This is a genomic window from Pseudomonas sp. NBRC 111131 (assembly GCF_001320525.1).
GTDB classification, from domain to species: Bacteria; Pseudomonadota; Gammaproteobacteria; order Pseudomonadales; family Pseudomonadaceae; genus Aquipseudomonas; species Aquipseudomonas ceruminis.
On sequence record NZ_BCBH01000013.1, the window covers coordinates 1 to 57,078 of the forward strand.

Sequence of the window (57,078 nt, forward strand, 5' to 3'; positions counted from 1 at the left end):
GTAGGTAAGCGGGCGTTGAACGATAAGGTAGATGGTCGATGCGTTCCATCGCTCCCGGATGACCGCCTCGCGCTTGAGGGTATCGAATTCGTAGGCGGAGACTGTGGGATAGGTCATCTTTAGGACAGCGCGTGCAAAGCGCAAAGCGGAAACGTTCGAGCTGATGGGAGGTTCTGCATCATTCATGTCATTCAATCCCTGAAGGGCCGCTACAGCCCGGCGAAAAAATCCAAATTACAGCCGCTCTGTCGCAGAGGCAATCACGGCTCACGTGAGGGATGGTAAGCGTGATGCGGCAAGGTGTGATTGCGGGACGCTTATCCACGCTGCTATTAGCTTTGTCAGGCGTTACTTCCGAGCGCACTACTTGGAGGCCCCGCTCGTGCACAACACCTTCGTCGCACCTATAACCATACGTCGAATGTGGCTATGCATTGAGCCACACCGCGTAGCCATTCGACGCACGCGTCACTCAGTTAGGTCAGCCGATAGTCACGGTGCAACACACCAAGCTCTTCCAGCCCTCGCGCGAGCATCTGACTATACCCTTGGCGATCATGGATGAAGGGAGAAAAGAGGCTGTGGCCTAGCCACTCTTCGAAGCCATTTTGAGCAACGTTTGCCAATGCCATGCCGACCGAGCGCACATCTTCGAATCGCCCATGCTGCAGGTCATCTTTGCTCAGGTTATCGTGGACGTATTCGGTTTGATCACGGAGCGACGACCACCGTTTAAACGAAGCGCGCCTAACTTGGCACGGCACGCAGCGGCCACAGTGCTTGTAACCGAACCGCTGAAAGCGCCCACAGCTGGTTGATGCCACGGCATGCTGCTTGAGCAAATCCTGATTTCTGCAGCCCACCATCATTTCCCCTTTCGTGACCAAGGCATAGGGGTTACGAATCTGAACGTTGATGCCGGCAGCATCAAAGACCTGCTGAAGCCGTCCCAGGTACTCAGGATGCGCAGTGCGAGTGCTCAGGCTACCGACGCGGGACATGGTCAGCGGCGGATTGATGGCGATGAACCCGTTCTCGCAGATGTACAGCGGCACGGTCTCGCCACGATGGTAGCGATCGAGCGAGGTCGCTACGGCCAGGCCAAATGCCAAAAATACGATCGAGCGAGCACGCTGGGACGGCTCCTGCTGCCCAGGCGATCTGGCCACATGATTGAGACCGATCCGGTTCAAACCCAGGCTCTGAGCAAACAGATCCTGCTTCTCACCGTCACCTCTGACAATCTGGCTCACCGCATAGGGCTTTAACCCCTGCTCCACTAGGTCAATCGCACCAATCAAGCTGTCGAGACCGCCAGAAAGCAGTACCACCGAATCTTCCACCGGATGCAGCGCCTGCATCTGTGCCGGCGGCCCAAAACCACCGGGATGGAAAGCCAGCGTCCATTGATCCGTTGTAAGAAACCGCAGCGCTGCCTCCAGGGCACGCGCCTGGGTGTTCCAAAACACCGGATCTTGCACCGCAATCTCAAGAGTGATCTGGCGAGTCCAGGCATCAGCACTCTTTGCTCTCAAATCAGTAAAGTCTGCAGCTACCACTGAAAGAGCAATGCTCAGGAAGTCCCAGGCTTGAGGGCTGATTTCCAAATGGGCCTTGTCGAGCAGTTCACGGGCATAGCCACCGACACTGACCTGTCCGTCTTCAGCTTTGCCGTAGATCACCACTTGCATGGCGCCGTCCATACCCGGCACAGTGAACCCAGCTGGGCCGCACACAAACCTCATTCTACGTACCCCTCAAACACTTCAAAGGTGTCCTGTAGCGCCTGGGTGACAACCTGAGAAATCCTCCCAGTAGTCAAGGGCGTTTTGGCGTTTGCGATCTTGCGGAACGAAGTGCTCACGCACTCTTTGATGTAGTCCTTGATCTCCTTCAAGCGACGCATTGCGACCGATGCTGAAGGCGCCTTTTCCTGGATGGTCTTGCACATATCGAGCTCGTACCGATGGAACACGTCCATCGCTGTGAAACGCTCAATCGCAAAAGCCCGCTGCTCAGCTGACAGGTTGAGCAGGTCAGCATCTGGATAGCGCACCAAAACATCGGACAGCGACCCACGAATCGAAGCACGCTCGGCTTCTGCATCCTGAGTACCGTCTACCGGGCGGACGGCTTCAACCAGGGCATCCATCACTTCGGATGCAGAGCGACCTTGCAGAAGGGCACGGTCAAGTACACCGGGGCCAGCTTGTTGGCTGCCATCAGCGACCGACTCAAGCGCGCTGCCGAAGACCCCGGCGATTGACGCGGTGCCTCCAAAACGTGCCGTGGTGGTTTTTGATCCACCATACCCATGGCGCACATATTCCCGCAGGCTCTTGCGCAAGCTATTGCGATTACCGCTATTTGCGAAGTCACCCAGCCCTCGCCGTGCTCCCTTGAATCGTGCAGGAGGGGCTAAGGGTGGTGGTGCCTGGGGTACCTGCCTTGGGTTTTCGGGTTGGTCATTACCATCCTCGGTCTCGTCCTTGTCCGGCTCAGGTGGCCCGTCATCTCGTGGATCCTCCGGTGGCTCGGGCGGCTTTGGCGGCACGGGCGGCACGGGCGGCGGCAACGGCGGCAGCGGCGGAGTCCAAGGTGGTACGTACGGTAGGCCCTTGCCAGGCGGATCGTTATTTTGTGAGGTTCCCATCGAACTTCCTTATCGCAGCCTTCACCGGCCCACTGACTTCAGCCGTCATCCAGAATTCGTAGACTGATTTCACCCAAGACTCGTCGGTCAGTTTCGGCACGATGCCCGCTTGGATTTGCGCAGGCGGACGTGCCTTCAGGAACGCCGCCAGTCGGAGCCCCTGCTGCGCATCTAGGCGCCCGACCACGAGCAACGCCTCCAGGATGTCCGGTACGCCCCACTCCTGCTCAGCACCCGCTTTATCAAGCAAACGATCCATCACAATGTTGAGATCGACGGGCGCTATGAGAGCAAGCCGATCCTTGAGCTGCTCCGCCATGTCAGGGGTAGCAAGCAGTGCCGTGAGCAACTCGGCAGCTTCTGAAGACAGTCGGTCTTCGTCTGTGATGATCGGAGCGTGCTCACGACTGACGTAGATAGCACCTCGCAAATCTTTGTCTGCCAATGCTGGAGGCAGGGCGAGCCACTCTTTGACGAAAGGAAGATCCCAGGGCTGCTGGAGTGTCAGGGCCTTACCCAACTTCACATCCGCTTCCCACTCGCTAAGCAGCACGGGCTTGCCGTCCTTGTGGGAGGCCACAGCTTTCATCAGCTCTTCGTACGCTTTGGGGTTGCCGCTACGCTCGAACAGCATCAGCTTAACCAGTACGGCTTCGTCGACACCCACCCCCTGGGCACGAGAGATGCTCATGCGGATAGACAGCGCGTTCAAGAATCGCTTGATGAGTCGCGGGTTTCCCTGGATACCAGAAGCTGACGTCATGACTGCAGCCAGCCGCTCAGCGGTATCAAACTTGCCGATCAGATCTGTGGGGTAGTCGTCGTACAAGGTCTGCATGAATGCGCGATCCACCCGGTTGCCCTGCCAGGTTGTCCGAAGCTGTCCGCGCACCTTGACTCGAATTTCTTCGACGACTTTTTTCGTCAGCTTACTGTTCTCCAGGAACAGCATCATCATGTACGCCCGGACTTCCTGGGTACCCAGAGGAGGGACACGAATCGGCACCTGAATCAGTTTGTCGAAATAGCTGGTCACCAATACATCATCGGGCACGCCGCTAAAGTGCTTGCGCACCGCGTGCTTGATCATCTCGTTGTCCGCAGCGATCACGAACGCGGTGTTGCGCAGGAACAGGAAGAGACGAATGGCTTCCAGGGTTGAGATCGTAGTCTCCGGCAGGCAGCGATCCAGGTCGTCGATCAACACGACCAGGGTGACACCCAGCTCTTCCAGGATGGCCTCGAAGTTATCCCTGAGTGCCTGAATTTCCTTCGGCGGAGACTTTTTGGCAGGTGCGCTGTTCCATAGCTTACCGGCCTCATCCTTGGCTTTTTCGGCGGTGTCGTGCAATGCCTCGATGGCATCCTGATCAACCTGCCCAGATCGAACTCGATCAACAAGGCCAATGATCTCGCCAAGCAGGCCCGTCGCGGGTACTCCCGTAGCAAAGGACAAGGCGGTGCTGCCAGCGAGCTTCGCAGCTCGGAGCCAATTCACCCGTGAAAGCAGCTCAGACGCCTTATCTAGGCCTTTCGCGCGTTTCTTTGCCTCGGCCTCCAGGCGCGTGGCGATCACGTCCATCAATGCGGCACGGGCGTCATCGTAGCCCTGATACAGCCAGGCGTTGAACTCAACGAACACAAAGTCCTTCGCAGGCTTCTCGTCGCTCTGGGGCGGATCTTTAAGGGACGCCTGGATCAACTTGATCATGGACGACTTGCCCGCGCCCCACGCACCAGACACACCAATGGAAATCGGGCGGCCATCAGCCTGGTAGACGATCTCGGCGACCGTGTCAGCAACCCCGGAAAAATTGAGGAAGTCTGTTTCCGTTTCGTTATCTACCCACATGGCAACCCTCCCTGGACGTCTTCAGCGTGAAAGCTTTCCGAGTGAAAGTTGTCAGCGTGAAGCAATGGCAACGACGCGCCATAGTAGCCTTGCGCTGGGCCAGTGGCCACCACCTACGGGTGCACTGGGATGAGGAAATTTTTCGTTACATGACGGTTAGTCAGGAAAGGGGCGCGCCCTCCCCCTGCTAGATCCCCAAATCACCCGCAAAGTACATGTCCCGAAGATAGTCAGGTAGCTTCTGATCCAGAGCGAGCCGAAAAGCGGCCCAGGTAAGCTCATGCCAGATCTGGTTTTGGATAGCCAAGGTACCCGCGAGCTCGGGCAACTCCTCCGCTGCTGCGGGCTCAACAGCGATGAGAGCCCCCTTGGGCAGAATGTCCCGAAGAAGCTGAATGACGCCGGATGGATAGCGGCCATTGCCTTCCAGGTCTGCGATTGGGGAAAAGAGGAAGCAGGCCCAGTCTTGCCGCTTTTCGATGACTGGCAGGAGCTTGTTCCGTAGCTCCTCGCGGCTGAAGCTAGAGGCCACTGTCCACCAAATCACCTCCGCGTCCTCGACCTCCAAGCCTTCCGGCGGCGTCTCCAGATAATTTTCATACTGGTCGCACACTACGATCTCAGGTCGGGGGATCGGTTGACCGGTCTGCCAGGTAGCGAGTTTATGGTCGGCTTCTGGGGAGCCTACGTTCACAGGGCTGTTCTGGGTTTGCAGTACATCATCGGTATGAACCATCGAGAGGCCTTAAATCTGTGAGCAGGGAGAGAGTCAAGGGCCAAGCGGTAATGGCCCTGAACATCAATGGAAATGGGCTTCACAAGCATGCAACTGAAGGCGTGTTGCCTTTTTGGTGTGCAGCAGAATGCAGTAGCGTGCATTTAGCTGAGTGCACGATGATGATTCTGGGTTTTGAAGGGGACTGACGGCTGGCCGGGGCATCGCGAATGACCAGGCACAAAAAAGGGCGTAGATTGCTCTACGCCCTGATTTTACTGAGTTTGGCGGGAAACCAGGGATTCGAACCCTGGGTACGCTATTAACGTACGCCGGTTTTCAAGACCGGTGCATTCAACCACTCTGCCAATTTCCCGATGCAGACTGCTGGGATGACTTGAAGTGTGCATCTAGGATCTACCTTAGATAAGAACCCTAGGATAGTTGCCCATCGACGGTTTTCAAGACCGTTGCCTTAAACCACTCGGCCACGCTTCCAGCTCGTTTTGCGGCGCCATAATACCGTAATGAAACACGCTGTCAAACTCTCTATGTCGCCGGTTGCAGGAGCTCTGATAGACTCCTAGCATCTGAATGTTTCAAAACCACAGGTTTACCAAGGAGTGTCGCCATGCGCGAACAGGATTACGCCGTACACAACGGCCAACAGGTTGAGCAGCGCGAGGTCAGCAAAGTCCTGCGCAACACCTACAGCCTGCTGGCACTCACCCTCGCCTTCAGCGGTGTCATGGCCTTCGTTGCACAACAGATGCGTGTCGGCTACCCGAACGTGTTCGTCGTGCTGATCGGCTTCTATGGCCTGTTCTTCCTCACCGCCAAGCTGCGTGATTCGGTCTGGGGCCTGGTCTCCACCTTCGCACTCACCGGTTTCATGGGCTTCATCCTAGGCCCGATCCTCAACCGCTACCTGGGCATGAGCGGCGGCGCCGAAGTGGTCAGCTCGGCCTTCGCCATGACGGCCTTGGTGTTCGGCGGGCTGTCGGCCTATGTGCTGATCTCCCGCAGGGACATGAGCTTCCTCAGCGGTTTCATCACCGCTGGTTTCTTCGTGCTACTGGGTGCCGTGGTCGCGAGCTTCTTCTTCCAGATCAGCGGCCTGCAACTGGCGATCAGCGCTGGCTTCGTGCTGTTCTCGTCGGTCTGCATCCTGTTCCAGACCAGCGCCATCATCCATGGCGGCGAGCGTAACTACATCATGGCCACCATCAGCCTGTATGTATCGATCTACAACCTGTTCATCAGCCTGCTGCAGCTGTTCGGCATCATGGGCCGCGACGACTGATTGCGATGGTTTGAGTGCACGTGACGAAAGCCCGCTTCGGCGGGCTTTTTCGTGCCTGCAAACTGACTTAAAAGTCAGCTTGTTCACCGAACAGCCCGCGATCATGCGGGTATCATGCTTGCCCCTACCCCTATCACGTTTCTGGCCGTAGAATGCGCTCCTTTTTTCTTCCGGGGCAGCTTCACCGATGAGCTCACAAGAACACAGCCCAGGCGCGTCGGCGCCTGCCAATGAACTGGTGCTTGGCCTTGAAGACAAGCCACGGCTGCTGATCGGCCTGCTGGCGGCACTGCAACATCTGTTGGCGATCATCGTGCCGATCGTTACCCCCGGCCTGCTGATTTGCCAGGCACTGGGGGTTTCTGCGCGAGACACCAACCTGATCGTATCGATGTCGCTGGTCATCTCCGGTATCGCGACCTTTGTCCAGTGCAAGCGCTTTGGGCCGTTTGGCGCGGGGCTGCTGATCGTGCAGGGCACCAGCTTCAACTTCGTCGGGCCGCTGATTGCCGGCGGGGCACTGATGGTCAAGCAGGGTACGCCGGTGGAAGGTGTGATGGCGGCGATCTTCGGCGTGGTGATTGCAGGCTCCTTCGTCGAGATGGGGGTGTCGCGCATCCTGCCGTTCGTGAAGCGCCTGATTACCCCACTGGTGACCGGCATCGTCGTGCTGATGATCGGCCTGACCCTGATCAAGGTCGGCCTGATCAGCATGGGCGGCGGCTTCGGCGCCATGGCAAACGGTACCTTCGCCAATGGCGAAAACCTGCTGCTGTCGGGCGTGGTGCTGGCAATCATCGTTATCCTCAACCGCATCCCCGTAGTCTGGATGCGCAGCTGCGCCATCGTTATCGCGCTCGCTGTGGGCTATGCCCTGGCCGGTTACCTCGGCCGCCTGGACTTCACCGGCATGCATGAAGCGGCGCTGTTCCAGGTCCCGACGCCCCTGCATTTCGGCCTGGGCTTCTCGTGGGCGCTGTTCATCCCGATGCTGGTGATCTACCTGGTCACGTCCCTGGAGGCCATTGGAGATGTCACTGCCACCAGCAAGGTCTCGCGCCAGCCGGTCGAAGGCCCGGTGTGGATGCAACGGATCAAGGGCGGGGTGCTGGTCAACGGCGCCAACTCGCTGCTGGCCGGCCTGTTCAACACCTTCCCCAGCTCGATCTTTGCCCAAAATAACGGTGTGATTCAGCTGACGGGTATCGCCAGCCGCCACATCGGCCTCTGGATTGCGGTGATGCTCATCTTGCTGGGGTTGTTCCCGGCTGTTGCCGGTGTGATTCAAGCGGTGCCTGAGCCGGTACTCGGTGGCGCGGCCATGGTCATGTTCGGTGCGGTTGCTGCGTCCGGCATCAACATCCTTGCCAGCACCCGCCTGGATCGCCGGGCCCTGTTGATCATCGCGGTATCCCTGGCCCTCGGCCTGGGTGTAGCCCAGGTACCGGAGTTCCTTGCCCATATGCCGGCAGCCATCCGCAACGTGCTGGAGTCAGGTGTCGCCACCGGCGGCATCTGCGCCCTGGTGTTGAACTGGTTCCTGCCAGAGAGCAAGGAGCACGCCTGACAGGCCGTTGCTTCAACCGCAAAGCCCGCGCCCACCCGCGCGGGCTTTTTGCTTTATCATGACCGCATTCCTTTGTACGAGTTGCCCATGAAATTCGCCCTCGCGGTTTTTTCCCCGGCCCATGCGCCTTCCTCGCGGCGCGCCCTGCGCTTCGCCGAGGCGGCGCTGGCTGGCGGGCATGAGATTGCCCGGCTGTTCTTCTACCAGGACGGCGTTCACAGCGCCTCGGCCAACATCGTGTCGCCCCAGGATGAGCTGGATGTGGCAGCCCAATGGCGGGCCTTCATCGAGGCCCATCAGCTCGACGCGGTGGTGTGCATCGCGGCAGCCTTGCGCCGTGGCGTCCTCGACGAGGCAGAAGCCAACCGCTACCAGCGCCCAGCGGTGAACCTGCCCAAGCCTTGGGAGCTGTCTGGCCTGGGCCAGTTACATGAGGCGGCACAGCTCGCCGACCGCCTGGTCTGCTTTGGAGGCGATTAAAATGGCCAAGTCGATGTTGATCATCAGCCGTCAGGCTCCGTGGCGTGGCCCATCGGCCCGCGAGGCGCTAGACATCGCCCTGGCTGGCGGAGCGTTTGACCTGCCGCTGGCCATGCTGTTTCTCGATGACGGCGTGTTCCAGCTTGCGTCGGGCCAGCACCCCGCTGCCGTGCAACAAAAGAACCTCGCCGCCAACCTGCAGGCACTGCCGATGTTCGGCGTAGAAGCGCTGTTCGCCTGCCAGCACAGCCTGGCCATGCGCGGGCTGGCTGCCGACAGCCTGGAACTGCCGGTAGAGGTGCTGGACGATCCCGCCCTCGCCGCGCTGATTGCCCGTTTCGACCAAGTGATGACGCTCTGATGCCGACTTTGCATGTGATATCCCATTCCCCCTTCGGCGACGACCGCCTGCACAGTTGCCTGCGCCTGGTCGGCGATGAGGATGGCGTACTGCTGTGCGGCGATGCGGTGTATGCCCTGCGCGACGGTAGCGAGCCACAGCGTCTGCTGCGCGACGCAGGCCTGGGCCAGCGGCTGTTCGCGCTGGATGAAGACCTGCAAGCACGTGCCATCACCAGCGAGCTGGCCACGACCGTGGATTACCAGGCGTTCGTCGCGCTGTCCCTGCACTACGACAAGGTCAACAGTTGGCTATGAACACCCTGACCCTAGGCAACCAGGCGATTGCGCTGGACAAGGACGGCTTTCTGGTCGACCTGCAAGACTGGTCCCATGCTGTGGCCGAGGCGCTGGCCACACGTGAAAACATTGTGCTGTCAGCCGAGCACTGGGAAATTCTCGAACTGCTGCGCGCGTTCTACCAGGAGTACCAGTTGTCACCGGCCACGCGCCCACTCATCAAGTACACCGCGCTCAAACTGGGCCCGGAAAAAGGCAACAGCCCACACCTCAACCGTCTGTTCAATGGCACCCCCGCCAAACTTGCCGCCAAGCTGGCGGGCCTGCCCAAACCGACCAATTGCATATGACAGAACCTCGTCCACTTACCCTGCAAACCCCCGCCGAACACCCGTTTGCCGAATTCGTGCGCATCCTTGGCAAAGGCAAGCGCGGCGCCCGCGGCCTGAGCCGCGAGGAAGCCCGTGCGGCGATGACCCTGCTGCTGGAAGGTCGTGTCGAAGACACTCAACTGGGGGCCTTCCTGATGCTGTTGCGGCACAAGGAAGAAAGCGCCGACGAGTTGGCAGGGTTCACCGAAGCGGTGCGCGCGCACCTTCAGGCGCCCCCTATCGCCGTGGACATTGACTGGCCAAGCTACGCCGGCAAAAAACGCCACCTGCCTTGGTACCTGCTGGCAGCAAAGTGCCTGGCCAACAACGGCGTGCGTATCCTGATGCACGGCGGCGGCGCCCATACGGCCGGGCGCATGTACACCGAGCAACTGCTGGCCCTGCTGGACATTGCGTTGTGCCGTGATTGGGCCGCAGTCGGCCAAGCCCTGGACCAACAGCGGCTGGCATTCTTCCCGCTGCAGGACTGGGCGCCGCAATTGCAACGCATGATCGACCTGCGCAACACCCTGGGCTTGCGCTCCCCCATCCATTCGCTGGCCCGTGTGCTCAACCCGCTCAGTGCCCGCTGCGGCCTGCAGAGCATCTTCCACCCTGGCTATCAGGCCGTACACCGCGAAGCTAGCCGCTTGCTGGGCGACCAGGCCGTGGTGATCAAGGGTGACGGCGGCGAAATCGAGGTCAACCCCGATGTGATCAGCCATCTGTACGGCACACGTGCAGGCGAAGCCTGGGACGAGGAATGGCCAGCGCTCAGTGAGCGTCGCCATGTGAAGCCGGCGAGCTTGCAGCCAGAGCAGTTGGTGGCAGTGTGGCGCGGCGAGGCCGAAGACAGCTATGGGGAGATGGCCGTAGTGGCGACCATGGCCCTGTCGCTGCGTGGCTTGGGTCAGGGCCGCGAAGAAGCATTCGCGACCGCCCGTGACTACTGGCGCGCCCGCAACCAATCGAAAAAGTAGATCACTCAGGCACAGTCTTTGCGCTAGTTGTTCGAACGTTATCTCCTAAACTGGGCTCCAACGACAAACCTTTTTGTTCCGAGGAGCTCATCATGGGCCTTTTGATCGACGGCCGTTGGCACGACCAGTGGTACGAAAATGCCAAGGATGGTGCGTTCCAGCGCGAGCGTGCACAGCGCCGCAACCCACTGCCCGCTCCGCAGGCCGATCGCTACCACCTTTATGTGTCACTGGCCTGCCCATGGGCTCACCGCACGCTGATTGTCCGGGCCCTCAAAGGCCTGGAGCCGCTGATTACTGTATCGGTAGTCAGCTGGCTGATGCAGGAGAACGGCTGGACCTTCGACCCGCAAAACGGCTCCACCGGCGACGCACTCGATGGGCTTGCGTTTCTGCACCAGCGCTATACCCAGGATGACCCCCACTACACCGGCCGCGTCACAGTGCCCGTATTGTGGGACAAGCACACGAAGCGCATCGTCAACAATGAATCGTCGGAAATCATCCGCATCTTCAACAGCGCCTTTGACGGGCTGACCGGCAACCACCTGGACCTGTACCCCGAGCCGCTGCGCCCCACCATCGACGCGCTCAATGCGCGCATCTACCCGGCCGTGAACAACGGGGTGTACCGCGCAGGCTTTGCCACAACGCAAGGGGCCTACGAGGCCGCGTTCGACGAAGTCTTCAACGAGCTGGAGTATCTGGAAGCCCTACTGAGCCGCCAACGCTATCTGGCGGGTGAGTACCTGACAGAAGCCGATGTGCGCCTGTTCACCACCCTGGTGCGCTTCGATGCGGTGTACCACGGCCATTTCAAGTGCAACTTGCGCCGCTTGATCGATTATCCCAACCTGTCGAACTGGTTGCGTGAGCTGTACCAGTGGCCGGGTGTGGCGCAAACGGTAAACATGGAGCACATCCAGAAGCACTATTACATGAGCCACAAGCACATCAATCCGAACGGGATCGTGCCCAAGGGACCGTTGCAGGACTTTGGCCTGACGCACGACCGCGAGCGATTGGTGGGCAAAGGTATCTGGCAGGCTTGAGAGGGTTGGGGCTGCTGGGCAGCCCCGGCTCTCTCAGTCCTGCTGCGACCCTTCAAACCAGGCCAGCTTTTCGCGCAACTGCACCACCTCCCCGACGATCACCAAGGTCGGCGCATGCACTTCGTGCCGGGCGACCAACGCTGGCAGGTCGGCCAGGGTACCGGTAAACACCCGCTGATTGCGCGTGGTCCCCTGCTGCACCAGCGCCGCCGGGGTGCTGGCCGCGCGGCCATGGCGAATCAGTTCGGCGCAGATGGTCGGCAAGCCTACCAGCCCCATGTAGAACACCAGCGTCTGCGCCGGCGCAACCAAGTCGTTCCAGGGCAGGTTGCTGGTACCGTCCTTGAGATGCCCCGTGACGAAACGTACCGACTGGGCATAATCCCGGTGGGTCAGCGGGATGCCGCCGTAGGCTGAGCAACCGCTGGCCGCTGTGATGCCCGGCACCACCTGGAACGGGATACCCTGCTCGGCCAGTTCTTCGATCTCTTCGCCACCTCGGCCGAAGATGAACGGGTCACCACCTTTGAGGCGCAGTACGCGCTTGCCCTGCCGGGCCAGATCGACCAGCAAGCGGTTGATCTGGTCCTGAGGCACGGCGTGGTCGGCGCGCCGCTTGCCCACGTAGATGCGTTCGGCATCGCGCCGGCACATCTCGATGATCGCCGGGGCCACCAGGCGGTCGTACAGCACCACGTCGGCTTGCTGCATCAGGCGCAAGGCCCGGAAGGTCAGCAAATCCGGATCACCCGGGCCTGCCCCTACCAAATACACCTCGCCGCCCTGCTGCACCGGGGCGCCTTCGACCATGGCCTGCAACAGCCGCTCGGCCTCAGCACCCTGCCCGGCCAACTGGCGCTCGGCGATCGGGCCCTGGAATACGGTTTCCCAGAAACCCCGACGCTGGTTGACGTCCGGATACAACGTTTTGACCTTGTCGCGAAACCGCGCAGCGAGCCCCGCTAGTTCACCGTAGGCAGACGGGATCCAAGCCTCCAGCTTGGCGCGGATCAACCGCGCCAGCACCGGGGCGTCACCGCCACTGGACACTGCCACTACCAAAGGTGAACGGTCGACGATCGCTGGGAAGATCACTGTGCACAAGGCGGGTGCATCCACCACATTGACCGGCACGCACAGTGCCTGCGCGTCGGCCGACACCTGGGCGTTGAGCGCGGAATCATCGGTAGCCGCGATGACCAGACGGCAACCGACCAGGTCGGCTGCCTGATAGCCACGCACCAGCACCTCACCGCCGCCTTCACGGGCCAGCGCGGCAAGTTGGCCATCGACATCCGGCGCCACCACCCGCAGCGCGGCGCCGGCATCGGCCAGCAAGCGAGCTTTGCGCAACGCGATCTCGCCGCCGCCGACGACCAGTACACGGGCGCCCTGCAGCTTGTGGAACAGCGGCAGGTAATCCATTTAGCGGATAACCTCGACGCCGCCCATGTAAGGCTTGAGCACTTCTGGCACACGGATCGAACCGTCGGCCTGCTGGTAGTTTTCCAGTACAGCCACCAACGTGCGGCCCACTGCCAGACCGGAGCCATTGAGGGTGTGGACCAGCTCCGGCTTGCCGGTTTCCGGGTTACGCCAGCGGGCCTGCATGCGGCGCGCCTGGAAGTCACCGCAGTTGGAGCAGGAGCTGATCTCGCGGTACTTGTCCTGGCTCGGTACCCACACTTCCAGGTCGTAGGTTTTTACCGCGCTGAAGCCCATGTCGCCGGTGCACAGGGCCAGCACGCGGTACGGCAGCTCCAGGGCCTGCAGCACGCGCTCGGCGTTGGCGGTCAGGCCTTCCAGGGCTTCCATGGACTTGGACGGTTCAACCACCTGAACCATCTCGACCTTGTCGAACTGGTGCTGGCGGATCATGCCGCGGGTATCACGGCCAGAAGCACCGGCCTCGCTGCGGAAGCACGGCGTGTGGGCAACCAGCTTGATCGGCAGCTCCTTGGCGTCGACGATCTCGCCGGCCACCAGGTTGGTCAGCGACACCTCGGCAGTCGGGATCAGGTAGAAGTCGGCCTCGCCTTCACGGCTGATCTTGAACAGGTCTTCCTCGAACTTTGGCAACTGGCCAGTGCCCTGCAGTGCCGGAGCCTGCACCAGGTAAGGGGTGTAGGCCTCTTCGTAACCATGCTCGCCGGTGTGCAGGTTGATCATGAACTGCGCCAGGGCGCGGTGCAGGCGTGCGACCGGGCCGCGCAGCACGGCAAAACGGGCGCCCGACAGCTTGGCTGCAGCCTCGAAGTTCAGGCCGCCGCTGACCTCGCCCAGGGCGACGTGGTCCTTGACCTCGAAATCGAACGCACGCGGGGTACCCCAACGGCGCACTTCGACGTTGTCATCTTCACTGGCACCAACCGGCACACTGGCATCGGGCAGGTTAGGGATGGTCAGGACGATGCCGTCCAGCTCGGCCTGGATGCTGTCCAGCTCGGTTTTACCGGCGGCCAGCTCATTGGCCATGCGCTCGACGTCGGCCATCAGGGGCGCGATATCCTCGCCCTTGGCCTTGGCCTGGCCGATCGACTTGGAGCGTGCGTTACGTTCGGCCTGCAGTTGCTCGGTACGGGTCTGCACCGCCTTGCGGCGCTCTTCCAGCGATTCGATGCGCGCGACATCCAGGCTGAAGCCACGGGAGGCCAGGCGTTCCGCCACTTCCTGAAGTTGGCCGCGTAACAGTTTGGAATCGAGCATATCGTTCTCTCGTTATGTAGGTGTTGGTTCAGAATCGGGCCAGGGACAGGCCGGCCCAGGTGGCCAGAAGCCCGCCCACCACGCTGATACCGGTATAGCCCAAGGCAAGGGGCAACTGCCCGCTTTCCATCAGGCGCACGGTATCGAGCGAGAAGGAAGAAAAGGTCGTCAGGCCGCCAAGAAAGCCCACGATCAGGCCTGCGCGCAGTTCGACCGGCACCAGTGGCTTGTGCAGAAACAGGCCGTAGAGCAGGCCGATCAGCAGGCAGCCGACCAGATTGACTGCCAGCGTACCGACATAGAAGTGCCGTGGCCAGTGGGCTGCAACCCAGTTCGAAGTGGCGAAGCGCAGCAAGGTACCTGCGATACCGCCTGCACTGACGGCGGCGATGAGGGCTATCACGGCTTTCTCCGCTGACGGGGGCTGGTGCGGTCGAGGTCGGCCAGGTGGCGCAGTTTTTCGCCAATCTTCAGCTCCAGGCCACGGGGCACGGGCTGGTAGTACTGACGCGGCTCGAGCTGCTCGGGGAAGTAGTCTTCGCCGGCGGCATAGGCATCGGGCTCGTCGTGGGCATAGCGATACTCCTCGCCGTAGCCGAGTTGCTTCATCAGCTTGGTCGGGGCATTGCGCAGGTGCAGTGGCACTTCCAGCGACCCATGCTCGGCGGCCTCGCGCAGGGCCGTCTTGAACCCCATGTACACGGCATTGCTCTTGGGCGCGCAGGCGATGTAGGTGATGGCCTGGGCCACCGCCAACTCGCCTTCAGGGCTGCCCAGGCGCTCCTGCACATCCCAGGCCGCCAGGCACAGGCTCAGCGCACGTGGGTCGGCGTTGCCGATATCCTCGCTGGCCATGCGTACCACGCGGCGGGCGATGTAAAGCGGGTCGCAGCCGCCGTCGAGCATGCGCGCAAACCAGTACAGCGCCGCATCTGGGTTGGAGCCACGCACCGATTTGTGCAAGGCGGAAATCTGGTCGTAAAAGGCCTCGCCGCCCTTGTCGAAGCGCCGACGGCTGTCGCCGAGCAGGCTTTGCAACAAATCGACGCCGATCTCGCCGCCATCTTCAGCGAGGTCCGAGGCATTTTCGAGGAAGTTGAGCATGCGCCGGCCGTCGCCGTCGGCGGCAGCCATGAGCATCTTGAAAGCATCGTCGCCCACGCTCAGGTTGCGCTTGCCCAAGCCGCGCTCTTCGGTCAGCGCACGGTCGACCAGCTTGCGCAGCGCCGGCTCGTCGAGGCTCTTGAGCACATACACCCGCGCCCTTGAGAGCAAGGCGTTGTTCAGCTCGAAAGACGGGTTTTCAGTGGTGGCGCCGATGAAGATCAGCGTACCGTCCTCGACGAAGGGCAGGAAGGCATCCTGCTGAGACTTGTTGAAGCGGTGCACCTCGTCGACGAACAGGATGGTGCGGCGGCCGTACTGGCCGGCCTGCTGCCTGGCCACCTCGACGGCCTGGCGGATCTCTTTGACCCCGGCCAGTACCGCCGACACCGTTTCGAAATGTGCATCGCAAAACTGCGCCAGCAGCCGCGCAAGCGTGGTTTTGCCCACGCCCGGCGGCCCCCAGAAAATCATCGAATGCAGCGCACCCTGCTCCAGCGCCTCACGCAGCGGTTTGCCGCGCGCCAGCAGGTGCTCCTGGCCAACATACTCGTCCAGGTTGGACGGGCGCAGTCGGGCGGCCAGGGGCTGGGCAACAGGTTCGCTTCGAAACAGGTCCATGGTGAGCTCTGCTTACTCCTTGATGACGTCCGCGCCTTTGGGGATGTCGAACTTGAACGTGCTGTCCGGTACCGTCTGGTTGGCTTTGACGCCGTTGAACAGGATGTTGGTGCGCTGACCAACGCTGTCGATCAGTTGCATGTCATTGATCAGGCCTTTGCGGAACGACACACGCAGCGAGTCGAACAAGGTGTCCTTGGTCTTGGGCTTGAGGGTGAAGTCCATCACGTCACCCTGCTCCTTGGAGGTGATGTCGAAGCTCTGGCTGATCTTCGACACGTCACCAGACAGCAGCAGTGCCGGGGTCTGGTTCAGGCGTACGTCGAGCTTCTTGATGGTCGCCTGCTCCAGGTCAGGGTCCCACAACGTGACGTTCTTGCCGTCGGAAACCACCACCTGCTCCTGCGGTGCATTGGTGTGCCAGTAAAACAGGCCAGGGCGTTTGACCGTCATCTTGCCAGACGTTTCCTGCAGGCTGGTACCGCCGGCGTCCAGGGTCAACTGGGAGAAGTTGGCCTCGATCGTCTGCGACTTCTCCAGCAACTGGGTCAGGCGTTGTACGTCCTGTTCGCCGGCATTGGCCGACATGGCACCCAAGGTCAGGGCAGAAACCAACAGCATGCGAATCGCGCGCATGTTAATCCTCTTTGTGCATTGAAGAAGCCGGGCGCCACCGTTGGTACCCGGCGAGGTGTTGATCAGTCGCGTGGGCCGCCTGGGGCAATCACTTCCCGGGAGCCGTTGCTGTTCATTGGGGTAACCACGCCGGCCATCTCCATCGCCTCGATCATGCGAGCGGCGCGGTTGTAGCCGATCTTCAGCTTGCGCTGCACGGCCGAAATCGACGCACGGCGGCTTTCCAGCACGAATTGCACCGCCTCATCATACAGGGCGTCGCTTTCCGAATCCTCGTCGCCACCGCCGCCGCCGCCCTCGAAGCCGCTGCCGGCCTCTTCGACGCCGTTGAGGATGTCATCGTTGTAGTCTGGCGCACCGCGCAGCTTCCAGGCTTCAACCACCCGGTGCACTTCATCGTCGGAAACGAATGCGCCGTGGACGCGGATCGGCAGGCTGGTACCCGGCGGCATGTAGAGCATGTCACCATGGCCAAGCAACTGCTCGGCGCCTCCCTGGTCGATGATGGTGCGCGAGTCGATCTTGCTCGATACCTGGAATGCCATGCGGGTCGGGATGTTGGCCTTGATCAGGCCGGTGATCACATCCACCGATGGGCGCTGGGTAGCGAGGATCAGGTGAATACCGGCGGCCCGTGCCTTCTGGGCGATACGGGCAATCAGCTCTTCGACCTTTTTGCCGACGATCATCATCATATCGGCAAATTCATCGACCACCACCACGATGGTAGGCAGGGTTTTCAGCGCAGGCGGCTCGTCATCCATGCTCTCGCGGCGGTACAGCGGATCGTGGATGATCTCGCCGGCTTCCTGGGCATCCTTGATCTTGCGGTTGAAGCCCGCCAGGTTGCGCACGCCCATGGCAGCCATCAGCTTGTAGCGCCGCTCCATCTCGGCCACGCTCCAACGCAGCGCGTTGGCAGCATCCTTCATGTCAGTGACCACCGGGCACAGCAGGTGCGGAATGCCTTCGTAGATCGACAATTCGAGCATTTTCGGGTCGATCATGATCAGTCGCGCGTCTTCCGGGCCGGACTTGAACAGGATCGACAGGATCATCGCGTTCACACCCACCGACTTACCCGAGCCCGTGGTACCGGCCACCAGCAGGTGCGGCATCTTGGCCAGGTCGGTGATCACCGGCTTGCCGCCGATGTCATGGCCAAGGGCCAGGGTAACCGGCGACTTCTGCTCGTCGTACTGCGGCGTCGACAGCACCTCGGAGAAACGCACCATCTGCCGGTTTTCGTTGGGGATCTCGATACCCACGGTGGTCTTGCCAGGAATGACCTCGACCACCCGCACGCTGGTCACCGCGAGCGAACGGGCAAGGTCCTTGGCCAGGTTGGCGATACGGCTGACCTTGACTCCGGCCGCAGGCTGGATTTCGTAGCGGGTAATCACCGGGCCTGGGTGAATTGAGTCCACCGAAACCTCGACGCCGAATTCCTTGAGTTTGATTTCCAACAGTTGGCCAACGCCGGCCAGGGATTCCGGCGAGTACTCGATCTTCTTCTGCTCGGCCGGGTCGAGGATGGAAATCGACGGCAGAGTGCCTTCCACGGCGCTATCGACGAACAGTGGCGCCTGCTTTTCCTTCATCACCCGCTTGCTCGCCTCCGGCGCCTTGGCCGGCGCCGCCGGCGGCATGATTACCGGGGCCGCGGGTTGCTCACGGGGCACCACCGGCTCGCGAGGCACCACCGGCTCACGCGGTGCGGCAGGCCGGGCTGGTGTTTCGTCGCGCTCGACGATGCGCTCGCGCAGTTGCGGCTTGGCCGGCTCGCGCTTTTCGGCAGTCACGGGCGCTGCGTCGAATGTCGGCTCGTCCACCTCGCGCAGCTGCGCCACCAGGCGCTTGCGCTCATTGCGTGCTTCCCACCAGCGGTTGGCCGCGCCCTGCACCAGCTCGAACAGGTCGAGTGTGATCTTGCCGGTCATGTCCATCACCTTGAACCACGACAAGTCGGTGAACACGGTGAGGCCGAAGAGGAACAGGGCGATGAACATCAGCGTGCTGCCCTGCACGTTCAGCAGGTTGCGCGCCAGGTCGCCGAGGCTCTCGCCCAAGGCCCCGCCCGCAGAAAACGGCAGGCTTGCCGGCGGATGGAAATGGATATGCGCCAACGCAGCGCCCGACAGCACCAGGAACACCAGGCCGATCAGGCGCCAGGAGAACAGCCAGCCACTCCACTGCCAGGGCTGGTGGCGCTCACGGAAGATCTGCCAGGTCTTGATCGCCAACAACAGCGGGAAGATATAGGCGAAGTAACCGAGCACCATGAACAGGATGTCGGCAAAGTACGCACCCGCGCGCCCGGCGGCGTTCTGCACCTGGTCGACGTTGCTGGTGTGGCTGAAGCCTGGGTCGGAGGTGTCGTAGGTCAGCAGTGCCATCCACAAGTACAGGCACAGGGCGCCGACAGCGATCAACGCACCTTCCTTGAGGCGGTAATGCAGCTGCTGCCGCCACAGGGGCACAGGCAAAGGAGCTGGAGTTGCGGTGGATTTCTTCAAAACGCGTCTATTCCTGCGCGTGCTGCGCGTCCAGTAGTGATCGGCCGGTGTCGGGCCAATGAACCACTACTTTTAACATTACTGCCCGCCAGCCGCCATGGCGGCACGCCGTATGGAGCTTGGCTGGGGGCGACTTTCGTATGGTGCAATTTGAGCACGCATTTTCTTTTGTGACAAAGGCTTATGCTGTGTTTTTGCACAGGTGTGACAGCAAATGTGCTGGATGGTGCCGAATGGCTAATGAATGTGTACGAAATTGCCCTTCGCTTTGCCCGCCTGGCCCTGCCCACCGGCAAGCTGACATACAAGGTTGCAGTGCTGCGTTGGCGGCCAAAGAGATTGACCCTGCATTTAACCCACGCCATGCTGCCCTCTCCCCTCCCCCACCGCACGATAGACCATGCTCACCTGGCTGACCCGCGACTCGCTGACCTTCCCACCCCTGGAAAAAGCCCTGCATGACCCCAACGGCCTGCTGGCTGCCGGTGGCGACCTGAGCCCTGAGCGCCTGGTACAGGCCTATCGCCACGGCTGCTTCCCCTGGTACCAGGACGGCCAACCGATCCTCTGGTGGTCGCCCGATCCCCGCACCGTGCTGTTCCCGGACGAGCTGCATGTTTCACGCTCGCTGGCCAAGCTGATGCGCCAGAGCCGCTACCAGGTCAGCTTCGACACCGACTTCCCGGCCGTGATTACCGCTTGCGCGGCTCCGCGTGACTATGCCGACGGCACCTGGATCACCGATACCATGCGCGATGCCTACTGCGAGTTGCACCGGCGCGGCATCGCCCATTCAGTGGAGGTGCGCCACGATGGCGAACTGGTCGGGGGCCTGTACGGCCTGGCCATGGGCCGGCTGTTTTTTGGCGAATCGATGTTCAGCCGCGCCGACAACGCCTCGAAGGTAGGCTTCGTGACCCTGGTCAACCACCTGCGCCAGGCAGGCTTCGTGCTGATCGACTGCCAGATGCCCACGCACCACCTGCACAGCCTGGGCGCCCGCGCCATCAGCCGCGCCAGCTTTGCCGACTACCTCGCCCGCTACCTCGAACAGCCCAACAACGCCACCTGGCTGACCTAGGCGAGTTTTGCCAGCTGGCTTACACTTAAAGCAACGTCTCACCCAAGGGGTCGATCATGACAGAGTTGGCGCGTTTGAAGTTTTATGCCACTCAGCCCCACTCCTGCAGCTACCTGCCGGACGAGCAGGCGACCACGCTGTTCCTCGACCCCAGCCAGCCGATGGACGTGCATGTGTACGCCGACCTTTCGGAAATGGGCTTTCGGCGCAGTGGTGACCATCTGTACCGCCCACATTGCCAGAACTGCAATGCCTGCGTGCCCGCCCGCATCCCCGCTGCGCGCTTCATCCCCAACCGCCAACAGCGCCGCATCCTCAAACGCAATGCCGACCTCACGGTGACAGCGGCGCGCCCGGCCTTCAAGGAAGAATACTTCGACCTGTACCGGCGCTACATCGAAACCCGCCACGCCGATGGCGACATGTACCCACCCAGCCGCGATCAGTTCTCCACCTTTCTGGTGCGCGACCTGCCGTTCTGCTGGTTCTATGAGTTTCGCCTGGCGGGCCGCCTGCTCGCGGTGGCGGTCTGCGATTTGCTACCCAATGGCCTGTCAGCGGTCTACACCTTCTACGAGCCAGACGAAGAGCGTCGCAGCCTGGGGCGTTTTGCCATCCTCTGGCAGATTACCGAGGCCTTGCGCCAAGACCTGGAAGCGGTCTACCTCGGTTACTGGATAAAGAACTGCAAGAAGATGAACTACAAGACGCAGTACCGCCCCATCGAACTGCTGATCAACCAGCGCTGGGTTACCCTCAACTGAAAGCATTGGCTTGAAACACTATTTTCCGGCATAATCCACGCCACTTTTTTGCCCGGTGCGGTTATGCGTCGGGCCAACACTGGACACCGAGGGCTCAACTGCATGTCGAAAGAAGACAGCTTCGAAATGGAAGGTACTGTCGTCGACACCCTGCCCAACACCATGTTCCGCGTGGAGTTGGAAAACGGGCACGTCGTAACCGCGCACATCTCCGGAAAGATGCGCAAGAACTACATCCGTATTCTCACTGGCGACAAGGTCCGCGTCGAACTGACGCCATACGACCTGAGCAAAGGCCGCATCACTTACCGTGCGCGCTAAGCTCCAGCCATGAAAAAGCCCGGCCATGTGCCGGGCTTTTTTGTGGGGGCAATTTGTCGGCGACTGGGCCGCAAAGCGGCCCTTATGTCACGCAACCTCAGCCGTGGTCTCGAAGTCGAACACCAGTTCGCCATGGCGCAGGTCGATGTGTACCACACCGCCATGCTCGGCCAGCTCGCCAAACAGGATCTCCTCGGCCAAAGGCCGCTTGATCTTGTCCTGGATAAGCCGCGCCATCGGCCGCGCACCCATCTGCACATCGTAGCCGGACGCCGCCAGCCAGCCGCGAGCGGCATCGCTGACTTCCAGCAGCACACGCTTGTCTTCCAACTGGGCCTGCAGCTCGATGAGGAACTTGTCGACGATGCTCTTGATCGTCTCGTGGCTCAGGCGACCGAACTGGATGATGGTATCCAGGCGGTTGCGGAACTCCGGCGTGAAGCTCTTGCGAATGACTTCCATGGCATCGGACGCATGGTCCTGATGAGTGAAGCCGATCGACGCCCGCGCTGCGGTTTCAGCACCCGCGTTGGTGGTCATGATCAGGATCACGTTACGGAAATCGGCCTTGCGCCCGTTGTTGTCAGTCAACGTACCGTGGTCCATCACCTGCAGCAGCAGGTTGAAGACTTCTGGGTGGGCCTTCTCGATTTCGTCGAGCAGTAACACGCAATGCGGCTGCTTGGTGATGGCCTCGGTCAACAGGCCGCCCTGGTCGAACCCGACGTAGCCAGGAGGCGCACCAATCAGGCGCGATACCGTGTGCCGCTCCATGTACTCGGACATGTCGAAACGCACCAGCTCAACACCCAGCGCCTTGGCCAGCTGCCGTGCAGCCTCGGTCTTGCCCACCCCGGTAGGGCCGGCGAACAGGAACGAACCGACGGGCTTATCCGGCGCCTTGAGGCCTGCGCGGGACAGCTTGATCGCAGTGGCCAGCGAATCGATGGCCTGGTCCTGGCCGAACACGGTCAGCTTCAGGTCACGCTCCAGGTTGCGCAGCAGTTCCTTGTCGGAACTGGTGACGTGCTTAGGCGGAATCCGCGCAATCTTGGCGACGATGTCCTCGACCTGTGGCACGTCAATCCGCTTGACCCGGTTGGCCTCCGGCTGCAGGCGCTGGTAAGCACCGGCCTCGTCGATAACGTCGATGGCCTTGTCCGGCATGTGGCGGTCATTGATATAGCGCGAGGCCAGCTCGGCCGCGGCGCGCAGCGCCTCGTCGCTGTACTCGATGTTGTGGTGGCTCTCGAAACGCCCCTTGAGGCCGCGCAGGATGCCCACAGTGTCTTCCACCGAGGGCTCGCTGACGTCGACCTTCTGGAAGCGCCGCGCCAGGGCACGGTCTTTTTCGAAGATACCGCGAAACTCCTGGAAGGTCGTTGAGCCGATGCAGCGAATCTCGCCGGACGACAGCAACGGCTTGAGCAGATTGGACGCGTCCATCACCCCACCCGACGCCGCACCGGCACCGATGATGGTATGGATTTCATCAATGAACAGGATCGCCTGCGGGCGCTTGCGGAGCTCGCCAAGCAATGCCTTGAAACGTTTTTCGAAGTCGCCGCGGTACTTGGTGCCGGCCAGCAGCGCGCCAAGGTCCAGGGAGTACACCACGCTTTGCGCCAGCAGGTCAGGCACTTGGCCATCAACGATGCGCTTGGCCAGGCCCTCGGCGATGGCGGTCTTGCCGACACCCGCCTCACCCACCAGCAACGGGTTGTTCTTACGCCGGCGAGCGAGGATCTGCGCAACGCGCTCGACCTCCTGCTCCCGCCCTACCAGCGGGTCGATCCGCCCGGCGCGGGCCAGTTCGTTCAGGTTGCTGGCATAAGCATCCAGCGGATTGCTCGAGGAAGCGGTCTCGCCACCCTCCTCATCCTGCATTTCCTGGTCGCTTTCGGCATGCGAACCATGCCCTGGCACCTTGGAAATGCCGTGGGCAATGTAGTTGACCACGTCGATACGGGCCACGCTTTGCTGCTTGAGCAGGAACACGGCCTGGCTTTCCTGTTCGCTGAAGATCGCCACCAGCACATTGGCACCGGTCACTTCACGTTTGCCGGAGCTTTGCACGTGGAACACGGCACGCTGCAGCACACGCTGGAAGCCTAGGGTCGGCTGGGTTTCGCGGTCTTCGTCGTTGACCGGAATCAGGGGGGTGGTGGAATCGATGAACTCTTGCAGGTCGTGCTTGAGTTTGTCGAGATTGGCGCCACAGGCGCGCAGAACGGTCGCGGCAGCCTCATTGTCAAGGAGTGCCAGCAGCAGATGTTCGACGGTCATGAACTCATGACGCTTCGAACGGGCCTCCTTGAAGGCAAGATTGAGGGTGACTTCGAGCTCGCGGTTTAACATAGCTTCACCTCATACCCAAGTGGTCGGCGATTAACCGTCCTTCTCGATTTCACAGAGTAGCGGATGCTGGCTTTCCCTGGCGTATTGGTTGACCTGCATGGCCTTTGTTTCGGCGATGTCACGGGTAAACAATCCGCACACTGCCCGCCCCTCGGTATGGACGGTCAGCATGATCTTGGTCGCCAGCTCGCGGTTCAGACTGAAGAACGTCTCGAGCACTTCGACGACGAAATCCATTGGCGTGTAGTCATCGTTGAACAAAACCACCTTGTACATCGGTGGCGCCTGCAGGATCGGCTTGGCTTCCTGAACCGCAAGACCTGAGCCATCGTCCTCATTCGATTGCGGGCGATCCTGATTGAATGTTAGTCGAATCTCACTACGTGCATGCATGGAAAGAATTTCATCATGAGCGACAGGTTAAGGTTGTGGGTTGACCGCATAGGCGCCTACTGGCGCGGGCGCCGGCTGACCTTGACTATCGGCAAAACGGTGTTACAACCAATAAGAACCCACCGTGGTCGATAAAGATCCGCGCAGTCAACCAGATTTTTCGCAGGTTCGTATGCGGATGAAGTGGATGATACTCCAGTGATGGAGTCCTTTGCAGAGGGACATAGGGATGGCAAGCGGTAAAGTCAAGTGGTTCAACAATGCCAAGGGCTACGGATTCATCAATGAAGACGGCAAAACCGACGATCTGTTCGCCCACTACTCGGCGATCAAAATGGACGGTTACAAGACCCTCAAGGCCGGACAAGCTGTGACCTTCGAGATCGTCCAGGGCCCCAAGGGCCTGCACGCGACCGAAATCACCAATGCTACCGCCAACACCTCGACCGGAGTCTCGCACCCAACCAGCACCGCTGAAGTCTGAACCCTGCCATCTGCCGGCACCCGAACAACCGGTCGCCCTTGTAACAGGACGACCGGTTTTCCTTTGCCCTACATGTGCTTGATCATCGCATCACCGAAGCCGGAGCTGCCGACCAGTGTCGCACCGTCCATCAGGCGCTCGAAGTCATAGGTCACGGTCTTGGCCGCAATCGCGCCATTGGTGCCCTTGATGATCAGGTCCGCCGCCTCGGTCCAGCCCATGTGGCGCAGCATCATTTCCGCAGAAAGAATCACCGACCCCGGGTTGACCTTGTCCTGCCCCGCATACTTGGGTGCGGTGCCGTGGGTCGCCTCGAACATGGCCACAGTGTCTGACAGGTTGGCCCCCGGGGCAATGCCGATCCCCCCGACTTCCGCCGCCAGCGCATCGGACAGGTAGTCACCGTTGAGGTTGAGCGTGGCGATCACGTCGTACTCGGCCGGGCGCAGCAGGATCTGCTGGAGCATCGCATCGGCAATGGCATCTTTGACGATGACTTCACGGCCGCTCTTGGGATTCTTGAACTTCATCCACGGCCCACCGTCGAGGAGCTCGGCTGCGAACTCATCCCTGGCCACCTCGTAGCCCCAATCCTTGAAGGCGCCTTCGGTGAATTTCATGATGTTGCCCTTGTGCACCAGGGTCAGTGATTCACGGTCATTGTCCACCACGTATTGCAGGGCCTTGCGCACCAGACGCTTGGTACCTTCGCGGGACACCGGCTTGACGCCGATACCGCAGTCCTGGTCGAAGCGGATCTTGGTGACGCCCATTTCCTCCTTGAGGAACTTGATTACCTTGTTCGCCTCGGGCGAGCCGGCCTTCCACTCGATGCCGGCGTAAATGTCTTCGGAGTTCTCGCGGAAGATCACCATGTCGACATCACCGGGTTTCTTCACCGGGCTCGGCACGCCCTGGAACCACAGCACCGGGCGCAGGCATACATACAGGTCCAACTGCTGGCGCAGGGCAACGTTCAATGAACGGATGCCACCACCGACCGGCGTGGTCAGAGGCCCCTTGATCGAGACAACATACTCGCGCACCGCGTCGAGGGTTTCCTGGGGCAGCCAGGTGTCCTGGTCATAGACCTGGGTGGCCTTTTCCCCGGCGTACACCTCCATCCAGGCAATCTTGCGCTTGCCGCCGTAGGCCTTCTGCACGGCAGCATCCACGACCTTGATCATCACCGGCGAGACATCGACGCCAATCCCGTCGCCTTCGATATAAGGAATGATGGGGTTGTCGGGCACATTGAGCGAATGGTCTGCATTGACGGTGATCTTGGTGCCGTCGGTCGGAACCTTGATTTTCTGGTATCCCATGCTTGCACTACTCCGCGTTCGGGTGTGATTGGACATCATGCGATCCACTGAGCCTAAACCACATCTGCCGACCTGCAAGCGGCCGAACCTGTGCCGCCTTCGGCAGCCCTTTTGCCAAGGCCTGCCCTGCGGCAATCCACCACATTGCCCCTACGTCTTTGGTCTTATAAATGGCACCGATGTCACTTCGCCTTGCTGATTAGCCCGAATGGTTTGATATACTGCGCCGCGACCGTAGGGTCATTGGGGCGAACCCTTGGAAAATGCGGCTCGCCCTTGGCCAAGAACGGCCACGAAGCCTGGGCTGTTACCGCAGTTCAGCACTTGACGCTCGACTGATGCATCCACCATCACCGCTCGCAGCCTCTCGACTTTCCGCTCATGGCGTCGCCAGGGCGAAGCGCCTACCCTGCGCACCTCGAGACTCGAGTACGCTCAGCACATAGAGAGTTAACCCGCATGCCCACCCGTTCCAAGATCATCTATACCTTCACCGACGAAGCCCCCGCCCTCGCCACTTACTCGCTGCTGCCGATCGTCGAAGCGTTCACCGCCTCGGCTGACATCGCCGTCGAAACTCGCGACATCTCCCTGGCTGGCCGTATCCTCGCGGCTTTCCCGGAGCAACTGGGCGCAGAGAAGCAAGTAGGCGATCACCTGGCGGAACTGGGCCAGCTGGCTACCACCCCTGAAGCCAACATCATCAAGCTGCCGAACATCAGCGCCTCGGTACCGCAGCTCAAGGCCGCGATCAAGGAACTGCAGGGCAAAGGCTTCAACATCCCGGACTACGCCGACGAGCCGGCTACCGCCGAAGAAAAAGAATCCCGCGCGCGCTACGACCGCATCAAGGGCAGCGCCGTGAACCCCGTGCTGCGCGAAGGCAACTCTGACCGCCGTGCACCGCTGTCGGTGAAGAACTACGCACGCAAGCACCCGCACAAGATGGGCGCCTGGGCCGCCGACTCCAAGTCGCACGTGGCCCACATGACCCAGGGCGACTTCTACGGCAGCGAAAAGGCCGCACTGATCGAGGCTGACGACAGCTTGCGCATCGAGCTGGTCGCCAAAGACGGCACCACCACCGTCCTGAAAGAAAAGACCGCCGTCAAAGCTGCCGAGGTCATCGACTGCGCCACGATGAGCCGCAATGCCCTGAAAGCCTTCATCGCCGAGCAGATCGCCGATGCCAAGGCCGCCGGTGTACTGCTGTCGGTTCACCTGAAGGCCACCATGATGAAGGTTTCCGACCCCATCATGTTCGGCGTGATCGTCGAAGCGTTCTACGGCGACGTGCTGGCCAAGCATGCTGCTGCCCTGACTGAAGTCGGCTTCAACGCCAACAACGGTATCGGCGACCTGTATGCCCGCATCAAAGACCTGCCAGCCGACAAGCAGGCCGAGATCGAAGCCGACATCCAGGCCCTGTACGCCGAGCGTCCTGCGCTGGCCATGGTCAACTCCGACAAAGGCATCACCAACCTGCACGTGCCAAGCGACGTTATCGTCGACGCATCGATGCCGGCCATGATCCGCGACTCGGGCAAAATGTGGAACGCCGCCGGTGAACTGCAGGACGCCAAGGCGATCATCCCGGACCGCTGCTACGCCGGCATCTACCAGGCCACCATCGAAGACTGCAAGGCTAACGGCGCCTTCGACCCAACCACCATGGGCAGCGTACCGAACGTCGGCCTGATGGCGCAGAAGGCCGAAGAGTACGGCTCCCACGACAAGACTTTCCAGGTCAAGGCCGACGGCGTCGTGCGCGTGGTCGACAGCAAGGGCAAGGTCGTTCTGGAGCAGAACGTCGAAGCCGGTGACATCTTCCGCATGTGCCAGACCAAAGACGCGCCGATCCAGGACTGGGTCAAGCTGGCCGTCAACCGCGCCCGCCTGAGCAACACCCCGGCGGTGTTCTGGCTGGACCCGGCTCGCGCCCACGACGGCGTGATGATCGAGAAGGTGCAGAAGTACCTGAAGGACCACGACACCACTGGCCTGGACATCCGCGTCCTGGCACCGGTCGAGGCCATCAAGTTCTCCCTGGCACGCATTCGCGAAGGCAAGGACACTATTTCGGTGACCGGCAACGTGCTGCGCGACTACCTGACCGACCTGTTCCCGATCATGGAGCTGGGCACCAGCGCCAAGATGCTGTCGATCGTTCCGCTGATGAACGGCGGTGGCCTGTTCGAAACCGGCGCTGGCGGTTCGGCACCGAAGCACGTGCAGCAGCTGGTCGAAGAAAACTTCCTGCGTTGGGACTCGCTGGGTGAATTCCTGGCCCTGGCCGCTTCCCTGGAGCACCTGGGCAACACCTACGACAACCCGCGCGCCAAGGTCCTGGCCAACACCCTGGACCAGGCTACCGGCAAGTTCCTGGACACCAACAAGTCGCCTTCGCGTAAAGTCGGTGGCATCGACAACCGCGGCAGCCACTTCTACCTGACCCTGTACTGGGCAGAAGCCCTGGCCGCCCAGACTGACGACGCCGCCCTGCAAGCGCGCTTCGCCCCCCTGGCAAAAACCCTGGCCGAGAACGAAGCGACCATCGTCGCCGAGCTCAACGCCGTCCAGGGCAAACCGGCCGACATCGGTGGCTACTACGCACCGGATGCCGCGCTGACCGCCAAGGTGATGCGCCCAAGCCAGACCCTGAACAGCGCCATCGCGGCACTGTAAGGTTCGCTTGAAGTAACAGCACAAACCCCGGCCACGCACCGGGGTTTGTGCTTTCTGGGAATCGGCGCTGCTACGCAGCCCCAGCGATTGAAGGACAGGCCTATGACCTGGCAACCCCATATCACCGTCGCCACCGTCGTCGAAGACCAGGGCAAATTCCTTTTCGTCGAAGAATTCAAGGCCGGCCAGCACGTCTTCAACCAACCTGCTGGCCACCTGGAACCTTTCGAGACCCTGCCCCAGGCCGCCCTGCGCGAAACCCTGGAAGAAACGGCCTGGGAAGTCGAGCTCACCGGCGTGGTCGGTATTTACCTGTACACGGCGCCCAGCAATGGTGTGACCTACCAGCGCATCTGCTTCGCCGCACGCCCCGTGCGCCATCACGACGATCTGGCCCTGGACAGCGACATCGTCCGCGCCGTCTGGCTGACCCGCGAGGAACTGCTGGCCGAGCCCTCGCGCTGGCGCAGCGAACTGGTGCCACGCTGCCTCGACGACTACCTGGCCGGCCCGCTGCACAGCCTTGCCCTGCTACGCGACTGACGCGCAGCCTCGGGTTTGATAGAATCGGCGTTTTTCCCCTCTGATACACATCGGTAGCCATGACCAGCCCAGCACTCAAAGACCCCGCCAAGACCCGCGTCATCGTCGGCATGTCCGGCGGCGTGGACTCTTCCGTCTCCGCCCTTCTGCTCATCGAGCAGGGCTACCAGGTGGAAGGGCTGTTCATGAAAAACTGGGAGGAAGACGACGGCACGGAATATTGCACCGCCCGGGAAGACCTGGCCGACGCCCAGGCCGTGTGCGACCGCATCGGTATCAAGCTGCACACCGCCAACTTCGCCGCGGAGTACTGGGACAACGTCTTCGAGCATTTCCTCGAGGAGTACAAGGCTGGCCGCACGCCCAACCCAGACATCCTCTGCAACCGTGAAATCAAGTTCAAGGCGTTCCTCGACTACGCCCTGTCGCTGGGCGCCGACCTGATTGCCACCGGCCACTATGTGCGCCGCCGCGACACGGGCGAGCTCACTGAATTGCTCAAGGGCCTGGACCCGAACAAGGACCAGAGCTACTTCCTGCACGCTGTCGGTGGCAAAGAGATCGCCCGCACTCTGTTCCCCGTGGGTGAACTGGAAAAGCCCGAAGTACGCGCCATTGCCGAGAAGCATGGCCTGGCTACCGCCAAGAAGAAGGACTCCACCGGCATCTGCTTCATCGGCGAGCGCCGTTTCAGCGACTTTCTCAAGCAGTACCTGCCGGCCCAGCCTGGCGACATCGAAACCACCGAAGGTGAAGTGATCGGCCGCCACCACGGCCTGATGTACCACACCATCGGCCAGCGCCAAGGCCTGGGCATTGGCGGCCTCAAGGACGCCGGCGACGAACCCTGGTACGTCCTGCACAAGGACCTGACCCGCAACGTGCTGGTGGTCGGCCAGGGCAACGAACACCCGTGGTTGTTCTCCCGCGCATTGCTCGCCTCGGAGATTTTCTGGGTCAACCCGATCGACCTCAGCAGCCCGCGCACGCTCACCGCCAAGGTGCGCTACCGCCAGAGTGACCAGCACTGCACCCTGGAACGCACCGCAAGCGGCTATCGCGCGGTGTTCGACGAACCGCAACGCGCCGTTACGCCGGGCCAGTCGGTGGTGTTCTACGACGGCGAGGTCTGCCTGGGCGGCGGCGTGATCGAAACCGCCGAGCCATGGAGCCCGCGCGCATGAGCAACCTGCAGGAGCAATTGATTGCCCTGGGTGGCGTATTCCAGGCTGCCGTGCTGGTCGACCGCATTGCTCGGACCGGCCAGGCCAGCGAGGCCAACATCGGCTGCATGCTCGGTAGCCTGCTGGTGCGCGACCCCAAGAACACCCTGGAGGTGTTCGGTGGTGACGACCTTAACCTGCGTGACGGCTACCGCGCGCTGGTCGGCGCCCTGGAGCGCGACCCCAGCAGCCTGCAGCGCGAACCACTGCGCTACGCCCTGTCGATGCTCGGTCTCGAGCGCCAGCTCAACAAGCGCGGTGACCTGCTCGACACCATCGGCAACCGCCTGCCACAGATCCAGTCCCAGGCCGACCACTTCGGCCTGGTTCACGAAAACGTGATCGCCTCCAGTGGTGCGTTGTACCAGGACACCCTGAGCACCCTGCGCCAGCGCATCCAGGTGCACGGCGACATGCGCTTCCTGCAGCAATCCAGCAACGCCTCGAAGATCCGCGCCCTGCTGCTGGCCGGCATCCGCGCCGCACGCCTGTGGCGCCAACTGGGCGGGCACCGCTGGCAGCTGGTATTCAGCCGGCGCAAGCTGCTCAACGAACTGTACGACATGATGCGCAGCCCCTCCTGATGGGGTTCTGACCGTTCCGGCAATAAAGCCGTAACGGATTGGCCTGACCTTTGGTCAGCCACCCGACCTGGGCGCATTTTTCATGTATGATATGCGCCCTTCCAAAAGCCTGACTGTCCGAGAACACCCCATGCAGCTCTCTTCGCTCACTGCGGTTTCCCCTGTAGACGGCCGTTACGCCGGCAAAACCCAGGCCTTGCGCCCCATTTTCAGCGAATTCGGCCTGATCCGTTTCCGCGCCCTGGTCGAAGTGCGCTGGCTCCAGCGCCTGGCCGCTCACCCGCAAATCGGCGAAGTGCCGGCATTCTCCGCCGAAGCCAACGCCCTGCTGGACAGCCTGGCCACCGACTTAAAGCTCGAGCACGCCGAACGCGTCAAGGAAATCGAGCGCACCACCAACCACGACGTCAAGGCCATCGAGTACCTGCTCAAGGAGCAGGCCGCGCAGTTGCCGGAGCTGGCCAAGGTCAGTGAGTTCATCCACTTTGCCTGCACCAGTGAGGACATCAACAACCTGTCCCACGCCCTGATGCTGCGCGCCGGCCGTGACGAAGTGCTGCTGCCGCTGATGCGTCAGATTGCCGAAGCTATCCGCTCGCTGGCCCATGCCCACGCTGACGTGCCGATGCTGTCGCGCACCCACGGCCAGCCGGCGTCGCCGACTACCCTGGGCAAAGAGCTGGCCAACGTCGTGTATCGCCTGGAGCGCCAGATCGCTCAGGTGGCCGCCGTGCCGCTGCTGGGCAAGATCAACGGCGCCGTGGGTAACTACAACGCCCACCTGTCGGCCTACTCGCAGATCGACTGGGAGCAGAACGCCCGCGCCTTCATCGAAGACGAACTGGGCCTGGTGTTCAACCCCTACACCACCCAGATCGAACCGCACGACTACATCGCCGAGCTGTTCGACGCCATTGCCCGCTTCAACACCATCCTGATCGATTTCGACCGCGACGTCTGGGGCTACATTTCGCTGGGCTACTTCAAGCAGAAGACCGTTGCTGGCGAAATCGGCTCGTCGACCATGCCGCACAAGGTCAACCCGATCGACTTCGAGAACTCCGAAGGCAACCTGGGTATCGCCAATGCGCTGTTCCAGCACCTGGCCAGCAAGCTGCCGATCTCGCGCTGGCAGCGTGACCTGACTGACTCGACGGTGCTGCGCAACCTGGGCGTCGGTTTTGCCCACAGCGTCATCGCCTACGAAGCCAGCCTCAAAGGCATCGGCAAGCTGGAAGTCAACGCCGCCCGCATCGCTGCCGACCTGGACGCCTGCTGGGAAGTGCTCGCCGAGCCGATCCAGACCGTAATGCGCCGCTTCAACATCGAGAACCCCTACGAGAAGCTCAAGGAGCTGACCCGTGGCAAGGGCATCACGCCTGAAGCGCTGCTGACCTTCATCGACGGCCTGGACATGCCAGCCGAAGCCAAGGCCGAGCTCAAGCAATTGACCCCTGCCAGCTATATCGGTAACGCCACAGCACAGGCCAAACGCATCTAAGCTGACCGTCGCGTTCAACGCCCGGCCTGGCCGGGCGTTTTTATTCCCGGACGAAAATTACGTTTTTTCAATAGGTTGAACATGAATCCTGATACTCCACTGCAGCTGCTCGGCGGCATCTCGGCCCGCGAATTCATGCGCGACTACTGGCAGAAGAAGCCGCTGCTGGTGCGCCAGGCGTTCCCGGACTTCGAAAGCCCGATCGACCCCGACGAGCTGGCCGGCCTGGCCCTGGAAGAGGAAGTCGAGTCGCGCATCGTGCTCGAGCACGGCGCCCACCCGTGGGAGCTGCGCCGCGGCCCGTTCAACGAAGACACTTTTGCCGAGCTGCCAGAAAAAGACTGGACCCTGCTGGTGCAGGCGGTAGATCAGTTCGTGCCAGAAGTGGCCGAACTGCTGGAGCCTTTCCGCTTCCTGCCGAGCTGGCGCATCGATGACGTGATGATCAGCTTCGCCGCCCCGGGTGGCAGCGTCGGCCCGCACTTCGACAACTACGACGTATTCCTGCTGCAGGGCCATGGCAAGCGCAACTGGAAGATCGGTCAGATGTGCAGCAGCGACAGCCCGCTGCTCGAGCATGCCGATCTGCGCATCCTCGCCGAATTCGAACAGAGCGGCGAGTGGACCCTGGAGCCTGGCGACATGCTCTACCTGCCGCCTCGTCTGGCTCACTACGGCGTGGCCGTGGACGACTGCCTGACCTACTCGGTCGGTTTCCGCGCCCCGAGCGCCGCCGAAGTGCTGACCCATTTCACCGACTTCCTCGGCCAGTTCCTGCCGGACGAAGAGCGCTACAGCGACGCCGACGCCCAACCGGTCAGCGACCCGCACCAGATCCAGCACGACGCCCTCGACCGCCTCAAGGCATTGCTCGACAAGCACATGAGCGACAAGGACCTGCTGCTGACCTGGTTTGGCCAGTTCATGACCGAGCCGCGCTACCCGGAGCAGGTCGTGGGTGAAGCGCTGAGCGAGGAAGAACTGATCGAAGCCCTGGAAGACGGTGCCATCCTGATCCGCAACCCCAGCGCGCGCATGGCCTGGTCCGAGCTCAACGATGACCTGATGCTGTTCGCCAGCGGCCGCAGTTGCCCGCTGCCCGCCAAGCTGCGCGAGCTGCTGAAGCTGGTCTGCGCCGCCGACGCGTTACACATCGACAACCTTGAAGAGTGGTTGCAGGATGAAGATGGCCTTATGCTGGTACAGCAACTGATCAAACAAGGAAGCCTGGGATTCGCCAATGAATAAGATTCGTGTGCGCCTCGCTGACTGGCAGAAGGACAACGCTGATATCCGCCGTATTCGTGAGGCCGTGTTTGTGGCCGAACAGCATATTCCGCCGGAGCTTGAGTTCGACTCGGAAGACCAGGACGCGCTGCACTTCCTGGCCCTTGAGGGCGATTATCCGGTTGGCACCGCCCGTCTGCTGTCCGACGGCACCATTGGCCGCATCTCGGTGCTCAAGGACTGGCGCGGGTTGAAGGTTGGCGATGCGCTGGTCAATGCGGTGATCGTCGAAGCGCAGAACCGCGACCTCAAGCAGCAGATGCTCAGTGCTCAGGTGCACGCCACGCCGTTCTACGAGCGGCTGGGCTTCCGCGTGGTCAGCGAGGAGTTCCTCGAAGCCGGCATCCCGCATGTGGACATGGTGCGTGACTCCTGCGATATCGCCTGAGCCCGGCAGATGTTGAGCTGACCGCCCCACCCCGGCACGCTGCGCTCCCACACGTACCCATCGCCCTGAAAGGCGGTGATGAACCTGTAGGAGCCGGCTTGCCGGGGCCAGGGCCGGTGAACACAGCAACATTCCCACTGACAAAACCTGTACATCCATCCAGATAAAACTTGCCTCAGCGCCCCCGCTTGCGCATCCTAGTGCCCATCACTCCCGATGAAGCGTTTGCGGCCATGCGCCTGTTCCTCTGCGAAAAACCCTCCCAGGCCAAAGACATCGCCAAAGTCCTCGGCGCCCAGCGTAAGGGCGACGGCTGCTGGCAAGGCACCGACGTCTGCGTAACCTGGTGCATCGGCCACCTGCTCGAAACCGCCCCACCCGACAGCTACGACGAGCGCTACAAGCGTTGGAACCTGGCCGACCTGCCAATCATCCCGGAAAAATGGAAGATGCTGGTCAAGCCCAAGACCGCCAGCCAGTTCAAGGCCGTCAAGCGCCTGCTCGGCGAGGCCCGTGAACTGGTGATCGCCACCGACGCCGACCGCGAAGGCGAGATGATCGCCCGCGAGTTGGTCGAACACTGCCGTTACCGCGGCCCGATTCAGCGCTTGTGGCTGTCGGCACTGGACGACGCGTCCATCCGCAAGGCCTTGGCGCGTCTGCTGCCCGGCCAGGAAACCTTCAACCTCTACCACTCGGCGCTGGGCCGCTCACGGGCCGACTGGCTGATCGGCATGAACATGAGCCGGCTGTTCACCCTGCTAGGCCGCCAGTCCGGCTACCAGGGTGTGCTGCCGGTGGGCCGGGTGCAAACCCCGACACTGCGCCTGGTGGTCGACCGCGACCGCAGCATCGCCGATTTCGTGCCGGTACCGTTCTGGGCCATCGACGTGCAGCTCGAACATGCCGAGCAAGGCTTCAACGCCCAATGGCGCGCGCCGGAAGACGCCTGCGACGACCAGGGCCGCTGCCTCAATCAGGCCCTGGCGCAACAGGCCGCCAGTGACATCGGCAACGCCGGCAGGGCGCGGGTGCTCGAGGTCGCCACCGAGCGCGTACGCGAGGCAGCGCCCCTGCCCTTCGACCTCGGCACCCTGCAGGAGCTGTGCTCAAAAAAGTTCGGCCTCGGTGCCCAGGAAACCCTCGACATCGCCCAAGCGCTGTACGAAACCCACAAACTGATCACGTACCCGCGCAGCGATTGCGGCTACCTGCCCCTCAGCCAGCACGGCGAAGCGCCAGCGATCATCAGTGCCTTGCAGCGCGCCGACGCCACCCTGACGCCACTGCAAGCGCACCTCGAACCCCAGCGCCGTTCGCGGGCCTGGAACGATGCCAAGGTCAGCGCCCACCACGGCATTATCCCCACCGCTGCCGCCAGCGACCCTTCGCGCCTGCCCGCCAAGCACAAGGCGGTCTACACCCTGATCCGCGCCCGCTACCTGGCGCAGTTTCTCCCCCACCATGAGTATGACCGCACCCAGGCTGAGTTCGACTGTGCAGGCCACGCCCTGCGCGCCGTAGGTAAACAGATCGTCGAGCCGGGCTGGCGCCGCGCCCTGCCCGAGGCGTTGGCACCGGCCAAGGGCCGCGAGGCACCGCCGGCCCAGGTCTTGCCTGCGCTGCACGAAGGCCAGGACTGCACAGTGCAAGGCCTGCAACTCAAAGACCTGTGGACCCAGCCACCCAAACCGTTCACTGAAGGCGACCTGATCAAGGCCATGAAGAACGTGGCCAAGCTGGTGGACGACCCGCGACTCAAACAGAAGCTCAAGGAAACCACCGGCATCGGCACAGAAGCGACCCGTGCCAGCATCATCCAGGGCCTGCTCGACCGCGGCTACCTGGTCAAGCACGGCAAGGCACTGGCCGCCACTCCGGCCGCCTTCAGCCTGATCGACGCCGTCCCCCGCGCCATCGCCGACCCCGGCACCACGGCGATCTGGGAGCAGGCACTGGACATGGTGCAGCGTGGCGAGATGAGCCTGGAGGAGTTCGTTGCCCGGCAGTCGGCGTGGATGGGCAAGCTGGTGGAGCGTTGCAGCGGCATGCGCATGACTATCACCGGGCCGGCGGTGGCAAAAGCAGCGCCGTGGAAGAAAAAGCCTAGGAAGGCGGCTGCAGGCAAGCCAAGGCAACCGAAGCGCAAGGCAACAAAAACATCCGGTTGAGAGGGTTGCCGGTTTCGGTCTGCTCGCTGCCTTACAGGCGGGCGGGCTTGCCCATGAGTGGCCCGCGAAGGGCTGCCGATCGAACCGCCACCCGGTTTGAGTGGCGCGGTGAAAATTACCTGCTAGATTTTCATGAAAATAATCACAATAAATTTCATGAGGCCCGGCATGTTCAAGCAATCCGCCCAGCACGTCGCCAGTTACTACGCCCAGACCTACCCGGTCAGTATTCCCCTGCGCCCGACCCTGAAAGGCCGGCACGACACCGATGTACTCATCATCGGCGCCGGTTTCAGCGGCTTGCACACTGCCCTGCGCCTGGCCGTGGCCGGCAAGCGCGTGACCCTGCTGGAAGCCAGCCGGGTAGCCTGGGCCGCCTCTGGGCGTAATGGCGGCCAGGCGCTGCTGGGCTGGTCGTGCGACATGCCGCCGCTCGAAAAGGCGTTGGGCGTGGAACGCACCCGCCGCCTCTGGGACAGCATGTGCTGGGCCGCCGACGAGATGCGTGAGCTGCCGCTGCGCCACGGCTTCGATATCGATTATCGGGTGGGCAGCCTTTGGACGGCAGTACTGGCACGCCGGGTGAAAATGCTCGAGCAAGCCCTGTACGACGCCGAGCACAAATGGGGCTATGACGCCCTACGACTGATCGGCCGCGACGAGTTGGGGCAATGGGTCGACAGCCCGCGCTACCAGGCCGCGTTGTATGACGCCAGGGGCGCGCACCTGAACCCGCTGAAACTGGCCCAAGGGCTGGCCGCCACGATCGAGACCGCTGGCGGGCAGATCTTCGAGCAAAGCCAAGTCATCAATTACCAGCAGACCACGGATGGCTATGTTGCCCGTACTGACCATGGCGAGGTGCACTGTGACGTGCTGGTACTGGCGTGCAACGCCTACATCGACCAGCTCGACCGCACCCTGTCCCGCCGGTTGCTGCCGGTCGGTTCGTACCAGGTGACCACTGCGCCCCTGGAGGCGGACTTCGCCCGCTCGCTGCTGCCGCGCAACAGCTGTGTGATCGACAATCAGTTCGTGCCCGACTACTTCCGCCTCACCCCCGACCATCGCTTGCTGTTCGGCGGTGGCTGTACCTACCTGGGCGGTATCCCCAAGGACGTGGCCAGTACAACCCGTCCTCACCTCGAGCGCGTGTTCCCACAACTGGCCGGCGTGGCCATCGACTACGCCTGGGGTGGCCACATCGACTGCAGCATCCAGCGCACGCCCGATATCGGCCGCGAGGGCCAGCGCTACTGGCTGCAGGGGTTTTCTGGCCACGGTGTGCTGCCGACCTTGGCCGGGGCACGGGCAGTCAGCGATGCGATTCTTGGCGACGACGACCTACTGGCGTTATACCAGGGTATCGACAATGGCCGCTTCCTCGGCGGCGACCTGCTGGCCGCGCCACTGGAGGCGGCCGCCAAGGCCTGGTACAGGATGCGCGATCATGTCTGAAGATGCCCAGGGCCTGGCATTACTGATCCGCGACCTGCGCAAACACCGTGGGCTGACCCTTGGCGAGCTGGCCGTCAAGGTCAAGCGCTCGCTCGGGTTCCTGTCCCAGGTCGAGCGCGGCCTGTCGCAGCCCACCGTGGCCGACCTTACCGCCATCAGCGAAGCGCTGCATGTACCGACCACTTACTTCTACCAGCCCAGCCAACCGCGCCCGCTGGACTGGGTAACCCGGCCGGGCGAGCGCCGTACCCTCTACTACGCCGCAGGCATCAGCGACGTGCTGGTGTCGCCCACGCTCACCGGCAGCTTCGCCATGCTCGAAAGCCACCTGGCTCCCGGCGCCAGCAGTGGCGAGGGACACCTGAATGACAGCGCCGAACAGGGTGGTTTCGTGCTTGAAGGCGAGCTGACCCTGTGGCTCGAAGGCCATGAACAAGCGGTGACGCTAGGCCCCAACGACAGCTTTCAGCTACCGCCGCACCGCCAGTTCCGCTACGCCAACCTGACCGACCAGACGACCCGTGTCCTCTGGGTCTTCCGATGAGAGCACAGCATGACAACACTACCTACAGCCGCTGCCGACCTGCTCAGTGAAGTCCGCGCCTTCCGCACCCGCTACCCCGAAGTGCGCCACGTCGATCTGCTCAGCCTGGACATTCCCGGGCATTTCTACGGTAAACGCTACCCCATCGACATGCTGGAAAAGGTCGCCGCCGGCAGCCCGCTCAAGCTGCCGCAGAACTGCGCGTTGCTGGGGGTGCAAGGCGGACTGTTCCCGATAAGCGATTACTGCTTCAACGATGGCGACCCGGATGCGCTGCGGCGCCTGATTCCTGGCACCCTCAAACCGGTCAATTGGGAGCGCCAACCGCTGGGCCAGATGCTGATCAGTTCCGATGGCACCGCTGCGCCTATTGAGTTCGAGCCACGTGAGGTACTCGCCCGTGTATTGCAACGCCTGGAGCGCCGTGGCATTCGCCCGGTAGTAGCATTCGAACTGGAATTCTACCTGTTCGCCCGGGCACTCAAGGAAGGCCTGCCACAGTTCCCCCACGACCCGAGCAGCGATGACCCGGACGACCAGCCGAACCTGCATATAGAACGCTTGTCGCGGTTCAGCGACGTGCTCCACGACATGGTAGAAACCGCCAATACCCAAGGGGTCGATGCCAATGTCATCACCGCCGAGCTGGGCCCGGGCCAGTTCGAAATCAACTTCGGCCACTGCGACGACGGCCTGCGCGCCGCCGACTGGGCCGCCCTGTTCTGCCGTAGCACGCGGGGCGTGGCACGCAAGCACGGGCTACGTGCCTCATTCATGAGCAAGCCGTACCTGCAAGCGCCGGGCAGCGGCATGCATGTGCACGTCAGCCTTTACGACCAGGCCGGCAACAACCTGCTGGCAGCCGACCAGCAACGCCCCTTGCGCCATGCCGTGGCCGGCTGCCTGGCCTTGCTGCCGCACTGCATGCCGATTTTTGCCGCCAACCACAACGCGTTTCGCCGCTACGGTGCCATGGTCAATGCTGCAAGCCGCGCCAGCTGGGGTTTCGAAGACCGTGATGCGTGCATTCGCATTCCCGACTCGGATGCCGGCAACCTGCGTATCGAACACCGCCTGGCGGGGGCGGATGCTAACCCGTACCTGGTACTGGCAGCGATTTTGTGTGGGATGGAGCACGGGCTGCAGGCTGGACAGGAGCCGATTGCCCCACTGAACGAAGACCGCGCCAGCGGCGTGGACTTTCCCAAGGACATGCTTGCAGCAGTCACGGCCATGCGTGCGCACCCGGCAGTGAACGAAGGGCTGGGGGATGAATTCGTGATGGTGTATTGCGAGAACAAGCGGCAGGACCATCTCGCGTTCATGCAGGAAGTCAGTGCCAGGGAGTACCGGTGGTTCCTGTAGACCTTCCGGTGAGCCTTCCAGCCCTTTCGCAGGCGTGCCCTGCGACAGGGCTGCACTGACAAGACAAAAATCTCTCCTATTCTCAATAGCTCACTCGGCAATCCCCTGTACAGAGGAGACACGACCATGAGCTACGTATCTACCAAAGATGGCGTTCAGATCTTCTACAAGGACTGGGGCCCGCGCGACGCGCAGGTCATTCACTTCCACCACGGCTGGCCCCTGAGCGCCGACGACTGGGACGCGCAGCTGTTGTTCTTCCTCGCCCACGGCTTTCGCGTGGTGGCCCATGACCGTCGTGGTCACGGACGCTCCAGCCAAGTGTGGGACGGGCACGACATGGACCACTATGCCGATGACGCGGCGGCCGTGGTCGAACACCTGGGTATCCAGGGTGCAGTGCACGTCGGCCACTCCACGGGCGGCGGCGAAGTGGTGCGCTACATGGCCCGCTACCCTGACGATAAGGTAGCCAAGGCGGTGTTGATCGCTGCTGTACCACCGCTGATGGTAAAGACACCGGACAACCCCGGCGGGTTACCCAAATCGGTGTTTGACGATTTCCAGGTGCAGGTGGCGAGTAACCGCGCGCAGTTTTACCGAGATGTACCCAGCGGGCCGTTCTACGGTTACAACCGGCCAGGCGCCAAGCCTGCCGAAGGGGTCATTGCCAACTGGTGGCGGCAAGGCATGATTGGCAGTGCCAAGGCTCACTACGACGGAATCGTGGCTTTTTCGCAAACCGACTTTACCCAGGACCTCAAAAATATCCGCCAGCCGGTGCTGGTGATGCATGGCGATGATGACCAGATCGTGCCTTATGAAAACGCCGGGCCGCTGTCGGCGAAACTACTGCCCAATGGCACGTTGAAGACGTACAAAGGCTTCCCCCATGGCATGCCGACCACCCATGCCGACGTGATAAATGCCGATTTGCTCGCCTTCATTCGAAGCTGAGGCCGCTGCAGGTAGCTGGTTGTCTGCGCGGGCGTGCCGCGCAGACAACCAGTAGCCATTCGGTGCGCTGACCAACGTCAACCAAGCAGTTGCCACAGCACTTCAATGCCGGGCAGCCCCGGTGCCCAGTCGGGGCTATAGGCGACATGAGCCTGCACGCATTGCCATAGGCTGCCTTGATGAGTGACGATGTCACCGATCTCGTAGCGCTGGTTGACCTGCCACTGCACCTGCCCATTGCTGCCTTCGGTCCGTGCGCTCAACGTGGCACTTGGCGTGGATACCTGCCCCACTTGATCACATGCAACGACGACATATGTATACAGCGCACCAGGCTTGAGCCCGGAATCCTGGAAGGTCAAGTGCTCACCGGGCACACGCCCGACCACCCGCCCATCGCGATAGATCGAATATTCCTTGATCGATGTTGCTGCTACGCAAGCCTCCCAGGTCAAATCCAGGCGCTGCCCGGTATTGGCCAGTATGCGCAGCTTCTTCGGGGTGCTGGGGACACCGCCTAACCCAAGCGTATGCCCAAGTACAATCTCACTCCAGGGAGAAGCGACATTGTTCACCCCGCGAGTGCGAATGCGAAATGCATAGGCGGTGTCTGGTTTCATCCCGGCCCAGGTACGGCGGCGTTCAGTGAACGCGATTTCGAGCTGGGCAATGGAACGATTGAATGGGCTGGTCGCAAACCTATCCTCACTGCGCTCGATTTCCCAACGCTTGATCGGAATATCGCTGGCGGGCTGCTTGTAGTAGAACTTGCCGACCGTATCGGACAGTGCTTCAAGTTTGAAATCAAACGGTGTCGCGGGGCTTCTCTGTGTCGCTTGGGGATCACTGACTGGGCTTTCCAAATAATCTTGCATGGTGATTTTTCTTCCGGGTGAGGGTGGCAAGAAGTTGCCACCGCCGCCCAGTTGTATCCGCCACTGATGCCTGGAGTGAACTCCCAGAACTGCCAGAAGTAGTGCGTTTCCCTGGCAGGCGGATTACCATGCAGCCCTCGCCTTGCGGCGGTTTTGCCGCGTTCATCCTACTGCCTGGCAAACGCCGATGCCCTTCGAACTCACCGTAGAACCGCTCACCCTACTGATCCTTGCCGTGGTCGCTTTCGTTGCCGGTTTCATCGACGCGATTGCCGGCGGCGGCGGCCTGCTCACCACCCCGGCGCTGCTCACTGCCGGCATGCCGCCACATCTGGTGCTGGGCACCAATAAGCTCAGCTCGACCTTCGGCTCAGCCACTGCCGGCTTCACGTACTACAAGCGCAAGCTGTTCCACCCGGCGCAGTGGCGCCCGGCCTTGTTCGCCACCCTGCTCGGGGCGTCGATCGGCGCGATCATCGCCCACTACATGCCCGCCGAATGGCTGAACAAGATGCTGCCCGTGATCGTCTTCGCGTGCGGCATCTACCTGTTGTTCGGTGGCACGCCCAAGGCGCCGCTGGACGCCGATGCGCCCATCAAGAAGAAATGGCAGCTCCCACAGGGCTTCACCCTGGGCTTCTATGATGGCGTGGCCGGCCCCGGCACCGGTGCGTTCTGGACCGTGAGTACGTTGCTGCTCTACCCCATCGACCTGGTCCGCGCCAGCGGCGTGGCGCGCAGCATGAACTTCGTCAGCAACATCGCCGCGCTGACGGTGTTCGTCATTTCCGGGCAGGTGGACTACGTCGTCGGCCTGTGCATGGGCCTGTCGGTGATGGTCGGTGCATTCTTTGGCGCCCGCACGGCGATCAGCGGTGGCAGCAAGTTCATCCGCCCCGTATTCATCACCGTGGTGCTGGCGCTGACCGTGCGCTTAGCGTGGCAGCACTGGTTCGGGCAGGCCTGAGCGGCGCGCCACGTACAGGTCGATCAGGTACCGGGCGATGGAGCGCCCGGCCGGCAGCGGCGGCAGGTCATGCACGTTGAACCACTGGGCGTCCTCTATCTCGTCCGGCTGCATGACGATGTCGCCACCGGCATACTCGGCGTGGAAGCCCAGCATCATCGAGTGCGGGAACGGCCAGCACTGGCTGCCGACGTACTGGATGTTCCGCACCTCGACCGCGACCTCTTCCCGCACCTCGCGCACCAGGCAGTCCTCGGCCGACTCACCCGGTTCGGCAAAGCCCGCCAGGGTGCTGTAGACACCGGGGACGAAACGCGGCGAACGCGCCAGCAGAATTTCGTCGTCGCGGGTCACCAGCACGATCATGCTCGGCGAAATACGCGGGTAGCTGCGCAGGTCACAGGGCTGGCAGTACATCGCACGCTCCCAGCGGATCTGTGTCATCGCCTGGCCGCAACTGCCGCAGAAGCGGTGCTCGCGGGCCCAGGTACCGATCTGCGCGGCATAGCCGAGCACTTTGTAGGTATCGAAATCGCCTTCGAGCATGAACGCCCGCAGACCGCGCCAACTGCAGCCTGGCAACTCGGCCGTGCTGCGCAGCTCCAGCAAGAATACCGGCTCGCCGTCGAAGTGACCGATGCCATGTTCGCTCAGTACATCCAGGTCCTGGCGCTTGAGCCAGTCGCGGGGGAACAACGCACCGTTGGCGTCCACCAGGAACCCGTCCGGGCTACGGGCGACCGCCCAGCCCCCGGTGATCTGCGGGTCGAGTACTGCGGTAGTCCAGCGTGCTGACATGTCGGGGTTCCTTTGCTGCGTCCCCCGGCCCGGTCAGTCGGCGAACGTCGGTTTCTGTTTGCTCATGTGCGCCGCCACGGCCACGCGCAGGTCTTCGGACTGCAGCATCGCAGCGTTCCAGGTGGCGATGTAGTCCAGGCCATCGTCGATACGATGGTCGCGCATGTAGCTGAGCATCTCCTTGGTGCCCGCCACGGCGATCGGTGATTTTGCGGCAATCTCGCGGGCAATGGCAAAGACTCCGTCGAGCAATCCAGCCTGATCATCATAGACCCGGTTCACCAAGCCAATGCGCAGTGCCTCATCGGCGTCGACGTTACGCCCGGTGAAGGCCAGCTCCCGCATGATGCCGTCGCCGATGATACGTGGCAAACGTTGCAGGGTTCCGACATCGGCAGCCATGCCCATGTCGATTTCCTTGATCGAAAACTGCGCATCGCGGCTGCAATAGCGCATGTCGCAGGCCGAGACCAGGTCGATGGCGCCGCCGATGCAGTAGCCCTGAATGGCCGCCAGCACTGGCTTGCGGCAGTTGTCCACGGCATTGAACGAAGCCTGCAGGCGCAGGATGGTGCGGCGCAGCAAGCGCGCGTTACGGCCCACGTCCTTGCCCATCTGGCCCGCAAGCGAGGCCAGCATCATCAGGTCGATGCCCGACGAGAAGTGCTTGCCCGCACCACTGATGACCACGGCACGCACCGCGTCGGTGTCATCGATCCACTGGAAGATGGCGACGATTTCCTCCCAGAACGCGGCGTTCATCGCGTTGATCTTTTCCGGGCGATTGATCTGTACGTGGGCAATGTTGTCGGTCAGTTCGACCTTGAATGCGCTGTACTCGGTCACGGGCTGCACTCCTGTGGGGGGAAAGGTTCACAACCCAGGATGGTAACCCAGGCCGGTTGCCGCGCTTGTGCCAAAAGCGGGACGGCTGGCCACCGCTGTCGAAATCGCCTGATGCGGTTCGACTAAGCGTAAGGCCTGCAGACCCACAGGCCATCGCCCAGGAGCCCACCATGCGCACACTCATCGTTGCCGCCTTCATCAGCCTCGACGGCGTCATGCAGGCCCCCGGCGGCCCACAGGAAGACACCCGCGGCGCCTTCGCCTACGGCGGCTGGATCGTGCCCTACGCCGAAGCCGTCTTCGGCCAGGCCATGCAAGCGCTGTTCAGCCAGCCGTTCGAGCTGCTATTGGGCCGGCGCACCTATGACATCTTCGCCAGCTACTGGCCGAAGGTGAAAGACAACACCGAAGATTTCTCCATCGCCAACCTGTTCAACAGCGTACCCAAACACGTCGCCACCCACTCGCCCGACACCCTTGTCTGGTCCAACAGCCACGCCCTGGGCAGCGACGTGACCGGCGCCGTGCGTGCCCTTAAGCAACAGGATGGCGCTGCGCTGCTGACCCAGGGCAGTGCTGAGCTGGTGCAGCAACTGCTGGCGGCCGACCTGGTGGATGAACTGCACCTGCTGATCCACCCGTTGCTGCTTGGCCACGGCAGGCGCCTGTTCGGCAGCGACGCCGCCGCAGCGGCTTTCACCTTGCAACACTCGCAGGTGTCGCCCAAGGGCGTGATCATCGCCCGTTACCTTCGCGCAGGGAAGGTGCAGACCGGATCGTTCGAACTGCCCGCTGACGAGGGCTGATTCAATACAACTTTTACAGCGTGCGCGCATCGAACACAGGTAAGCCCTCATCCGCTTTCAGGAGGTTTGCCATGGCGTTGCGTACAGCCCTGATCGTTTCCTGCATGACGCTGGCCATCGCTGGCTGCGCCGGGTCAGACGACGAACACCGCTCGCCACCCACCACCCAACAGGTCGATCTGCAACGCTACCAGGGCACCTGGTACGAGCTAGCGCGCCTGCCGATGTTCTTCCAGCGCAACTGCGTGCAGTCCGAGGCGCACTATGGTTTGCGCGAAGACGGCCGCATCGATGTGACCAACCGTTGCAAGGAAAAGGACGGCCAGTGGAATGAAGCCAAGGGCGTCGCCCAAGCCCAGCAGCCCGGCAGGACCGATAAGCTCTGGGTACAGTTCGACAACTGGTTCAGCCGCCTGGCGCCGGGGCTGACCAAGGGCGAATACTGGGTGCTTTACCACGACAAGGACTACCGCGTGGCGCTGGTCGGTCACCCGAATCGGGAATACCTGTGGCTGCTGTCGCGCACACCGGCAATCACCGACCAGACGCGTGAGCAACTGCTGGCGGTTGCCCAGAAACAGGGCTACGACACCAGTAAGTTGATCTGGCGCCAGGATGACCTCGCCAAGCCCTGACAACCGGGCTACTGTGTAAGCCCGCAACTTCTGGAGCCCGGCTTTGGACCTGCAGTTTCTGGGCACCTCGGCCGGGGTGCCAACCAAGGGGCGCAACGTCAGCGCCACCGCCGTCATCGAAGCCAATGGCAGCCACTGGTACCTGGTGGACTGTGGCGAAGGCACCCAGCACCAGTTGCTGCACACCTCGCTGTCGGTGCGCGACCTGCGCGCGATCTTCATCACCCATGTGCACGGCGACCATTGCTTCGGCCTGCCGGGACTACTGGCCAGTGCCGGTATGAGCGGACGCACCCATGCGCTGGACCTGATCGTGCCCGCCGCGCTGCATGACTGGGTACGCCTGAGCCTGGCAGCCAGTGACACCTTTCTGCCTTTCGAGCTGCGCCTGTTCGCCGTCGAGGTTTTCGAGGGGTGGTCCAGCGACACGGTCAAGGTCGAACGTGTCGTGCTGTCACACCGAGTGCCGAGCGTCGGTTTCATCTTCACCGAGCGCAATCCCGAACCACGCCTGGACGTGCAGCGCCTCGACGCCGAGCGCATCCCGCGCGGGCCACTGTGGGGCGCCCTGGCCAAGGGCGCAGTGGTAGAACATGCCGGGCACGTACTGCGCGGCCAGGATTACTTGCGCGCCTCACGACCGGCGCGGCGGGTGATCGTCTGCGGCGACAATGACACCCCTGAACTGCTGGCCGAGGTGGCCAGGGATGTGGATGTACTGGTGCACGAAGCGACCTTCACCCAGGCAATCATCGAGCGCACCGGCGCCACGTTCGGCCATAGCAGCGCGGCGACGGTGGCGCGCTTTGCCGAAACCGCCGGCGTGCGCAACCTGGTGCTGACCCACTTCAGCGCCCGCTACCAATCCGACCCGCGGCGCAGCCCGAATATCGAGGACGTGCGAGTTGAAGCGCAGGCCCACTACAGCGGTCACCTCACCCTGGCTCAGGACCTGCAGCGCTATCACATCGGGCGCGATGGGCGTCTGTCCGCCTCGTAATCACGTTCAAACAGAGGGGCGCCTGGGCCTGCAGCACCGGCCCCTTCACGGGGCCGGTGCTGGCACTAAGCGGCTAACCGCCCGCTGGCAATCGCCTCCGACGCCGCCAGCATCGCCCGCAGCAACACGGCGCAGCCTGCCGCCAAGTCCTGCGGCGTGGCGTTCTCGATCTCGTTGTGGCTGATGCCGTTCTCGCACGGTACGAAGATCATCCCCGCCGGCCCTAGTTCGGCCAGGAAGATTGCGTCATGCCCTGCCCCACTGACGATGTCCATGTGCGGCAAACCAAGCGCCTGGGCAGATTCGCGTACGGCATCGACGCAACCCCGATCGAAGTACAGCGCCGGGAAGTCGGCTGTGGGGATCAGTTCATGGCTCAGGCCGTGTTTGGCACAGGTGGCGTCGATGACCGCCCGCACATCCGCGATCATCGTATCCAGCCGCTCGCTTTCAAGGTGACGGAAGTCCAAGGTCATGCGCACCTCACCCGGGATCACGTTACGTGAACCGGGATAGGCCTGCAGGCAACCGACCGTGCCGCAGGCATGTGGCTGATGGCCAAGCGCTGCACGATTGACCGCCTCGACCACGGCGGCGGCGCCCACCAAGGCATCCTTGCGCAGGTGCATCGGCGTAGGGCCGGCATGGGCTTCGACACCGCGCAGGGTCAGGTCGAACCACTTCTGCCCCAGGGCACCGAGCACCACGCCGATGGTCTTGGCCTGGTCTTCGAGGATCGGGCCCTGCTCGATGTGTGCTTCGAAGTAGGCCCCGACCCGGTGGCCAAGCACTGCCCGCTGGCCGGCATAGCCGATAGCGTTCAACGCCTCGCCCACCGTTATCCCCTGGGCATCGCGCTTGGCCAGGGTCTGCTCGAGGGTGAACTTGCCGGCAAAGACCCCAGACCCCATCATGCAGGGCGCAAATCGCGAGCCCTCCTCGTTGGTCCACACCACCACCTCCAACGGTGCCTCGGTCTCGATGCCCAGGTCATTGAGGGTGCGGATCACCTCCAGCCCAGCCATCACCCCGAAGCAACCGTCGAACTTGCCGCCGGTGGGTTGGGTGTCGATGTGGCTGCCGGTCATCACCGGAGGCAGCTTGGGGTTGCGCCCGGGGCGGCGGGCAAAGATATTGCCGACCGCGTCGACGCTGACGCTGCACCCGGCCGCCTCGCACCAATCAACGAACAGGTCGCGGGCCTGGCGGTCGAGGTCGGTCAGCGCCAGGCGGCAGACACCGCCCTTGGGTGTGGCCCCGAGGCGGGCGAGGTCCATCAGCGATTGCCACAGGCGGTCACTGTTCACGTGGCGTTCAGTCGATTGCAGGGCGTGTTGGGCTGGGGTCATGGGTAAGGTCTCCTCAGGCGTTTTTGTTGTCTGCACTTATCACCGGCTGCACTGGCCCACGCACGGCCAAACCGCCCAGGGCGTAGTACAGCGCCCCGCCAAGCAGCGATCCGGTGAACCAGCCATAGTCGTAGAACCAGCTGAAACTGCTGTTGCCGATGGCCATCACGGTCAGCGCCACCGGCAACGCAAAGGCGGCAAACCCTGCCCAGTTCCAGGCTGGGTAAACGTCATCACGGTACAAGCCGGCCAAGTCCAGCTTCTGCCGTCGGATCAGGAAGTAATCCACCACCATGATCCCGGCAATCGGCCCAAGCAGGCTGGAATAGCCCAGCAACCAGTTGGAATAGACACTCTCAAGGCTCAGATCGGAAACGATCCAGCCAAGCTTCTTCAGCAACTCATGGCCCATCAGCACCAGGCCGATGAAGCCGGTCAGCCATACTGCACGGCTACGCCCGATCAAGCGTGGCGCGATGTTCTGAAAATCGTTGGTCGGTGAGACGATGTTGGCGGCGGTGTTGGTCGACAACGTGGCGACCACGATCAACGCCATGGCCAGCGCCACCCAGCCGGGGCTGTGAATCTTGCCGATCAGGCTCACCGGGTCGGACACCGTTTCGCCCACCAGCGACGCCGACGCGGCCGTCATCACCACCCCCAGGGCGGCGAACAGGAACATGGTCAGTGGCAGGCCGAAGATCTGCCCCAGAATCTGGTCTTTCTGGCTTTTGGCGTAACGGCTGAAGTCGGGTATGTTCAGTGACAGCGTGGCCCAGAACCCGACCATCGCCGTCAGCCCGGCGCAGAAATAACTGACCACGCTGGCCCCTTCCGGGCGCTTGGGCGGCTGCGCCAGCAGCTCGGTCATGGACATGTGCGGCAGCGCCCAGAACAGCAGGCCGAACCCCACCGCCACCAGCAACGGGGCCGACAGGGTCTCCAACCACTTGATCGACTCGGCGCCACGCAGCACCACCCACAGGTTGATGGCCCAGAAGATCATGAAGCCGATCACCTCGCCGGTACCGCCCAGGGCTTTCCAACCGTCGAAGATGGAGCCCAGGAACAGGTGGATGGCCAACCCGCCGAACATCGTCTGGATGCCGAACCAACCACAGGCGACCACCGCACGGATCAGGCACGGCACATTGGAGCCGAGGATGCCGAACGAGGACCGCAGCAACACCGGAAAGGGAATACCGTACTTGGTGCCGGGAAAGGCATTGAGGGTCAATGGGATCAACACGATGAGATTGGCCAGCAGAATCGCCAGCAATGCCTCGCCCACGCTCAGGCCAAAGTAGGCCGTGAGCACGCCGCCAAGGGTGTAGGTGGGCACGCAGATGGACATGCCCACCCACAGCGCAGTGATGTGCCATTTGTTCCAGGTGCGCTGGTGCACCTTGGTCGGCGCGATATCGTGGTTGTAGCGCGGGCTGTCGAGGACGTCACTGCCTGCGGACAGCTCGAACAGGCCAGCCTGCTCGATCACTTGCGATCTGTTCTGTTGCATGGGGCCTTCTCCAGATTTTTCTAATTGTTTGCTCATCGGGCTAACGCGATGGCCGGAGTACACACACCACCAGTACTGCTCCTCCGGTCCGGCCTGGCGGTTGTGGCCGTACTCAAATTGCGTGCCGGGCGAGCCTGAGGCTGCCCGGCCGGCCGCCGCCGACCGGAGGTAATCAACTGATCTGCAAGGCATTTTTCTGCTACAGGCGAAGGCACGGTTATCCCCTCGACTGGCGCGCTCACCGCCATGGGCCGGCCCTGGCCCCTGCATCAGGTTTCAATCTGGTGCAGCCTGATTTTTCAGCGGCGCGGCTGCGCCTCGAAGCCAGGTTTCAAGCGGCTGATTTTGCATGGAAAATCTTGACCAATTTGGCTTCTTGTCAAGTGCGTCAAAATGGTGAAGCACCTCACCATTTTGGTGATTTCATAAATTATTACTTTAATATCAATGACTTATTACGGTTATAAGCTCATAAAAAAATTTCTTGAACAATCCACAATCAGCATCTAGATTCCATTCTTGTCAGGTCTGACAGGATTAAAGCCCCGCCTCCAGCCACTGGCACATAACAATTTCAAGAACCGGCACAGACCGGTCAGCCTGCGAGGAAGACGGCATGTCCCTGTTGATCCGTGGCGCCACCGTGGTCACCCACGAAGAGCGTTATCCCGCTGATGTCCTGTGTGTCGATGGCCAGATCCGCGCCATCGGCAAAGACCTTGTCCCCCCTACCGACTGCGAGACCCTCGACGGCAGCGGCCAGTACCTGATGCCCGGGGGCATCGACCCGCACACCCACATGCAGTTGCCATTCATGGGCACCGTGGCCAGCGAGGACTTTTTCAGCGGCACCGCCGCGGGGCTGGCCGGCGGCACCACCTCGATCATTGACTTCGTCATCCCCAACCCGCAGCAGTCGCTGCTGGAGGCCTTCCACACCTGGCGCGGCTGGGCGCAAAAAAGTGCATCCGACTATGGTTTCCATGTCGCCATCACCTGGTGGAGTGAGCAGGTAGCCGAAGAAATGGGCGAGTTGGTGACCCAGCACGGGGTCAACAGCTTCAAGCACTTCATGGCTTACAAGAACGCCATCATGGCGGCCGACGACACCCTGGTCGCCAGCTTCGAGCGCTGCCTGCAACTGGGCGCAGTACCTACCGTGCACGCCGAAAACGGCGAACTGGTGTACCACCTGCAACGGAAACTGCTGGCCCAGGGGCTGACCGGCCCGGAGGCACACCCGCTGTCGCGCCCGTCGCAAGTCGAAGGCGAGGCAGCCAGCCGGGCCATTCGTATTGCCGAAACCATTGGTACACCGCTGTACGTGGTACACATTTCCAGCCGCGAAGCGCTGGATGAAATCACCTACGCCCGGGCCAAAGGCCAACCGGTGTACGGCGAAGTACTGCCCGGCCACCTGTTGCTCGACGACAGCGTCTACCGCAACCCCGACTGGGCCACCGCCGCCGGCTACGTGATGAGCCCGCCGTTCCGCCCGCGTGAGCACCAAGAGGCCCTGTGGCGTGGGCTGCAATCGGGCAACCTGCACACCACCGCCACCGACCACTGCTGCTTCTGCGCCGAACAGAAAGCCATAGGCCGCAACGACTTCAGCCGCATCCCCAACGGCACGGCCGGCATCGAGGATCGCATGGCCGTGTTGTGGGACGCCGGTGTGAACAGCGGGCGCCTGTCCATGCATGAGTTCGTCGCACTGACCTCCACCAACACCGCGAAGATCTTCAACCTGTTCCCACGCAAGGGCGCCATCCGCATCGGCGCCGATGCCGACCTGGTGCTGTGGGACCCGCAGGGCACACGTACCATTTCTGCCCAAACCCACCACCAGCGGGTGGATTTCAATATCTTCGAAGGCCGCACCGTACGCGGCATCCCCAGCCACACCATCAGCCAGGGCCGCGTGGTCTGGGCCGATGGCGACGTGCGCGCCGAGCCTGGCGCGGGTCGTTACGTGGAGCGCCCGGCCTACCCCTCGGTGTATGAGGTACTGGGCCGACGCGCCGAGCAGCAGCGCCCGACCCCCGTTCAGCGCTGAGCCACCCCGCACTGCCGAACCGGCCCTCAGAGGCCGGACGGCGCCGTATTGCCGTTGACTGCCACATCCAAAAAGAAAAGAGAGGCTACAACCGTGATCGATGCCCTGAACCATTTGCCGCGCCCCCGGGCCGGCGCCGACCAACTGGCCGAGCAATTCAGTGACCTCGCGCCACCCCTCACCGCGCGCCAGGCCGCCGTGGAAAGCGCCCGCTGCCTGTACTGTTACGACGCCCCCTGCGTGAACGCCTGCCCGAGCGAGATCGACATCCCGTCGTTCATTCACCGCATCAGCGACGAAAACCTGCAAGGAGCCGCCGAGCGCATTCTCTCGGCCAACATTCTGGGCGGCAGTTGCGCCCGCGTATGCCCCACCGAGATCCTTTGCCAACAAGCCTGCGTGCGCAACAACGCCCAGGAATGCGCGCCCGTGCTGATCGGCCAGCTGCAGCGTTACGCCCTGGACAATGCCTGGTTCAGCGAGCACCCGTTCAAGCGCTCGCCCGCCACCGGCAAGCGCATTGCCGTGGTCGGTGCCGGTCCGGCCGGGCTGTCCTGCGCCCACCGCCTGGCCATGCATGGGCATGAGGTGGTGGTGTTCGAGGCCTGTGACAAGGCCGGGGGCCTGAATGAATACGGCATCGCACGCTACAAGCTGGTGGACGACTATGCCCAGCGCGAAGTCGAGTTTCTGCTCGGTATCGGCGGCATCGAAATCCGCCATGGCCAACGCCTGGGCAGCAACCTGAGCCTGGCCGAGCTGCGCGACCAGTACGCGGCGGTGTTCCTTGGCCTTGGCCTGAATGCCGTGCGTCAGTTGGGCCTGCCAGAGGAGCACGCGCCAGGCCTGCTGGCTGCCACCGACTACATCCGCGAACTGCGCCAGGCGGACGACCTCACGCAATTGCCGCTGGCCGGCCGCTGCCTGGTCATCGGTGCCGGCAACACTGCCATCGACATGGCGGTGCAGATGAGCCGCCTCGGCGCCCACGATGTCAACCTGGTGTACCGCCGCGGCCCTGCCGACATGGGCGCCACCGGTCATGAGCAAGACATCGCCAAAGCCAACCAGGTGCGCCTGCACACCTGGGCCCGCCCCGACGCCGTGCTGCTGGACGACAACGGCCAGGTTCGCGGCATGCGCTTCGCTCGCACGGCGCTGGTCGAAGGCCGCCTGGGCGATACTGGCGAAACCTTCGAGCTGGCCGCCGATGCGATCTTCAAGGCCATCGGCCAACGCTTCGACGAGCAAGCCCTGAGCGACCCGCTGGCCGCGCAACTGGTCCGCGACGGTGAACGCATTCGCGTCGATGAACACATGCGCACCAGCCTGCCGGGTGTTTATGCCGGCGGCGACTGTACTGCCCTGGGCCAGGACCTTACCGTCCAGGCCGTGCAACACGGCAAGCTGGCAGCCGAAGCCATCCATGCCCAACTCATGCTCAACGTGGAGGCTGCATAAATGGCCGACTTGTCTATCGTGTTCGCCGGCATCAAGGCACCCAACCCTTTCTGGCTGGCTTCCGCGCCACCCACCGACAAGGCCTACAACGTGGTTCGCGCGTTCGAGGCCGGCTGGGGTGGCGTGGTCTGGAAAACCCTGGGCGAAGACCCGGCAGCGGTCAACGTATCGTCGCGCTACTCGGCGCACTACGGCGCCAACCGCCTGGTGCAGGGCATCAACAATATCGAGTTGATCACCGACCGTTCACTGGAGATCAACCTGCGCGAAATCACCCAGGTAAAAAAGGACTGGCCCGACCGTGCGCTGATCGTGTCGTTGATGGTGCCGTGCGTCGAGCAATCGTGGAAATTCATCCTGCCGCTGGTGGAGGCCACCGGTGCCGACGGCATCGAACTGAACTTCGGCTGCCCACATGGCATGCCCGAGCGCGGCATGGGCGCAGCGGTTGGCCAGGTACCCGAGTATGTGGAGATGGTCACCCGCTGGTGCAAGCAGCACTGCTCGTTACCGGTCATCGTCAAGCTCACGCCCAATATCACCGACATCCGTCAGTCGGCACGCGCGGCGCATCGCGGCGGGGCGGATGCCGTGTCGCTGATCAACACGATCAACTCGATTACCAGTGTCGACCTGGACCGCATGGTCGCCCACCCGATCGTCGGTGATCAGAGCACACACGGGGGTTATTGTGGCTCGGCGGTAAAACCCATCGCGCTGAACATGGTGGCCGAGATTGCCCGCGATCCGGAAACGCACGGGCTGCCGATCTGCGGCATCGGGGGGATCGGCACGTGGCGGGATGCCGCCGAATTCATCGCCCTGGGCAGCGGTGCCGTGCAGGTATGTACAGCGGCGATGCTGCATGGTTTTCGCATTGTCGAAGACATGAAGGACGGGCTGGCGCGCTGGATGGACCAGCACGGGCACCGCAACCTGGAGGCATTCCGTGGCCAGGCGGTGGGCCACACCACCGACTGGAAGTACCTGGACATCAACTACAAATCGGTGGCGCATATCGACCAGGCGGCCTGCATCGGCTGTGGGCGCTGCCACATCGCCTGCGAGGACACCTCGCACCAGGCCATTGCCAGCACCCTGAAGGCTGACGGGACCCATGCCTACACGGTGATCGAGGACGAATGCGTGGGCTGCAACCTGTGCCAGATCACCTGCCCGGTGGAAAATTGCATCGAGATGGTGGCGCAGGAGACGGGCAAACCGTACCTGAACTGGACGCAGGACCCGCGTAACCCCTACCGCGAAGCCAGTTGAGATTGCGCGGGGCGCTTTGTTATCCGCCTCGATGCGCTGCACAGGACAGGTACACCATGGCGGGGACATGTTTGATGTGGGAGCGGGCTTGCCGGCGTTTGCCAGCCATCAAGGCTCCAGCCCTATCCCACGCAGGATCACGCATGTCACCGTCTGGACCGCCCGCTCGAACGCCCCGTCCGACAGCGGCTCACCACCATTGAGCAGTGCCACCTGGTAACCAAAGTCGGCATAGTGCTGGGTCGACGCCCAGATCATGTACAGCAGCGCCGAAGGCTCCACCGCCAGGATCCGCCCCTCCTCCACCCAGCGGCGGATCTTGTCTTCCTTCAATTTGGCCCACGGCACCAGGCTGTCATCGAGGTTCACCCCCAGTAGCGGGGCGCCGTGCAGCATCTCTTCAGCCCAGATCTTCGAGCCCAGCGGCCGCGAACGCGAATGGCCCATCTTGGCGCGGATGTAGCTGGTGAGCACCACGCGCGGGTCGTCGAAGTTCTCGAAACACAGCGCATCCTGCTTCCACACATCCAGCAGGTCCTGCAACACCGCGCGAAACAGCTCATCCTTGGTGCTGAAGTAGTAATGCAGGTTGGAGCGCGGCAGCTCGGCCTGTTCGGCGATATCGCCCATGGAGGTGGCGCCGTACCCCTTCTCGGCGAACACCTTTTCTGCGGCGACGAGAATTTTTTCGACGTTGCGTCGGCGAATTTCGATCTTGTGGTTGGCCATGCCGTTCCTAATACCACGCGCCCCTTGTAGACGCTGGCTTGCCTATGATGGGCCGCCTCAACGGCCCTGATCTGTTCGCCTTGAAATAGCATAAGTGGCGCCCGGCATCACGCCCTCTTTGCACTCAGCCACACGTCGCCCGGTCCCGTACCGGGCAATGTGCCCGGTACAGGTTCAACGCTGTATTGATGATGCCGACATGGCTGAATGCCTGGGGGAAGTTGCCGAGCATGCGCCGGCCGGCCGGGTCATACTGCTCGGCCAGCAGGCCCACGTCATTGCACAGACCGGTCAGTTTCTCGTAAAGCGCCTGGGCTTCGTCCTGACGCCCCAGCAGCACATACACGTCGGCCAACCAGAACGAACACACCAGGAACGTGCCCTCTCCGGGTGTCAGCCCGTCACTGCAGGTGTCGGTGTCGTAGCGCAGCAGCAAGCCGTTCTTCAACAGACGCTGCTCGATCTGCTCGAGGGTGCGCAGGAATCGCTCATCCTCGACCGGCAGGAAACCGGTCAGGGCGATCTGCAGCAGGCTGGCATCCATCTCGTTGGCGCCATAGGCCTGGACGAAATACTGGCCGCTGGCGTCAAGGCCGTGTTCGCACACTTCGCGGCGGATTTCATCCGCCACCTTGCGGTAGTGCTGGCCCCGCTCACGGCCTTCTTCGGTGGTGTCTGCCAGCCCTGCCGAGCGGTCAAAGGCCACCCAGGCCATGACTTTCGAGTGCACGAAGTGCTGCTGGCCACCGCGTACCTCCCAGATGCCTTCGTCCGGCTCGCGCCAGATGCGCTCCAGGTACGGCAGGATCAGGCGCGAGATCGCAGCGCTGCGCGGGTGTCGGGGCAGCCCGCCCTTGATGGCCTGGCTCATGGCGTCGGCCAGTTCGCCGTAGATGTCCAGCTGCCGCTGCTGTGCAGCGGCATTGCCCACGCGCACGGGTTGGGAGTGCTCGTACCCGGGCAGCCACGGCAAGGTGTATTCCTGCAGGTCGCGCTCACCGGCCAGGCCGTACATGATCTGCATCTGCTCAGGGTTGCCGGCCACCGACCGCAGCAACCACTCGCGCCAGGCCTGCGCCTCCTCGAAGTACCCCAGGTTCATGAACGCCAGCAAGGTCATGGTGGCATCGCGCAACCAGCAGAAGCGGTAATCCCAGTTGCGCTCGTGGCCGATGCTTTCGGGCAACGACGTGGTCACCGCAGCGACCATGCCCCCGGTGGGCGCGTAGGTCATGGCCTTGAGGGTGATCAGGGAACGGCGCACCTGGGCGCTGTAAGGCCCCACCTCCGGGCAGCGCGCAGCAAAGGCCTGCCACTGGCTGATGGTGTGCTCCAAGGCCTGTTCCACATCGCAGTCAGGCTGCACCGGCAGGTGCGAAGGCTGATGGCGCAGGTTGAACACATGGCGTTCACCGGCCCCGACCCGAAAGCGGGCCACCGTGTGATGATCGCGGGCATGCGAGGGTACGGTGCTGCTCATGACCAGGCAGTCGGGGCCAGCAACGGCGCTGAGCGTCAGAGGGTCGAGCTTTTCCACCCAGGGCACGCTGCGGCCGTAGTCGAAGCGCAGCACCAGGTCCATTTCGAAGTTGGTCTGGCCAGCAACACCCTCGACGATGCGCACCACCGAGTTGATGTCCCCCTGCACGGGCATGAAGTCCAGCACACGGGCACGGCCGCTGGCGGTGACCCAAGTGGTTTCCAGTACCAGGGTGTCATCAAGGTAGGCGCGCTGGGTGTGCTCGACCGGGTCGCTGGGGGCCAGCCGCCATCGACCGTTCTCTTCGTTGCCCAGCAGCGCGGCGAACACCGCTGGGGCGTCGAAACGCGGCAGGCACAGCCAGTCGATGGAGCCATCACGGCTGACCAGGGCGGCGCTGCGGCAGTTGCCGAGCAAGGCGTAGTCTTCGATAGGGGCGGGCATGCAGTCTCCTGGGTTGATGAAGTAGAGGCCGGTGCTGTCACCCCAACCTGTGCCATTCACGCTTGTCGCGGGTCAGCAGCTCATGGCCAGCCTCTGGCCCATCTTCGCCCGCCGGGTACTCATGCACGTCTCCCCCATCGGCCCACGCATCCAGAAACGGCTGCACTGCTCGCCAGCCGTTCTCGATGTTGTCGGCCCGCTGGAACAAGGTCTG

General features: G+C 62.4%; 53 protein-coding genes and 1 tRNA gene (1 of these 54 only partly in view). 31 read left to right on the forward strand and 23 right to left on the reverse strand.

The features are described 5' to 3' along the window. The 6 genes from APH34_RS29745 to APH34_RS13965 all read right to left on the reverse strand — a co-directional run. Nucleotides 1-186, reverse strand: a 186-nt coding sequence (locus APH34_RS29745; RefSeq protein WP_218187071.1) for a hypothetical protein, incomplete at its 3' end; no start/stop codon positions are given. Between the two features lie 290 nt (nucleotides 187-476). Continuing rightward, a complete protein-coding gene (gene qatC, locus APH34_RS13945; RefSeq protein WP_054901618.1) occupies nucleotides 477-1,745 on the reverse strand; it encodes a Qat anti-phage system QueC-like protein QatC in 1,269 nt (422 codons plus the stop codon). After that, on the reverse strand, nucleotides 1,742-2,347 hold the full coding sequence (gene qatB, locus APH34_RS13950; RefSeq protein ID WP_256215654.1) for a Qat anti-phage system associated protein QatB: 606 nt from the start codon (nucleotides 2,345-2,347) through the stop codon (nucleotides 1,742-1,744). Before qatB ends, qatC begins: the two co-directional genes overlap by 4 nt. 286 nt (nucleotides 2,348-2,633) lie before the next feature. After that, complete coding sequence (locus APH34_RS13955) at nucleotides 2,634-4,505, reverse strand: P-loop NTPase fold protein (RefSeq protein ID WP_054901620.1); 1,872 nt, start codon at nucleotides 4,503-4,505, stop codon at nucleotides 2,634-2,636. Nucleotides 4,506-4,692: 187 nt separating this feature from the next. Beyond that, nucleotides 4,693-5,241 carry a hypothetical protein gene (locus APH34_RS13960; RefSeq protein ID WP_054901621.1) on the reverse strand — a complete coding sequence of 183 codons (549 nt, stop codon included), beginning with the start codon at nucleotides 5,239-5,241 and terminating at the stop codon, nucleotides 4,693-4,695. Nucleotides 5,242-5,505: 264 nt separating this feature from the next. Next, nucleotides 5,506-5,596 (reverse strand) — tRNA-Ser (locus APH34_RS13965). Between the two features lie 255 nt (nucleotides 5,597-5,851). On the opposite strand from APH34_RS13965, the gene APH34_RS13970 reads away from it, so the two are divergent. From APH34_RS13970 to APH34_RS14005, 8 genes are all read left to right on the forward strand, one after another. Beyond that, entirely contained in the window at nucleotides 5,852-6,523 is a 672-nt protein-coding gene (locus APH34_RS13970) for a Bax inhibitor-1/YccA family protein (RefSeq protein ID WP_054901622.1), read from the forward strand. 187 nt (nucleotides 6,524-6,710) lie between these two features. Beyond that, the gene (locus APH34_RS13975) at nucleotides 6,711-8,090 is read left to right on the forward strand and encodes a nucleobase:cation symporter-2 family protein (protein WP_054901623.1); all 1,380 of its coding nucleotides are present in this window, start codon (nucleotides 6,711-6,713) and stop codon (nucleotides 8,088-8,090) included. An 87-nt stretch (nucleotides 8,091-8,177) separates the two neighbouring features. Further along, nucleotides 8,178-8,570, forward strand: coding sequence for a sulfurtransferase complex subunit TusD (gene tusD / locus APH34_RS13980; RefSeq protein ID WP_054901624.1), 393 nt, complete (start codon nucleotides 8,178-8,180; stop codon nucleotides 8,568-8,570). A 1-nt stretch (nucleotide 8,571) separates the two neighbouring features. Next, complete coding sequence (gene tusC / locus APH34_RS13985; RefSeq protein ID WP_054901625.1) at nucleotides 8,572-8,931, forward strand: sulfurtransferase complex subunit TusC; 360 nt, start codon at nucleotides 8,572-8,574, stop codon at nucleotides 8,929-8,931. Beyond that, on the forward strand, nucleotides 8,931-9,227 hold the full coding sequence (gene tusB / locus APH34_RS13990; RefSeq protein ID WP_054901626.1) for a sulfurtransferase complex subunit TusB: 297 nt from the start codon (nucleotides 8,931-8,933) through the stop codon (nucleotides 9,225-9,227). Before tusC ends, tusB begins: the two co-directional genes overlap by 1 nt. Then, on the forward strand, nucleotides 9,224-9,559 hold the full coding sequence (locus APH34_RS13995) for a TusE/DsrC/DsvC family sulfur relay protein (RefSeq protein ID WP_054901627.1): 336 nt from the start codon (nucleotides 9,224-9,226) through the stop codon (nucleotides 9,557-9,559). Before tusB ends, APH34_RS13995 begins: the two co-directional genes overlap by 4 nt. Beyond that, a complete protein-coding gene (locus APH34_RS14000) occupies nucleotides 9,556-10,560 on the forward strand; it encodes a glycosyl transferase family protein (protein WP_054901628.1) in 1,005 nt (334 codons plus the stop codon). Before APH34_RS13995 ends, APH34_RS14000 begins: the two co-directional genes overlap by 4 nt. A 92-nt stretch (nucleotides 10,561-10,652) precedes the next feature. Further along, a complete protein-coding gene (locus APH34_RS14005) occupies nucleotides 10,653-11,612 on the forward strand; it encodes a glutathione S-transferase family protein (protein ID WP_054901629.1) in 960 nt (319 codons plus the stop codon). A 33-nt stretch (nucleotides 11,613-11,645) separates the two neighbouring features. Here the strand turns inward: APH34_RS14005 and cysG are convergent, their stop codons facing one another. The 6 genes from cysG to APH34_RS14035 all read right to left on the reverse strand — a co-directional run bounded on the left by cysG (nucleotide 11,646) and on the right by APH34_RS14035 (nucleotide 19,195). Beyond that, nucleotides 11,646-13,037: a siroheme synthase CysG gene (gene cysG, locus APH34_RS14010; RefSeq protein WP_054901630.1), complete on the reverse strand. Its 1,392-nt coding sequence runs from the start codon at nucleotides 13,035-13,037 to the stop codon at nucleotides 11,646-11,648. After that, nucleotides 13,038-14,318 carry a serine--tRNA ligase gene (gene serS / locus APH34_RS14015; protein ID WP_054901631.1) on the reverse strand — a complete coding sequence of 427 codons (1,281 nt, stop codon included), beginning with the start codon at nucleotides 14,316-14,318 and terminating at the stop codon, nucleotides 13,038-13,040. A 28-nt stretch (nucleotides 14,319-14,346) separates the two neighbouring features. Further along, entirely contained in the window at nucleotides 14,347-14,721 is a 375-nt protein-coding gene (crcB, locus tag APH34_RS14020; protein WP_054901632.1) for a fluoride efflux transporter CrcB, read from the reverse strand. Further along, nucleotides 14,718-16,043: a replication-associated recombination protein A gene (locus tag APH34_RS14025; RefSeq protein WP_054901633.1), complete on the reverse strand. Its 1,326-nt coding sequence runs from the start codon at nucleotides 16,041-16,043 to the stop codon at nucleotides 14,718-14,720. The genes crcB and APH34_RS14025 overlap by 4 nt, the downstream gene beginning before the upstream one ends. A gap of 12 nt (nucleotides 16,044-16,055) precedes the next feature. Then, nucleotides 16,056-16,679, reverse strand: a complete 624-nt coding sequence (gene lolA / locus APH34_RS14030) for an outer membrane lipoprotein chaperone LolA (protein WP_054901634.1) — start codon at nucleotides 16,677-16,679, stop codon at nucleotides 16,056-16,058. A gap of 62 nt (nucleotides 16,680-16,741) precedes the next feature. Continuing rightward, nucleotides 16,742-19,195 carry a DNA translocase FtsK gene (locus tag APH34_RS14035; protein ID WP_082422807.1) on the reverse strand — a complete coding sequence of 818 codons (2,454 nt, stop codon included), beginning with the start codon at nucleotides 19,193-19,195 and terminating at the stop codon, nucleotides 16,742-16,744. 400 nt (nucleotides 19,196-19,595) lie between these two features. Here APH34_RS14035 and aat point away from each other — a divergent pair, with 400 nt between their 5' ends. The 3 genes from aat (at nucleotide 19,596) to infA (ending at nucleotide 21,361) form a co-directional block, all read left to right on the forward strand. After that, nucleotides 19,596-20,276: a leucyl/phenylalanyl-tRNA--protein transferase gene (aat, locus tag APH34_RS14040; protein ID WP_054901636.1), complete on the forward strand. Its 681-nt coding sequence runs from the start codon at nucleotides 19,596-19,598 to the stop codon at nucleotides 20,274-20,276. Nucleotides 20,277-20,332: 56 nt separating this feature from the next. Next, nucleotides 20,333-21,040, forward strand: coding sequence for an arginyltransferase (locus tag APH34_RS14045; protein ID WP_008097741.1), 708 nt, complete (start codon nucleotides 20,333-20,335; stop codon nucleotides 21,038-21,040). Nucleotides 21,041-21,142: 102 nt separating this feature from the next. Next, on the forward strand, nucleotides 21,143-21,361 hold the full coding sequence (gene infA / locus APH34_RS14050) for a translation initiation factor IF-1 (protein ID WP_002553999.1): 219 nt from the start codon (nucleotides 21,143-21,145) through the stop codon (nucleotides 21,359-21,361). 87 nt (nucleotides 21,362-21,448) lie between these two features. Here the strand turns inward: infA and clpA are convergent, their stop codons facing one another. Together clpA and clpS are read right to left on the reverse strand one after the other, a co-directional pair. Further along, nucleotides 21,449-23,719 carry an ATP-dependent Clp protease ATP-binding subunit ClpA gene (clpA, locus tag APH34_RS14055; protein WP_054901637.1) on the reverse strand — a complete coding sequence of 757 codons (2,271 nt, stop codon included), beginning with the start codon at nucleotides 23,717-23,719 and terminating at the stop codon, nucleotides 21,449-21,451. Nucleotides 23,720-23,749: 30 nt separating this feature from the next. Continuing rightward, nucleotides 23,750-24,112: an ATP-dependent Clp protease adapter ClpS gene (gene clpS / locus APH34_RS14060; protein WP_012315251.1), complete on the reverse strand. Its 363-nt coding sequence runs from the start codon at nucleotides 24,110-24,112 to the stop codon at nucleotides 23,750-23,752. Between the two features lie 229 nt (nucleotides 24,113-24,341). Here clpS and cspD point away from each other — a divergent pair, with 229 nt between their 5' ends. Further along, a complete protein-coding gene (cspD, locus tag APH34_RS14065; RefSeq protein WP_054901638.1) occupies nucleotides 24,342-24,596 on the forward strand; it encodes a cold shock domain-containing protein CspD in 255 nt (84 codons plus the stop codon). 68 nt (nucleotides 24,597-24,664) lie between these two features. Here cspD and icd read toward each other — a convergent pair whose 3' ends face one another. After that, nucleotides 24,665-25,921, reverse strand: a complete 1,257-nt coding sequence (gene icd / locus APH34_RS14070) for an NADP-dependent isocitrate dehydrogenase (RefSeq protein ID WP_054901639.1) — start codon at nucleotides 25,919-25,921, stop codon at nucleotides 24,665-24,667. 459 nt (nucleotides 25,922-26,380) lie between these two features. Here icd and APH34_RS14075 point away from each other — a divergent pair, with 459 nt between their 5' ends. The 12 genes from APH34_RS14075 (at nucleotide 26,381) to APH34_RS14130 (ending at nucleotide 40,627) form a co-directional block, all read left to right on the forward strand. Next, a complete protein-coding gene (locus APH34_RS14075) occupies nucleotides 26,381-28,606 on the forward strand; it encodes an NADP-dependent isocitrate dehydrogenase (protein ID WP_054901640.1) in 2,226 nt (741 codons plus the stop codon). Between the two features lie 102 nt (nucleotides 28,607-28,708). Further along, entirely contained in the window at nucleotides 28,709-29,149 is a 441-nt protein-coding gene (locus APH34_RS14080; RefSeq protein WP_054901641.1) for an NUDIX hydrolase, read from the forward strand. 59 nt (nucleotides 29,150-29,208) lie between these two features. Then, entirely contained in the window at nucleotides 29,209-30,333 is a 1,125-nt protein-coding gene (gene mnmA, locus APH34_RS14085) for a tRNA 2-thiouridine(34) synthase MnmA (protein WP_054901642.1), read from the forward strand. Further along, nucleotides 30,330-30,956, forward strand: a complete 627-nt coding sequence (hflD, locus tag APH34_RS14090; RefSeq protein ID WP_054901643.1) for a high frequency lysogenization protein HflD — start codon at nucleotides 30,330-30,332, stop codon at nucleotides 30,954-30,956. Before mnmA ends, hflD begins: the two co-directional genes overlap by 4 nt. A 130-nt stretch (nucleotides 30,957-31,086) precedes the next feature. Then, the gene (gene purB, locus APH34_RS14095; protein WP_054901644.1) at nucleotides 31,087-32,457 is read left to right on the forward strand and encodes an adenylosuccinate lyase; all 1,371 of its coding nucleotides are present in this window, start codon (nucleotides 31,087-31,089) and stop codon (nucleotides 32,455-32,457) included. A gap of 81 nt (nucleotides 32,458-32,538) precedes the next feature. Further along, nucleotides 32,539-33,705: a cupin domain-containing protein gene (locus APH34_RS14100; RefSeq protein WP_054901645.1), complete on the forward strand. Its 1,167-nt coding sequence runs from the start codon at nucleotides 32,539-32,541 to the stop codon at nucleotides 33,703-33,705. Next, complete coding sequence (locus APH34_RS14105) at nucleotides 33,698-34,132, forward strand: GNAT family N-acetyltransferase (RefSeq protein ID WP_054901646.1); 435 nt, start codon at nucleotides 33,698-33,700, stop codon at nucleotides 34,130-34,132. The genes APH34_RS14100 and APH34_RS14105 overlap by 8 nt, the downstream gene beginning before the upstream one ends. Before the next feature lie 233 nt (nucleotides 34,133-34,365). Beyond that, nucleotides 34,366-36,303 (forward strand): DNA topoisomerase III, encoded by a 1,938-nt coding sequence (locus APH34_RS14110; RefSeq protein WP_054901647.1) that lies wholly within the window; start codon nucleotides 34,366-34,368, stop codon nucleotides 36,301-36,303. 168 nt (nucleotides 36,304-36,471) lie between these two features. Continuing rightward, on the forward strand, nucleotides 36,472-37,761 hold the full coding sequence (locus APH34_RS14115; RefSeq protein WP_054901648.1) for an FAD-binding oxidoreductase: 1,290 nt from the start codon (nucleotides 36,472-36,474) through the stop codon (nucleotides 37,759-37,761). Next, nucleotides 37,754-38,305, forward strand: coding sequence for a helix-turn-helix domain-containing protein (locus APH34_RS14120; protein WP_054901649.1), 552 nt, complete (start codon nucleotides 37,754-37,756; stop codon nucleotides 38,303-38,305). Before APH34_RS14115 ends, APH34_RS14120 begins: the two co-directional genes overlap by 8 nt. 9 nt (nucleotides 38,306-38,314) lie before the next feature. Further along, the gene (locus tag APH34_RS14125; protein ID WP_054901650.1) at nucleotides 38,315-39,670 is read left to right on the forward strand and encodes a glutamine synthetase family protein; all 1,356 of its coding nucleotides are present in this window, start codon (nucleotides 38,315-38,317) and stop codon (nucleotides 39,668-39,670) included. A 126-nt stretch (nucleotides 39,671-39,796) separates the two neighbouring features. Then, the gene (locus APH34_RS14130) at nucleotides 39,797-40,627 is read left to right on the forward strand and encodes an alpha/beta fold hydrolase (protein ID WP_054901651.1); all 831 of its coding nucleotides are present in this window, start codon (nucleotides 39,797-39,799) and stop codon (nucleotides 40,625-40,627) included. A gap of 77 nt (nucleotides 40,628-40,704) precedes the next feature. On the opposite strand, the gene APH34_RS14135 is transcribed toward APH34_RS14130, so the two are convergent. Further along, nucleotides 40,705-41,502, reverse strand: coding sequence for a fibronectin type III domain-containing protein (locus APH34_RS14135; protein ID WP_054901652.1), 798 nt, complete (start codon nucleotides 41,500-41,502; stop codon nucleotides 40,705-40,707). Between the two features lie 187 nt (nucleotides 41,503-41,689). On the opposite strand from APH34_RS14135, the gene APH34_RS14140 reads away from it, so the two are divergent. After that, the gene (locus tag APH34_RS14140; RefSeq protein ID WP_054901653.1) at nucleotides 41,690-42,469 is read left to right on the forward strand and encodes a TSUP family transporter; all 780 of its coding nucleotides are present in this window, start codon (nucleotides 41,690-41,692) and stop codon (nucleotides 42,467-42,469) included. On the opposite strand, the gene nudC is transcribed toward APH34_RS14140, so the two are convergent. Then, on the reverse strand, nucleotides 42,437-43,267 hold the full coding sequence (gene nudC / locus APH34_RS14145; RefSeq protein ID WP_054901654.1) for an NAD(+) diphosphatase: 831 nt from the start codon (nucleotides 43,265-43,267) through the stop codon (nucleotides 42,437-42,439). The two genes, APH34_RS14140 and nudC, sit on opposite strands and share 33 nt — an antisense overlap. Before the next feature lie 33 nt (nucleotides 43,268-43,300). Continuing rightward, on the reverse strand, nucleotides 43,301-44,113 hold the full coding sequence (locus tag APH34_RS14150; RefSeq protein ID WP_054901655.1) for a crotonase/enoyl-CoA hydratase family protein: 813 nt from the start codon (nucleotides 44,111-44,113) through the stop codon (nucleotides 43,301-43,303). Between the two features lie 170 nt (nucleotides 44,114-44,283). Between APH34_RS14150 and APH34_RS14155 the strand changes: the two genes are divergently transcribed. From APH34_RS14155 to APH34_RS14165, 3 genes are all read left to right on the forward strand, one after another. Further along, nucleotides 44,284-44,919, forward strand: coding sequence for a dihydrofolate reductase family protein (locus tag APH34_RS14155; RefSeq protein ID WP_054901656.1), 636 nt, complete (start codon nucleotides 44,284-44,286; stop codon nucleotides 44,917-44,919). A gap of 71 nt (nucleotides 44,920-44,990) precedes the next feature. Next, the gene (locus tag APH34_RS14160) at nucleotides 44,991-45,554 is read left to right on the forward strand and encodes a lipocalin family protein (RefSeq protein ID WP_054901657.1); all 564 of its coding nucleotides are present in this window, start codon (nucleotides 44,991-44,993) and stop codon (nucleotides 45,552-45,554) included. Between the two features lie 43 nt (nucleotides 45,555-45,597). Further along, nucleotides 45,598-46,554, forward strand: coding sequence for a ribonuclease Z (locus tag APH34_RS14165; protein WP_054901658.1), 957 nt, complete (start codon nucleotides 45,598-45,600; stop codon nucleotides 46,552-46,554). A gap of 65 nt (nucleotides 46,555-46,619) precedes the next feature. Here APH34_RS14165 and APH34_RS14170 read toward each other — a convergent pair whose 3' ends face one another. Together APH34_RS14170 and APH34_RS14175 are read right to left on the reverse strand one after the other, a co-directional pair. Next, entirely contained in the window at nucleotides 46,620-47,903 is a 1,284-nt protein-coding gene (locus APH34_RS14170; protein ID WP_054901659.1) for a Zn-dependent hydrolase, read from the reverse strand. 13 nt (nucleotides 47,904-47,916) lie between these two features. Then, nucleotides 47,917-49,419 (reverse strand): NCS1 family nucleobase:cation symporter-1, encoded by a 1,503-nt coding sequence (locus APH34_RS14175; RefSeq protein WP_054901660.1) that lies wholly within the window; start codon nucleotides 49,417-49,419, stop codon nucleotides 47,917-47,919. Between the two features lie 616 nt (nucleotides 49,420-50,035). Between APH34_RS14175 and hydA the strand changes: the two genes are divergently transcribed. From hydA to preA, 3 genes are all read left to right on the forward strand, one after another. Next, on the forward strand, nucleotides 50,036-51,475 hold the full coding sequence (hydA, locus tag APH34_RS14180) for a dihydropyrimidinase (RefSeq protein ID WP_054901661.1): 1,440 nt from the start codon (nucleotides 50,036-50,038) through the stop codon (nucleotides 51,473-51,475). A gap of 93 nt (nucleotides 51,476-51,568) precedes the next feature. Continuing rightward, nucleotides 51,569-52,936 (forward strand): NAD(P)-dependent oxidoreductase, encoded by a 1,368-nt coding sequence (locus APH34_RS14185; protein ID WP_054901662.1) that lies wholly within the window; start codon nucleotides 51,569-51,571, stop codon nucleotides 52,934-52,936. Continuing rightward, nucleotides 52,937-54,211 carry an NAD-dependent dihydropyrimidine dehydrogenase subunit PreA gene (gene preA / locus APH34_RS14190; RefSeq protein ID WP_054901663.1) on the forward strand — a complete coding sequence of 425 codons (1,275 nt, stop codon included), beginning with the start codon at nucleotides 52,937-52,939 and terminating at the stop codon, nucleotides 54,209-54,211. Nucleotides 54,212-54,319: 108 nt separating this feature from the next. On the opposite strand, the gene APH34_RS14195 is transcribed toward preA, so the two are convergent. The 3 genes from APH34_RS14195 to zwf all read right to left on the reverse strand — a co-directional run. Further along, a complete protein-coding gene (locus tag APH34_RS14195; protein WP_054901664.1) occupies nucleotides 54,320-54,940 on the reverse strand; it encodes a TetR/AcrR family transcriptional regulator in 621 nt (206 codons plus the stop codon). A gap of 124 nt (nucleotides 54,941-55,064) precedes the next feature. Then, nucleotides 55,065-56,864, reverse strand: coding sequence for a glycoside hydrolase family 15 protein (locus APH34_RS14200; RefSeq protein WP_054901665.1), 1,800 nt, complete (start codon nucleotides 56,862-56,864; stop codon nucleotides 55,065-55,067). A gap of 37 nt (nucleotides 56,865-56,901) precedes the next feature. Then, nucleotides 56,902-57,078, reverse strand: the 3' portion of a protein-coding gene (zwf, locus tag APH34_RS14205) for a glucose-6-phosphate dehydrogenase (RefSeq protein WP_054901666.1). Its footprint extends 1,329 nt past the window's final position; 177 of the gene's 1,506 nt are visible here — the last part of the coding sequence; the start codon falls outside the window, past its right edge — the gene reads right to left on this strand; its stop codon occupies nucleotides 56,902-56,904.

Excerpts from the sequence above, each read along its gene's own strand:
- qatC (WP_054901618.1), bottom strand. The coding sequence starts at position 1,745 with ATGAGGTTTGTGTGCGGCCCAGCTGGGTTCACTGTGCCGGGTATGGAC.
- APH34_RS13955 (WP_054901620.1), bottom strand. The coding sequence starts at position 4,505 with ATGTGGGTAGATAACGAAACGGAAACAGACTTCCTCAATTTTTCCGGG.
- APH34_RS13960 (WP_054901621.1), bottom strand. The coding sequence starts at position 5,241 with ATGGTTCATACCGATGATGTACTGCAAACCCAGAACAGCCCTGTGAAC.
- APH34_RS13970 (WP_054901622.1), top strand. The coding sequence starts at position 5,852 with ATGCGCGAACAGGATTACGCCGTACACAACGGCCAACAGGTTGAGCAG.
- APH34_RS13975 (WP_054901623.1), top strand. The coding sequence starts at position 6,711 with ATGAGCTCACAAGAACACAGCCCAGGCGCGTCGGCGCCTGCCAATGAA.
- tusD (WP_054901624.1), top strand. The coding sequence starts at position 8,178 with ATGAAATTCGCCCTCGCGGTTTTTTCCCCGGCCCATGCGCCTTCCTCG.
- tusC (WP_054901625.1), top strand. The coding sequence starts at position 8,572 with ATGGCCAAGTCGATGTTGATCATCAGCCGTCAGGCTCCGTGGCGTGGC.
- tusB (WP_054901626.1), top strand. The coding sequence starts at position 8,931 with ATGCCGACTTTGCATGTGATATCCCATTCCCCCTTCGGCGACGACCGC.
- APH34_RS13995 (WP_054901627.1), top strand. The coding sequence starts at position 9,224 with ATGAACACCCTGACCCTAGGCAACCAGGCGATTGCGCTGGACAAGGAC.
- APH34_RS14000 (WP_054901628.1), top strand. The coding sequence starts at position 9,556 with ATGACAGAACCTCGTCCACTTACCCTGCAAACCCCCGCCGAACACCCG.
- APH34_RS14005 (WP_054901629.1), top strand. The coding sequence starts at position 10,653 with ATGGGCCTTTTGATCGACGGCCGTTGGCACGACCAGTGGTACGAAAAT.
- cysG (WP_054901630.1), bottom strand. The coding sequence starts at position 13,037 with ATGGATTACCTGCCGCTGTTCCACAAGCTGCAGGGCGCCCGTGTACTG.
- serS (WP_054901631.1), bottom strand. The coding sequence starts at position 14,318 with ATGCTCGATTCCAAACTGTTACGCGGCCAACTTCAGGAAGTGGCGGAA.
- APH34_RS14025 (WP_054901633.1), bottom strand. The coding sequence starts at position 16,043 with ATGGACCTGTTTCGAAGCGAACCTGTTGCCCAGCCCCTGGCCGCCCGA.
- lolA (WP_054901634.1), bottom strand. The coding sequence starts at position 16,679 with ATGCGCGCGATTCGCATGCTGTTGGTTTCTGCCCTGACCTTGGGTGCC.
- aat (WP_054901636.1), top strand. The coding sequence starts at position 19,596 with ATGCTCACCTGGCTGACCCGCGACTCGCTGACCTTCCCACCCCTGGAA.
- APH34_RS14045 (WP_008097741.1), top strand. The coding sequence starts at position 20,333 with ATGACAGAGTTGGCGCGTTTGAAGTTTTATGCCACTCAGCCCCACTCC.
- infA (WP_002553999.1), top strand. The coding sequence starts at position 21,143 with ATGTCGAAAGAAGACAGCTTCGAAATGGAAGGTACTGTCGTCGACACC.
- clpA (WP_054901637.1), bottom strand. The coding sequence starts at position 23,719 with ATGTTAAACCGCGAGCTCGAAGTCACCCTCAATCTTGCCTTCAAGGAG.
- clpS (WP_012315251.1), bottom strand. The coding sequence starts at position 24,112 with ATGCATGCACGTAGTGAGATTCGACTAACATTCAATCAGGATCGCCCG.
- cspD (WP_054901638.1), top strand. The coding sequence starts at position 24,342 with ATGGCAAGCGGTAAAGTCAAGTGGTTCAACAATGCCAAGGGCTACGGA.
- icd (WP_054901639.1), bottom strand. The coding sequence starts at position 25,921 with ATGGGATACCAGAAAATCAAGGTTCCGACCGACGGCACCAAGATCACC.
- APH34_RS14075 (WP_054901640.1), top strand. The coding sequence starts at position 26,381 with ATGCCCACCCGTTCCAAGATCATCTATACCTTCACCGACGAAGCCCCC.
- APH34_RS14080 (WP_054901641.1), top strand. The coding sequence starts at position 28,709 with ATGACCTGGCAACCCCATATCACCGTCGCCACCGTCGTCGAAGACCAG.
- mnmA (WP_054901642.1), top strand. The coding sequence starts at position 29,209 with ATGACCAGCCCAGCACTCAAAGACCCCGCCAAGACCCGCGTCATCGTC.
- hflD (WP_054901643.1), top strand. The coding sequence starts at position 30,330 with ATGAGCAACCTGCAGGAGCAATTGATTGCCCTGGGTGGCGTATTCCAG.
- purB (WP_054901644.1), top strand. The coding sequence starts at position 31,087 with ATGCAGCTCTCTTCGCTCACTGCGGTTTCCCCTGTAGACGGCCGTTAC.
- APH34_RS14100 (WP_054901645.1), top strand. The coding sequence starts at position 32,539 with ATGAATCCTGATACTCCACTGCAGCTGCTCGGCGGCATCTCGGCCCGC.
- APH34_RS14105 (WP_054901646.1), top strand. The coding sequence starts at position 33,698 with ATGAATAAGATTCGTGTGCGCCTCGCTGACTGGCAGAAGGACAACGCT.
- APH34_RS14110 (WP_054901647.1), top strand. The coding sequence starts at position 34,366 with ATGCGCCTGTTCCTCTGCGAAAAACCCTCCCAGGCCAAAGACATCGCC.
- APH34_RS14115 (WP_054901648.1), top strand. The coding sequence starts at position 36,472 with ATGTTCAAGCAATCCGCCCAGCACGTCGCCAGTTACTACGCCCAGACC.
- APH34_RS14120 (WP_054901649.1), top strand. The coding sequence starts at position 37,754 with ATGTCTGAAGATGCCCAGGGCCTGGCATTACTGATCCGCGACCTGCGC.
- APH34_RS14125 (WP_054901650.1), top strand. The coding sequence starts at position 38,315 with ATGACAACACTACCTACAGCCGCTGCCGACCTGCTCAGTGAAGTCCGC.
- APH34_RS14130 (WP_054901651.1), top strand. The coding sequence starts at position 39,797 with ATGAGCTACGTATCTACCAAAGATGGCGTTCAGATCTTCTACAAGGAC.
- APH34_RS14135 (WP_054901652.1), bottom strand. The coding sequence starts at position 41,502 with ATGCAAGATTATTTGGAAAGCCCAGTCAGTGATCCCCAAGCGACACAG.
- APH34_RS14140 (WP_054901653.1), top strand. The coding sequence starts at position 41,690 with ATGCCCTTCGAACTCACCGTAGAACCGCTCACCCTACTGATCCTTGCC.
- nudC (WP_054901654.1), bottom strand. The coding sequence starts at position 43,267 with ATGTCAGCACGCTGGACTACCGCAGTACTCGACCCGCAGATCACCGGG.
- APH34_RS14155 (WP_054901656.1), top strand. The coding sequence starts at position 44,284 with ATGCGCACACTCATCGTTGCCGCCTTCATCAGCCTCGACGGCGTCATG.
- APH34_RS14160 (WP_054901657.1), top strand. The coding sequence starts at position 44,991 with ATGGCGTTGCGTACAGCCCTGATCGTTTCCTGCATGACGCTGGCCATC.
- APH34_RS14170 (WP_054901659.1), bottom strand. The coding sequence starts at position 47,903 with ATGACCCCAGCCCAACACGCCCTGCAATCGACTGAACGCCACGTGAAC.
- APH34_RS14175 (WP_054901660.1), bottom strand. The coding sequence starts at position 49,419 with ATGCAACAGAACAGATCGCAAGTGATCGAGCAGGCTGGCCTGTTCGAG.
- hydA (WP_054901661.1), top strand. The coding sequence starts at position 50,036 with ATGTCCCTGTTGATCCGTGGCGCCACCGTGGTCACCCACGAAGAGCGT.
- preA (WP_054901663.1), top strand. The coding sequence starts at position 52,937 with ATGGCCGACTTGTCTATCGTGTTCGCCGGCATCAAGGCACCCAACCCT.
- APH34_RS14195 (WP_054901664.1), bottom strand. The coding sequence starts at position 54,940 with ATGGCCAACCACAAGATCGAAATTCGCCGACGCAACGTCGAAAAAATT.
- APH34_RS14200 (WP_054901665.1), bottom strand. The coding sequence starts at position 56,864 with ATGCCCGCCCCTATCGAAGACTACGCCTTGCTCGGCAACTGCCGCAGC.